This window comes from Nocardia sp. NPDC059154 (genome assembly GCF_042755705.1).
Classification (GTDB): domain Bacteria; phylum Actinomycetota; class Actinomycetes; order Mycobacteriales; family Mycobacteriaceae; genus Nocardia.
In genome coordinates this window covers 81,986-135,867 of sequence record NZ_JBHZCS010000002.1, presented here as the reverse complement: position 1 = coordinate 135,867, position 53,882 = coordinate 81,986, and the positions used below count along the sequence as shown (strand labels likewise).

Annotated in this window: 62 protein-coding genes, 2 tRNA genes and 1 pseudogene (1 of these 65 cut by a window edge); 15 read left to right on the top strand and 50 right to left on the bottom strand. The window is 67.2% G+C overall.

The features are described 5' to 3' along the window. The 9 genes in view from ACFXN1_RS02395 to ACFXN1_RS02355 are tightly spaced (at most 43 nt apart) and all read right to left on the bottom strand, a layout consistent with a single transcriptional unit that may run on beyond the window. A protein-coding gene (locus ACFXN1_RS02395; RefSeq protein ID WP_379436218.1) for an HIT domain-containing protein crosses the window boundary here: on the bottom strand, positions 1-575 show its 5' portion. It extends 49 nt beyond the left edge of the window; the window shows 575 of its 624 coding nt (coding positions 1-575); the start codon lies at positions 573-575; its stop codon lies beyond the left edge, outside the window. Beyond that, positions 572-1,024, bottom strand: a complete 453-nt coding sequence (locus tag ACFXN1_RS02390; protein ID WP_379436219.1) for a hypothetical protein — start codon at positions 1,022-1,024, stop codon at positions 572-574. Before ACFXN1_RS02390 ends, ACFXN1_RS02395 begins: the two co-directional genes overlap by 4 nt. Next, on the bottom strand, positions 1,021-1,722 hold the full coding sequence (locus ACFXN1_RS02385; protein ID WP_379436221.1) for a hypothetical protein: 702 nt from the start codon (positions 1,720-1,722) through the stop codon (positions 1,021-1,023). The genes ACFXN1_RS02390 and ACFXN1_RS02385 overlap by 4 nt, the downstream gene beginning before the upstream one ends. Continuing rightward, positions 1,719-2,024 carry a hypothetical protein gene (locus tag ACFXN1_RS02380; RefSeq protein WP_379436223.1) on the bottom strand — a complete coding sequence of 102 codons (306 nt, stop codon included), beginning with the start codon at positions 2,022-2,024 and terminating at the stop codon, positions 1,719-1,721. Before ACFXN1_RS02380 ends, ACFXN1_RS02385 begins: the two co-directional genes overlap by 4 nt. Next, a complete protein-coding gene (locus ACFXN1_RS02375; RefSeq protein ID WP_379436224.1) occupies positions 2,021-2,404 on the bottom strand; it encodes a DUF3310 domain-containing protein in 384 nt (127 codons plus the stop codon). The genes ACFXN1_RS02380 and ACFXN1_RS02375 overlap by 4 nt, the downstream gene beginning before the upstream one ends. Next, positions 2,401-2,727: a hypothetical protein gene (locus ACFXN1_RS02370; RefSeq protein WP_379436226.1), complete on the bottom strand. Its 327-nt coding sequence runs from the start codon at positions 2,725-2,727 to the stop codon at positions 2,401-2,403. The genes ACFXN1_RS02375 and ACFXN1_RS02370 overlap by 4 nt, the downstream gene beginning before the upstream one ends. Next, a complete protein-coding gene (locus ACFXN1_RS02365; RefSeq protein ID WP_379436227.1) occupies positions 2,724-2,996 on the bottom strand; it encodes a hypothetical protein in 273 nt (90 codons plus the stop codon). Before ACFXN1_RS02365 ends, ACFXN1_RS02370 begins: the two co-directional genes overlap by 4 nt. A gap of 43 nt (positions 2,997-3,039) precedes the next feature. Next, entirely contained in the window at positions 3,040-3,234 is a 195-nt protein-coding gene (locus tag ACFXN1_RS02360; protein WP_379436229.1) for a hypothetical protein, read from the bottom strand. A 38-nt stretch (positions 3,235-3,272) separates the two neighbouring features. Next, on the bottom strand, positions 3,273-4,091 hold the full coding sequence (locus ACFXN1_RS02355; protein ID WP_379436230.1) for a hypothetical protein: 819 nt from the start codon (positions 4,089-4,091) through the stop codon (positions 3,273-3,275). 132 nt (positions 4,092-4,223) lie between these two features. Between ACFXN1_RS02355 and ACFXN1_RS02350 the strand changes: the two genes are divergently transcribed. Further along, positions 4,224-4,526, top strand: coding sequence for a DUF6907 domain-containing protein (locus tag ACFXN1_RS02350; protein ID WP_379436232.1), 303 nt, complete (start codon positions 4,224-4,226; stop codon positions 4,524-4,526). Between the two features lie 473 nt (positions 4,527-4,999). On the opposite strand, the gene ACFXN1_RS02345 is transcribed toward ACFXN1_RS02350, so the two are convergent. From ACFXN1_RS02345 to ACFXN1_RS02315, 7 genes are read right to left on the bottom strand one after another with little or no spacing between them, the layout of a single operon-like run. Next, positions 5,000-5,275, bottom strand: coding sequence for a hypothetical protein (locus tag ACFXN1_RS02345; protein WP_379436233.1), 276 nt, complete (start codon positions 5,273-5,275; stop codon positions 5,000-5,002). Then, a complete protein-coding gene (locus tag ACFXN1_RS02340) occupies positions 5,272-5,505 on the bottom strand; it encodes a hypothetical protein (RefSeq protein ID WP_379436234.1) in 234 nt (77 codons plus the stop codon). The genes ACFXN1_RS02345 and ACFXN1_RS02340 overlap by 4 nt, the downstream gene beginning before the upstream one ends. Next, positions 5,502-5,957 carry a hypothetical protein gene (locus ACFXN1_RS02335; RefSeq protein ID WP_379436236.1) on the bottom strand — a complete coding sequence of 152 codons (456 nt, stop codon included), beginning with the start codon at positions 5,955-5,957 and terminating at the stop codon, positions 5,502-5,504. Before ACFXN1_RS02335 ends, ACFXN1_RS02340 begins: the two co-directional genes overlap by 4 nt. Next, positions 5,954-6,220 (bottom strand): hypothetical protein, encoded by a 267-nt coding sequence (locus tag ACFXN1_RS02330; RefSeq protein WP_379436237.1) that lies wholly within the window; start codon positions 6,218-6,220, stop codon positions 5,954-5,956. The genes ACFXN1_RS02335 and ACFXN1_RS02330 overlap by 4 nt, the downstream gene beginning before the upstream one ends. Then, complete coding sequence (locus tag ACFXN1_RS02325) at positions 6,217-6,465, bottom strand: hypothetical protein (protein WP_379436239.1); 249 nt, start codon at positions 6,463-6,465, stop codon at positions 6,217-6,219. The genes ACFXN1_RS02330 and ACFXN1_RS02325 overlap by 4 nt, the downstream gene beginning before the upstream one ends. Further along, complete coding sequence (locus tag ACFXN1_RS02320; protein WP_379436240.1) at positions 6,462-7,442, bottom strand: hypothetical protein; 981 nt, start codon at positions 7,440-7,442, stop codon at positions 6,462-6,464. Before ACFXN1_RS02320 ends, ACFXN1_RS02325 begins: the two co-directional genes overlap by 4 nt. A 44-nt stretch (positions 7,443-7,486) precedes the next feature. Then, on the bottom strand, positions 7,487-7,735 hold the full coding sequence (locus ACFXN1_RS02315) for a hypothetical protein (RefSeq protein ID WP_379400381.1): 249 nt from the start codon (positions 7,733-7,735) through the stop codon (positions 7,487-7,489). Between the two features lie 116 nt (positions 7,736-7,851). On the opposite strand from ACFXN1_RS02315, the gene ACFXN1_RS02310 reads away from it, so the two are divergent. Next, a complete protein-coding gene (locus tag ACFXN1_RS02310) occupies positions 7,852-8,166 on the top strand; it encodes a hypothetical protein (RefSeq protein WP_379436242.1) in 315 nt (104 codons plus the stop codon). On the opposite strand, the gene ACFXN1_RS02305 is transcribed toward ACFXN1_RS02310, so the two are convergent. The 13 genes from ACFXN1_RS02305 to ACFXN1_RS02245 form a co-directional block, all read right to left on the bottom strand. Continuing rightward, on the bottom strand, positions 8,163-8,834 hold the full coding sequence (locus ACFXN1_RS02305; RefSeq protein WP_379436243.1) for a DNA-methyltransferase: 672 nt from the start codon (positions 8,832-8,834) through the stop codon (positions 8,163-8,165). The genes ACFXN1_RS02310 and ACFXN1_RS02305 overlap by 4 nt on opposite strands. Positions 8,835-9,048: 214 nt before the next feature. Beyond that, on the bottom strand, positions 9,049-9,750 hold the full coding sequence (locus ACFXN1_RS02300; RefSeq protein WP_379436245.1) for a hypothetical protein: 702 nt from the start codon (positions 9,748-9,750) through the stop codon (positions 9,049-9,051). A gap of 108 nt (positions 9,751-9,858) precedes the next feature. Continuing rightward, positions 9,859-10,566 (bottom strand): DNA-binding protein, encoded by a 708-nt coding sequence (locus ACFXN1_RS02295; protein WP_379436246.1) that lies wholly within the window; start codon positions 10,564-10,566, stop codon positions 9,859-9,861. A 210-nt stretch (positions 10,567-10,776) separates the two neighbouring features. Beyond that, complete coding sequence (locus tag ACFXN1_RS02290) at positions 10,777-11,169, bottom strand: hypothetical protein (protein ID WP_379436248.1); 393 nt, start codon at positions 11,167-11,169, stop codon at positions 10,777-10,779. Next, on the bottom strand, positions 11,166-11,693 hold the full coding sequence (locus ACFXN1_RS02285; RefSeq protein WP_379436249.1) for a hypothetical protein: 528 nt from the start codon (positions 11,691-11,693) through the stop codon (positions 11,166-11,168). Before ACFXN1_RS02285 ends, ACFXN1_RS02290 begins: the two co-directional genes overlap by 4 nt. Then, positions 11,690-12,643, bottom strand: coding sequence for a hypothetical protein (locus tag ACFXN1_RS02280; RefSeq protein WP_379436250.1), 954 nt, complete (start codon positions 12,641-12,643; stop codon positions 11,690-11,692). Before ACFXN1_RS02280 ends, ACFXN1_RS02285 begins: the two co-directional genes overlap by 4 nt. A gap of 68 nt (positions 12,644-12,711) precedes the next feature. After that, positions 12,712-13,593: a hypothetical protein gene (locus ACFXN1_RS02275; RefSeq protein ID WP_379436252.1), complete on the bottom strand. Its 882-nt coding sequence runs from the start codon at positions 13,591-13,593 to the stop codon at positions 12,712-12,714. Further along, entirely contained in the window at positions 13,590-14,048 is a 459-nt protein-coding gene (locus tag ACFXN1_RS02270) for a hypothetical protein (RefSeq protein ID WP_379436253.1), read from the bottom strand. Before ACFXN1_RS02270 ends, ACFXN1_RS02275 begins: the two co-directional genes overlap by 4 nt. Beyond that, positions 14,045-14,740 carry an exonuclease domain-containing protein gene (locus tag ACFXN1_RS02265; protein WP_379436254.1) on the bottom strand — a complete coding sequence of 232 codons (696 nt, stop codon included), beginning with the start codon at positions 14,738-14,740 and terminating at the stop codon, positions 14,045-14,047. Before ACFXN1_RS02265 ends, ACFXN1_RS02270 begins: the two co-directional genes overlap by 4 nt. Further along, on the bottom strand, positions 14,733-14,957 hold the full coding sequence (locus ACFXN1_RS02260; RefSeq protein ID WP_379436256.1) for a hypothetical protein: 225 nt from the start codon (positions 14,955-14,957) through the stop codon (positions 14,733-14,735). Before ACFXN1_RS02260 ends, ACFXN1_RS02265 begins: the two co-directional genes overlap by 8 nt. Before the next feature lie 3 nt (positions 14,958-14,960). Further along, on the bottom strand, positions 14,961-15,851 hold the full coding sequence (gene recT, locus ACFXN1_RS02255) for a recombination protein RecT (RefSeq protein WP_379436257.1): 891 nt from the start codon (positions 15,849-15,851) through the stop codon (positions 14,961-14,963). Then, the gene (locus ACFXN1_RS02250; protein ID WP_379436259.1) at positions 15,851-16,861 is read right to left on the bottom strand and encodes a YqaJ viral recombinase family protein; all 1,011 of its coding nucleotides are present in this window, start codon (positions 16,859-16,861) and stop codon (positions 15,851-15,853) included. The genes recT and ACFXN1_RS02250 overlap by 1 nt, the downstream gene beginning before the upstream one ends. Further along, positions 16,858-17,019, bottom strand: coding sequence for a hypothetical protein (locus ACFXN1_RS02245; RefSeq protein WP_379436260.1), 162 nt, complete (start codon positions 17,017-17,019; stop codon positions 16,858-16,860). The genes ACFXN1_RS02250 and ACFXN1_RS02245 overlap by 4 nt, the downstream gene beginning before the upstream one ends. A 425-nt stretch (positions 17,020-17,444) precedes the next feature. Between ACFXN1_RS02245 and ACFXN1_RS02240 the strand changes: the two genes are divergently transcribed. After that, positions 17,445-17,843 (top strand): hypothetical protein, encoded by a 399-nt coding sequence (locus ACFXN1_RS02240; RefSeq protein WP_379436261.1) that lies wholly within the window; start codon positions 17,445-17,447, stop codon positions 17,841-17,843. Between the two features lie 84 nt (positions 17,844-17,927). Here the strand turns inward: ACFXN1_RS02240 and ACFXN1_RS02235 are convergent, their stop codons facing one another. After that, positions 17,928-18,392, bottom strand: a complete 465-nt coding sequence (locus tag ACFXN1_RS02235; RefSeq protein WP_379436262.1) for a hypothetical protein — start codon at positions 18,390-18,392, stop codon at positions 17,928-17,930. 915 nt (positions 18,393-19,307) lie between these two features. Between ACFXN1_RS02235 and ACFXN1_RS02230 the strand changes: the two genes are divergently transcribed. Both ACFXN1_RS02230 and ACFXN1_RS02225 read left to right on the top strand, forming a co-directional pair. Continuing rightward, a complete protein-coding gene (locus ACFXN1_RS02230) occupies positions 19,308-19,508 on the top strand; it encodes a helix-turn-helix transcriptional regulator (protein ID WP_379436264.1) in 201 nt (66 codons plus the stop codon). Positions 19,509-19,511: 3 nt separating this feature from the next. After that, positions 19,512-20,816 carry a hypothetical protein gene (locus ACFXN1_RS02225; RefSeq protein ID WP_379436265.1) on the top strand — a complete coding sequence of 435 codons (1,305 nt, stop codon included), beginning with the start codon at positions 19,512-19,514 and terminating at the stop codon, positions 20,814-20,816. Between the two features lie 201 nt (positions 20,817-21,017). On the opposite strand, the gene ACFXN1_RS02220 is transcribed toward ACFXN1_RS02225, so the two are convergent. The 4 genes from ACFXN1_RS02220 to ACFXN1_RS02205 all read right to left on the bottom strand — a co-directional run bounded on the left by ACFXN1_RS02220 (position 21,018) and on the right by ACFXN1_RS02205 (position 26,809). After that, positions 21,018-21,152 carry a hypothetical protein gene (locus tag ACFXN1_RS02220; RefSeq protein WP_379400404.1) on the bottom strand — a complete coding sequence of 45 codons (135 nt, stop codon included), beginning with the start codon at positions 21,150-21,152 and terminating at the stop codon, positions 21,018-21,020. Next, positions 21,140-21,240 (bottom strand) — tRNA-Leu (locus ACFXN1_RS02215). Before ACFXN1_RS02215 ends, ACFXN1_RS02220 begins: the two co-directional genes overlap by 13 nt. A 70-nt stretch (positions 21,241-21,310) precedes the next feature. Beyond that, complete coding sequence (locus ACFXN1_RS02210) at positions 21,311-25,897, bottom strand: HAD-IC family P-type ATPase (protein ID WP_379463471.1); 4,587 nt, start codon at positions 25,895-25,897, stop codon at positions 21,311-21,313. 645 nt (positions 25,898-26,542) lie between these two features. Continuing rightward, positions 26,543-26,809 carry a hypothetical protein gene (locus tag ACFXN1_RS02205; protein ID WP_379400406.1) on the bottom strand — a complete coding sequence of 89 codons (267 nt, stop codon included), beginning with the start codon at positions 26,807-26,809 and terminating at the stop codon, positions 26,543-26,545. Positions 26,810-26,872: 63 nt separating this feature from the next. Between ACFXN1_RS02205 and ACFXN1_RS02200 the strand changes: the two genes are divergently transcribed. Then, a complete protein-coding gene (locus tag ACFXN1_RS02200; RefSeq protein WP_379400407.1) occupies positions 26,873-27,001 on the top strand; it encodes an Rv1535 domain-containing protein in 129 nt (42 codons plus the stop codon). A gap of 272 nt (positions 27,002-27,273) precedes the next feature. On the opposite strand, the gene ACFXN1_RS02195 is transcribed toward ACFXN1_RS02200, so the two are convergent. Continuing rightward, positions 27,274-27,352, bottom strand: a tRNA-Glu gene (locus tag ACFXN1_RS02195). Between the two features lie 370 nt (positions 27,353-27,722). Here ACFXN1_RS02195 and ACFXN1_RS02190 point away from each other — a divergent pair. Beyond that, complete coding sequence (locus ACFXN1_RS02190) at positions 27,723-28,259, top strand: hypothetical protein (protein WP_379443788.1); 537 nt, start codon at positions 27,723-27,725, stop codon at positions 28,257-28,259. Positions 28,260-28,314: 55 nt separating this feature from the next. On the opposite strand, the gene ACFXN1_RS02185 is transcribed toward ACFXN1_RS02190, so the two are convergent. After that, positions 28,315-29,070, bottom strand: coding sequence for a MerR family transcriptional regulator (locus ACFXN1_RS02185; RefSeq protein WP_379443789.1), 756 nt, complete (start codon positions 29,068-29,070; stop codon positions 28,315-28,317). Positions 29,071-29,090: 20 nt separating this feature from the next. Further along, positions 29,091-29,561: a VOC family protein gene (locus ACFXN1_RS02180; protein WP_379443791.1), complete on the bottom strand. Its 471-nt coding sequence runs from the start codon at positions 29,559-29,561 to the stop codon at positions 29,091-29,093. 343 nt (positions 29,562-29,904) lie between these two features. Between ACFXN1_RS02180 and ACFXN1_RS02175 the strand changes: the two genes are divergently transcribed. The 5 genes from ACFXN1_RS02175 to ACFXN1_RS02155 all read left to right on the top strand — a co-directional run bounded on the left by ACFXN1_RS02175 (position 29,905) and on the right by ACFXN1_RS02155 (position 37,623). Beyond that, positions 29,905-32,073, top strand: a complete 2,169-nt coding sequence (locus ACFXN1_RS02175) for an acyltransferase family protein (protein ID WP_379443792.1) — start codon at positions 29,905-29,907, stop codon at positions 32,071-32,073. A gap of 87 nt (positions 32,074-32,160) precedes the next feature. Beyond that, positions 32,161-32,940, top strand: coding sequence for an META domain-containing protein (locus ACFXN1_RS02170; protein WP_379443793.1), 780 nt, complete (start codon positions 32,161-32,163; stop codon positions 32,938-32,940). Between the two features lie 71 nt (positions 32,941-33,011). After that, the gene (locus ACFXN1_RS02165) at positions 33,012-33,566 is read left to right on the top strand and encodes an exonuclease domain-containing protein (protein WP_379443795.1); all 555 of its coding nucleotides are present in this window, start codon (positions 33,012-33,014) and stop codon (positions 33,564-33,566) included. Between the two features lie 258 nt (positions 33,567-33,824). Then, positions 33,825-36,131, top strand: coding sequence for a thiamine pyrophosphate-dependent enzyme (locus ACFXN1_RS02160; RefSeq protein WP_379443796.1), 2,307 nt, complete (start codon positions 33,825-33,827; stop codon positions 36,129-36,131). Between the two features lie 550 nt (positions 36,132-36,681). Further along, complete coding sequence (locus tag ACFXN1_RS02155) at positions 36,682-37,623, top strand: M56 family metallopeptidase (protein ID WP_379443797.1); 942 nt, start codon at positions 36,682-36,684, stop codon at positions 37,621-37,623. A 38-nt stretch (positions 37,624-37,661) separates the two neighbouring features. Here ACFXN1_RS02155 and ACFXN1_RS02150 read toward each other — a convergent pair whose 3' ends face one another. The 5 genes and pseudogenes from ACFXN1_RS02150 to ACFXN1_RS02130 form a co-directional block, all read right to left on the bottom strand. Further along, positions 37,662-38,984 carry an MFS transporter gene (locus ACFXN1_RS02150; protein ID WP_379443798.1) on the bottom strand — a complete coding sequence of 441 codons (1,323 nt, stop codon included), beginning with the start codon at positions 38,982-38,984 and terminating at the stop codon, positions 37,662-37,664. 191 nt (positions 38,985-39,175) lie between these two features. After that, a pseudogene (locus ACFXN1_RS02145) lies at positions 39,176-40,000 on the bottom strand (pyridoxal-phosphate dependent enzyme); the annotation flags it as partial. 101 nt (positions 40,001-40,101) lie between these two features. Next, positions 40,102-40,491: a hypothetical protein gene (locus tag ACFXN1_RS02140; RefSeq protein ID WP_379443800.1), complete on the bottom strand. Its 390-nt coding sequence runs from the start codon at positions 40,489-40,491 to the stop codon at positions 40,102-40,104. A gap of 294 nt (positions 40,492-40,785) precedes the next feature. Continuing rightward, the gene (locus tag ACFXN1_RS02135) at positions 40,786-41,160 is read right to left on the bottom strand and encodes a BlaI/MecI/CopY family transcriptional regulator (RefSeq protein WP_364612631.1); all 375 of its coding nucleotides are present in this window, start codon (positions 41,158-41,160) and stop codon (positions 40,786-40,788) included. 285 nt (positions 41,161-41,445) lie between these two features. After that, the gene (locus ACFXN1_RS02130; protein ID WP_379443801.1) at positions 41,446-41,808 is read right to left on the bottom strand and encodes an ACT domain-containing protein; all 363 of its coding nucleotides are present in this window, start codon (positions 41,806-41,808) and stop codon (positions 41,446-41,448) included. Between the two features lie 119 nt (positions 41,809-41,927). Between ACFXN1_RS02130 and ACFXN1_RS02125 the strand changes: the two genes are divergently transcribed. Continuing rightward, positions 41,928-42,752, top strand: a complete 825-nt coding sequence (locus ACFXN1_RS02125) for a TIGR02452 family protein (RefSeq protein WP_379443802.1) — start codon at positions 41,928-41,930, stop codon at positions 42,750-42,752. 166 nt (positions 42,753-42,918) lie between these two features. On the opposite strand, the gene ACFXN1_RS02120 is transcribed toward ACFXN1_RS02125, so the two are convergent. The 5 genes from ACFXN1_RS02120 to ACFXN1_RS02100 form a co-directional block, all read right to left on the bottom strand. Next, a complete protein-coding gene (locus ACFXN1_RS02120; protein ID WP_379443804.1) occupies positions 42,919-43,575 on the bottom strand; it encodes a response regulator in 657 nt (218 codons plus the stop codon). Continuing rightward, positions 43,542-44,663, bottom strand: coding sequence for a sensor histidine kinase (locus tag ACFXN1_RS02115; RefSeq protein WP_379443805.1), 1,122 nt, complete (start codon positions 44,661-44,663; stop codon positions 43,542-43,544). The genes ACFXN1_RS02120 and ACFXN1_RS02115 overlap by 34 nt, the downstream gene beginning before the upstream one ends. A 5-nt stretch (positions 44,664-44,668) precedes the next feature. After that, positions 44,669-45,157, bottom strand: coding sequence for a hypothetical protein (locus tag ACFXN1_RS02110; RefSeq protein WP_379443807.1), 489 nt, complete (start codon positions 45,155-45,157; stop codon positions 44,669-44,671). Positions 45,158-45,241: 84 nt separating this feature from the next. Then, complete coding sequence (locus ACFXN1_RS02105) at positions 45,242-46,018, bottom strand: enoyl-CoA hydratase-related protein (protein WP_379443808.1); 777 nt, start codon at positions 46,016-46,018, stop codon at positions 45,242-45,244. A gap of 50 nt (positions 46,019-46,068) precedes the next feature. Further along, the gene (locus ACFXN1_RS02100) at positions 46,069-48,423 is read right to left on the bottom strand and encodes a galactose oxidase-like domain-containing protein (protein ID WP_379443810.1); all 2,355 of its coding nucleotides are present in this window, start codon (positions 48,421-48,423) and stop codon (positions 46,069-46,071) included. 161 nt (positions 48,424-48,584) lie between these two features. Here ACFXN1_RS02100 and ACFXN1_RS02095 point away from each other — a divergent pair, with 161 nt between their 5' ends. Next, positions 48,585-49,004, top strand: coding sequence for a hypothetical protein (locus tag ACFXN1_RS02095; protein WP_379443811.1), 420 nt, complete (start codon positions 48,585-48,587; stop codon positions 49,002-49,004). A 94-nt stretch (positions 49,005-49,098) separates the two neighbouring features. Here ACFXN1_RS02095 and ACFXN1_RS02090 read toward each other — a convergent pair whose 3' ends face one another. Both ACFXN1_RS02090 and ACFXN1_RS02085 read right to left on the bottom strand, forming a co-directional pair. Next, positions 49,099-50,220, bottom strand: coding sequence for a DUF5685 family protein (locus ACFXN1_RS02090; protein WP_379443812.1), 1,122 nt, complete (start codon positions 50,218-50,220; stop codon positions 49,099-49,101). A gap of 79 nt (positions 50,221-50,299) precedes the next feature. After that, positions 50,300-51,154, bottom strand: coding sequence for a LysR family transcriptional regulator (locus ACFXN1_RS02085; protein ID WP_379443813.1), 855 nt, complete (start codon positions 51,152-51,154; stop codon positions 50,300-50,302). A 108-nt stretch (positions 51,155-51,262) separates the two neighbouring features. Here ACFXN1_RS02085 and ACFXN1_RS02080 point away from each other — a divergent pair, with 108 nt between their 5' ends. Further along, positions 51,263-51,979, top strand: coding sequence for an SDR family oxidoreductase (locus ACFXN1_RS02080; protein ID WP_379443814.1), 717 nt, complete (start codon positions 51,263-51,265; stop codon positions 51,977-51,979). A gap of 74 nt (positions 51,980-52,053) precedes the next feature. Here the strand turns inward: ACFXN1_RS02080 and kstD are convergent, their stop codons facing one another. Next, positions 52,054-53,733 (bottom strand): 3-oxosteroid 1-dehydrogenase, encoded by a 1,680-nt coding sequence (gene kstD / locus ACFXN1_RS02075; protein WP_379443815.1) that lies wholly within the window; start codon positions 53,731-53,733, stop codon positions 52,054-52,056. Between the last annotated feature and the right edge of the window lie 149 nt (positions 53,734-53,882).

The following is a 53,882-nucleotide window of genomic DNA, read 5'->3' as shown; positions in this document are numbered from 1 at the left end:
TCGCGTCGGGGCACATAGTGGACGTGAATGTGCGGGACGGTTTGCGTGGCAGCGGATCCCGATGAGGTGATGAGGTTGAAGTCCCACGGTTGCCCGCTGGCGTATAGCTCGGCGTGGTTCATCGCGTTGCCGACCGCGCCCCAGTTCGGGTGCTCGACGTGCACGGAGGGCACGAACAGCATGTGGCCGGGAGTGACCGGGTTGAGTGGTTCGAATCGGGCCACGGCGCCGAACAGGTCGTCGTATTCGCCGCGCCGGATGCGATCGCAGAACGGGCATCTGACGACAGCAGCCATCGCGCGGTCTTCCTGATCTGATATACGTGTGAGGTCAGCACGATAGGCGGCCTCGTACCGCAGCCATGATCCGGCGGGAATACCGACGGCGCGTTCCAGGCGGATCGCGGTGTCTTCGGCGATCGGCGCACGGCCGTTGAGGAGTTCGTTGACGTGTGTGAGGCTGCACCCCAGGAGGTCAGCGACGTGCTGCAGGGAAAAGCCCTGCTCGTCGATCCATTCCTTCAGGTACTCGCCTGGAGCAACGGCATAGTTCGTTGTGGCCACAGCTTCACTCAATGCTCGACTCCCAGCCGGTCCATGAGCTTGTCGTGCCATTGGCGGTCGCTTCGGTAGCCCTCGGCTTCCACGGCTGCGAGGGCGCCGACGATCGCGTCGATTTGGGCACGTTCCCCCGCCTCAGCGCGTTGTCGGGCGGCTTCTTGTTCGGCAGCGCGCCGCTTCGCCGCTTCGGCTCTGCGGCGTGGTTCGTCCAGCCAGTCGAAGTAGTCGCTGGTCTCGAAATCGTCGAGAATGAACCGCTTCTCGTGGCCGCCGCATTCGATGACGACTTCGAGGTGGTTGTAGTCGCCGTACTCCTCGCTGAGGGTCGCGAGGGCGTGCTTGTTCGCGCCGAACCGCTCGCGGATCTGCTCTGCCAGTTGACCTATTGCGTCCGCTTTCGGACCAAATCGGCAATCCGCGTAGGCGACCCACTCATCGAAGGTCTCCACGATCTTCTCGGTCATGCAGCCTGCCCTTCGACGATGCCTTCACCTTGCGAGGCGAGGGCCGCCGCTTGCCGGAGCACTGCCATCACCTCGTCAGGGTCGCGGTCCCACCACGCCTCAAGGTCCGGGAAGCACCGATACGCGTAGTACCGGTCGTAGTCGTCTTCGAACTGCGTTTCGTCCACACCGATGAGGGGCAGCATCAGGTCGACGGCTTTCTCCCAGAGCGCGTACATGCCGGCGGGCGGGCGCGCAGCGGAGCATTCGATCCACATCCCCCGTTCCGGGCAGATGCCGAGCTCGATTGCTTCCCACAGGTTGCGGCCACCGATCTTGATGGCATCGTTCAGGGCTTCGGCGAGCGTCTTGGTGATCGGTTCCGGTACAGGCAGGCGCTTGATCAGTTCCGGGTCGGGCTCCCGGTTTTCGAGCCACGCACGTGCCGGTTCGATGTCGTCGATGGTGTTCATCGCGACCGCAACGTCTTTGACATCGGTGCCTGGCTGACCACAGGCGAGGCTGAGAACGAATTCGAGCCTGGTGAGGTCGAAGCAGCAAATGATCCGTACAGGGTCGTCACTGGTCTCGCCGAGGCGCTCACGCACCTGGGCGGCAAGGTCGCCAGTTGCCCAAACCCGTTGCCCCATGCGTTCGAGAGGGGTGAGTTCGAGCCACTCGTCGATGCTTGGGACCGTGCGTACATCGTTGTCGCTCATGCTTGTTCCTCAAGGTAGGTGCGTTCGCCGTACCAGCCGCGCTCGCTGGGCACGAGTTCGCCCAAGGCCCAGTTGAAGATGTCGCAGATGGTCTGCATGGCGGCCGCATTGCTCTTGTTGTAGAAAACGCCGAGCTCGCCGACGCCACCGTTGTCCCAGTTGACTGCCATGATCGGTCGGCTGTCGTCATTGGGATCGCCTGGTTTCGAGCCTGCCGGCCACCACACGCAAAGGCCGCCACCATCATTGGCCTTCATCCAGGCCAGGGCTCGGGCGGCCAGTTCAGCTCGGTAGTCGCTCACGCTGCCTGCACCTTGTACGCGTTGATCGCAGACTCGACGCGGCGTAGCGCTTCACCGAAGTTCGACTTCGCGATGTCAATCAACGGCTCATACGGCCCGACCGCAAAAGGCAGCACGTGCACGCCGATCAGGTCCTGCACGAAGCCGTCGAGACCGGGCAGAGCGGCGCTGCGGCTCAGTTCCTCCTGGTCTTCGATCGACCATCGCAGGTAGACGGCGGCCTTGCGGAGGTCCTCGAGCCCGTTCTTCTCCTGGTGACGCCACACATATTTGAAGGCGTTGCCCGCGTTGAACGTCATGTGCCGAGTGATCGCGATGCACTCACACGTGAACCGGCCCGTGCCGTAATGAACGGGGTGGTTGACAACATCGACGGTCATGCCGCGATCTCCTGTGACTTGAGTCGGATCCCGTAGTTGGCGCCGCGTTTGCAGCCGATCCAGGTGCCGGCGATGACGCCGCGGTCGATGGTGGCTAGCTGGATGATCGCGAGCATCTCGGTCATGAACATCGGGTACTGGCAGCCGGTTTCGATGTCCTCAGCGATGTAGCGCGCTGCGGACTGGCCGCGCACAGTGCCGACGATGCGCAGGCTTGCCTCGAACGGTTCGTTCGGGCGCCACTCGCTGAGTCGACCAGGGAAGGCGTCCATGTGCCCGGTGACAGTGTTGAACGGGATCTCGGCGAAAGTCTTGCGGCTCATGCGGCCTGCCCGGTCGTGCCGAGCGCGGTGATTGCCTGTGCGATCAGCTCGTGGCCTGCATGGTTGTCGCAGGTGTCGAAGTAACCGTCCTCATCGAACGTCGCCTCGATCAGACCCGCGCGGGCGAGAGGCTCATACAGTTCGTATTCCCAGCCAGAGTTGCCGAAAGGCCGCTTCCCTCCGAACGCCTCGCCGTGCTCCCACAGCTGCCGCAGCAGCGCGAGGAGGTATCCGCGGATGGTTTCGGCGTCGGCGTCGTTGTCCTGCATCGGCAAGTCGAGGATCTCCCGTGGAGTCATCAGGTGCTCGCTCCTATCGGCCGCGGCGATTGGTTGCGCGGGCCTTGCGCGCGGCACGGTTCTTGATGCGCCGACGCGAGATCTCGTCGTCGGGGACGGTGCCGGCGTAGACGTGTTTGCCTTGCAGGCCGAGCAGGATGGCGCGCGCCCATGGGGTGTCGTAAGGGTCGGGACGAGTGTCGCGCGGCAGAGGGGTGATTTGGAGCATGAGAAGTTCTCTCCTGTAGATGATTTCGGCGCTGCCGGTTATGCCGCAGCGGATTCGTCTCGCAGATACCAGCTGCCGACCGCGGGTCGCTCACGGCAGTGCACTTCAAGCCATTGCTCGCCAGTCGCCCCGATGCCGTACCTCGCGCGGTATCCGGCTTGATCGGAAATCAATTCGACGGTTTGCCGACCTGCACGCAGCACGTCACGCTGCAACGCCGCAACCCTGAATGGCGGGTTGCCGATCCCGAGTGGGTCGTCCTGTTCGCGCTCAAGACTGATGTCGTACCCGCGGGTGTCGTCGCACCGCCACCAGCGCGGGCTCGACGCGGCACGCGCGTATTCAGAGCCTGAGACCTCGTTCGCGTCTCTCCCGAAAAGGGTCTGCAGCAGTTCGGGATTGACCTCGTCGAGCCGCAGGTTGAACGAGTGCGTCAATCCCCGGATCGCGGTGACGGCATCACCCCAACCGCCCTCAGCGGCACGGGCGCGCAATGGGTTCGCGTCGACCGTGCCGATGGCTTCCCACCCGGCATCGCTCTGTCGATGGATGGTGCCGACGGGCCGAAGTGGTGTCGGGGCTGGCACGAAGTCGCCTGTGAAGGTGCTTCCAGGGCAGAGGATTTGGCTGTCGTCGTCAGCGTGACGGTAGTTCGGGTCGATCCAGCCCGCGCGACGCATCTGCCGCATCTGGGTAGTGATCTTCAGGCCGTGCCAGTCCTCGTCGCACCACGGGTGTGGGCATTTGTCCTGGTTGACGTTGAAGTCGTAGCCTGACCGGTTGTCGTATCCTGCGAGCTGTTCGTCGACGAGTTCGTCGATGGCGTCGAGGATGTCGCGGCCGGCGGGGTCAGTCACGTGGCTATTCTCGAGACGAGGTCAAGCCAAGCTCATAGATTCATTCGATGGGTCGAGTCTTCCCCTGTTCGCAGCCGGCTATTCACTGGCTGTGGCGGGCAGAGTCCTTCGGGGTTGGGCAGGATAGAGCCCATGAGTCAAAACCCGTGCCCCCGATGGTGTTCCGAACACGTCTACCTGAATGCCGCCGACCCTGACGCGGAGCCCCTGCACCGCAGCACCCCCGCGGATTTGGCCATCTCGGGCTCGAACCTGGCGCAGGTGTCGGCGATGGTCCGGGTCCAGCTCGAAGGGGCATACACCTCTGAGGGGTTGTTTGACGAGTGGGCCGACCTCAACATTGCGGGCAACGGCACCGAACTGACCGCCGTGGAACTGCGCTCGTTGGCGCGCCTGCTCGACGAGGCCGCCGATCGGCTCGAGGGCGCACGGTAGCTCCAGCCACCCTGAGATGACGAGAGCCGGTCGCGGAGGGGGGGTTCCGGGACCGGCTTCGCCAGACGCACATCGGCATTTTATTCCTGATGTGACGGCCGTTACAGTACGCCGGTTCGGCGGCAATCTCGAGCCGACATGCTCAAGCGAGCGGCGTTTCCGTCCGGAAGTCCTTGAAGGTCTTGTCAGACGGAGCGAGTAAGCTATTTGTCGCAATACACCCCTCTGGGGTGACAACTCCACATAGAGAGGAGCAGCCAGAATGAGGCGCTGCCCTGAATGCAACACGCAGGTTCGGATGACGTCCGCCGAGGATGGGCATCTGGTCTTCGAACCGCACGACGTCCCGGACTTTGAACGGGACCTCATGATCACCTGCCCGCAAAGCAATCACGGTCTCGGCCGGGACCGCGGCAGTTACTGATCCACCGGGCGCGACCCTGTGCGTCGGCGGCGATCAGTTCCGCCGACGCTCATGGGTTTGATTCTCCGGCGTCAGGCAGGAACGGATTGGCCGGCACCAGAATTGCGCGCAGGTCCGTGTAGTGCCAGGTGCCGTTGAGTCGCAGCGGATGTCGTTGCCTCTCATCGCCGCGCTCGACGACGAAGTAGAGGCCATCTCCGCCCATCTGGGCGCTGACCACATCGCCCGGCTGGAGATCGATCCCGGTGGCCGTGTGGGTGTAGCCGTAGGAGTCGGTGAACGTGACGGTGCCGTCGGCGATCGTCAGGGAGGGCGCGTTGCTCATGGGTTTGATCCTCCGTCGTTGTCGCGCAACCAATCCCGGATCACGGGGAACGCCACGCGGATGCACTGCATCACGTCGCCATGCTTGATCTGCATGTTGATTGTGTGCGGCTCGATGAGCGCCTTGATGCGGGTTTTCAGCTCGGGCGGCATCGGCTCGTCAAGGGCGCGTTGCAGAGTTGCCTCGATGTGTCGGCTCTGATCGTCGGTCAGGTCGTCGTCCGAGCTCATGCTGCTGCCCTCTCCATGTCCAGCACCCAGCCGTCCGGCATCGGCCCTTCGCAGTGCACGCGCACCCAGTTTCCCAGTGTCGAGTACTCGTACATGGCGTGGGTATCGGCGTCCGCAGCGAGCCTGATCCACTCGTTACCGAACCTGAGGAAGCACCGGCGCGGCACCAGGAGGACCCGACACGGCTCACCGAATAGGTCGTCGCGCTCGGCGATATCGAGCAGCTCGATACCCTCGCGCTCACGCGCGTCCGGGACGTCGAATCGCCACCAGCTGCATGCACCCGGCATCGGGTGCCGGAGCTCCATGAGGATCCGTTTCAGGCTGACCCGGGCAGGGTAGTAGTCCGGGCATTCGCGAACGCTGTCATAGGCAGTCACCCGATCCGACGCCATCGGCGCCGGCCTGTACGGCGAGTCGACGATGTACACGAACCTGGCGTCGATACTCATGCTGCCGTTCCTCCCTCATCCGGCAGCCAGAGAACGGTCGCCGGGTAGTGCAGTTCCGCTTCGGTGTACGGCATCTCGGTGCCGGCGACTTCCCACTGGTCGGGCACTGGGATGGTCCACGGGTTGTGGCGCACAGCCACCTCGAACTTGAAGTGGGAGTCCTCGCTGGCGGCGTACTCGCTGCGGATAACGGTTCCCATCGGCAGGGTGAGCGCTTCCTCCCGGCCGCGGACCTGGTCGCCGACCTTCCACTGCCTCGTCATGCTGCTGATGCCCCCGCGTTGTCTCCTGTCAGGTTGTTCGGTTCGAGCGAGAAGAACAGGATGCTCGTGCGGGCTGGCGGGGCACCGTGCTGGGCGGTCACTCGGTTGAAGATTGTGAGGTACATCTGTTCACGCGTGCGCCCGCCTGGCGTGATTCCGGTCTCGGTGTAGACATTGGTCGACCCATTGGGCGCCGTCCACTGCAGGGTGATGAGGTAATGGAATTGCATCACAGCGTCGTTCATCGTTTTGTTCCTCGTTTCGGTTGTCGGCCGCGTCGATCGAAGGTGCGTTCCTGCACCCAGGGGCGCGGCTGCTCAATGCGGGTGGGGCGCTGGCATCGGTAGGTCGGGACGAGCGTGGCTTGTCGCCGCGGCGGAGGTGTCGGTTCCGCGGGGTCGCCGATCGTGATCTCCCACCGCACAGGAATGCCGGAACCCCAGCCGCGGATGATGTGCCGCGGATACTGAATTCGCCGCGGAGGCTGAATTCTCTGCCCCCACGCTTCCAACGGCCAGCATTCCGAGTCGAGGTGCGCAGCCACCGACAGCCCGAACGTGGGAGTGCGATCGTCGTGCGACACAACCTGTTCGAACCCTGCACCGTGGTCGACCCACACGAGACCGTCTCTGCACTCGGTGTCCGGGTCGAGCAGCGATGGCGCCGGCGGATGCTCTTGCATGGCCCGGTCCAACACGGGGTCGGGTGCGGTGGGCGTGTCGTCGGCGTGTGGCCATTCGGCCGGCAGCAGCGGGTTCGGTGGCAGGACTAGCCGGTGCAGTGTGGACGAATCAGGTATGTCCCAGGAGCCGAGGATCGAGGGCAATTCGTGGAACGACGCCGCCACCGTCCGCAGGCTGGCGGCGAAGTCCCCGAACAGGGACACGGCCGAATACAGGAGCGAGCCGATGTCTGGGTAGTGCGCGGGCCGCGGCCATTCGTACGGCTTCGCAGGCGCGGGTGGTCCGGTGAAGTCTCCACCCGGGCAGATCACTTCGGAGTCGTCGTCACGGTACCTGTAGTCCGCGAGCATTGTTGCGTGCCAGCGCATTTCGCGCATGCGGGTGGTGATGGCGAGCCCATGCCAGCTTTGCCAGCATCCTGGCCACTGGCATTTCGGGTAGGTGGGGTCGTCGTAGTCGTAGCCGCCGATCGGTTCGCCGGCGTCGAGCTGCTCGGAGATCAGAGCGTCGATGTCGGTGAGTACGTCACGAACTGGCATGCGCTCATTCTCGAGAGCGAGTCAAGCCACCCGGACGGCTCGATCTACCCCATTGGTTCTTCGCGGGGCGCTTTTCGGCCGGGCGTCGATGGCGCGATTCCGTGGTCGCGGGCTACGCGCCGGAGATAGGCGGCCGTGTACGGTGACTCGTCCGCGACATCGGTGGGGCGTTCGCCGGCGCGCAGCGCTGTGATTGCTGCGTCGAAGACTTCCTTGCGGGCTTCCTCGGTCCGAGCAGACAGGCGGAGGAACTTCTTCGTCGCCTTCCTGAGGCCGTCCATCTCCGCGGTCACTTCCCGATCGTATCGGGTTTGGAAAGCCGGTCTGCTGATCAGCTGGACCAATGCGATACCGTGTATCGCAATAGAGGTTCGCTTTCTAGCGTTCACCCTTTGCGGAGGATTCTCGTATGAATGACATCGAATCTGGTTGCAGCATCACGTTTTCGCCTGGCCGAGCCGATGACGGGACCGAGGTGTTCGTGGGGACCTGCACTGCCTGCGGGCTACTGATTCGAGCAGCGACACGCGAGGATGCCCAGGCCCGGTTCGACTATCACGTGAGCATTCCCGCTCCTCCACCGGAAGTCCTGCGCCGGCCGATCACGCCCGCGGACGTGGACAACTACCCGGAGTACTTCCTCAACGGCAGCGGCTATGGGATCGCCGCGCGGCTCACCTGCGAACACGGGCGGGCGCTGACCGATCCGTGTGATGAATGCTAGGCCGCGGCACCGAATTCGAAGGAAGCTTCCGCGAGCCTGTTCGCGATGAGTTCGCAGTAGCGTTCTTCGAGCTCGATACCGATCGCGGGTCGGCCGAGGTTGCGGGCTGCGACCAGCGTGGAGCCGGACCCGGCAAAGGGGTCGGCGATGACGCCGTCGACGCTGCGTGCGATGAGGGTTTCCATGAGGCCGAGTGGTTTCGGGGTGGGATGGCCGATTTTCCTGGTCAACGCCGACGGGCTGACAGATGTGCGCAGGACCGATCCCATGCGCCGGTGTGTGCCTTTGGGCCATTTGCCCCATAGGTAGACCTCTTCGTGGCTGGACCCGAAAGCGCAACTGAGGTCGCCCATTCCTGGGCCGGAGCCGTCTGTTTTGTCCCAGACGAGTACGAGTTTGATTCCGGGAGGTCGTGGGACGCGCCAGGTTCCGAACATGAGAGCGGGGCTGCCGGGGTTGTGTTCGAACCATCGCGTGAGTGCTTGGTCTCGGATTTCGGTGGTGTCGTCGCCGGCGATGAGGGTTGTTCGGCCGCCGCGGCCGGTGTACGCCATGCCGTAGGGCGGGTCGGTGATGAGTACGTCCGCGGCAAGCCAGGTGTCGATGTCCAGGCAGCTGCCGTGGTACAGCGTTACTAGGTTGTCGCTGTAGTACGGGGCAACGGTCATGGTGCCTCCCGAGCCCAGATGTGGGCTCCCATTTCAGAATGCGACCGTCTATTGGTCGCGAATGTGAGACGAGCGTGCCCATCATCGCTCGGGAGTCAAACCGGCTAATTCAGTCGCCTTTGCTCATGGCGTGTGCGTGAGTAGCGTTTCGGATTGCGGTCCGGCTGACGACCCCGCCGCAGGTCGTCACCGAGCACAGCGCCGATGAGGCGCCCTACTCGCTGGCTTTGCTCCTCCCGCTTGTGGTTTGACCGAAGAAAAAGCCGAGGATCAGCAGCAACATGTTGACGACCACCTCAGGCACCGCCGTGTGTGTCCACATCGCGACCACGAGAACGATGCTGAAGCCGACCAACAGCAGAGCTCCAACAAGAACGGCGACTGGCTCCCGTTGGAGGAGAGACCAACGAACCTTCCATTTGCGTTCGTGAGCCTCGGCCTTCCTTAGTTCACGGGCCGCAGACTCTTCCTGCGCTCTCAACTCGATATCCAACTCAGCTTGGCGCTTGGAGCTCGCCGACACAGCTTCCGAGATCTGCTGTTGCACTTGCGGATCGTCAACGTTCGCCTTGACTACCTCGATAATCTCGGCTGCCTGTTCCTCGTTGGAGAGGCGGCGCAACGAAGCGCGCAGTTCGGTTTGCCGTTCCTCAAGCATAAGGAGGATGTCCTCAACCTGAAGCTTTGGAAGGGAGCTGTAGATGAAAATCTCGTTCTTTAGGCTCTTCGGCAGATCACGGGGTTCACCCCGTCCGACAAGACCGTTGATGATCTGCCCCAGGAGACTGTTCCACCGGGCAGCCTCGGTCAGGTCGGCCGGCTCCGCATGGTCGGAGATCCCCACTTGAGCCATCAGGCTGCAGGCAACGTCGTAGCCCGTGACCTCGTTGCGAGTGCTCGACTTCCGTTTGAACAACGGTTCCCCTTCTGGTTTCGCAGTCGGCCCATCCGTCCCGAGTGTCGCATAGTTCGCTGCGCCGTCGCGGCCTGCCCTTCGCCGAAGTCGAGCCCGGAGTTATCCGCTCTATGCGGAGACCCTCTTCCGATATGGCTCTCGTCGTGTCCCAAACACCGGACCCGCTTCGGGGTCGTCGAGCGCGCCTTCGTCCCACTGAAACGGCAACGGCCACCGGCGTTTACGCCCCATTGCACGCGCCCGCTTAGATGGACCGGGCTGCATCTGCAACCGATCGAACAACGCAGCCACCTGGCGGTGCCGGCGAGCCGTCACCTGATCCTGCCCGAGCAGGACAGCGAGGTTCTTGAGCTGCATACCCAATTCCCCCGCCACGACCGTCATGGTCCATCCCGCGGCCACCAACGCCTGCAATCGGCGCCGCGTCCCGAGTGCGGGCACCAACGCCTGCGGTGCGGCGGCCTCGAATACCGACTCCGGCAGAGGGACCGACAGAAATGCATCCGCAGTTGACTGCTGAACCCACAACGCCGGACCCCGACCAGTCTTCCCACGCAACAGCACCGCAAGAGACTGCCGAGACATCCCCGCCGCAGCGCAAATCTGCCGCAGACTCATCCCCGCCCTGTTCAACGCCTCGACATGCGCACGCACCGGCGTCGCGTCCACGCGGTCTGCATTCCATCGACCGTATGCGTTCTGCCGGTACCGATTCCGCTCATAGCAGCGGTTGCACAGTCCGCGGCGCAACGGCTTGAACTCCCGCCGGCACTCGCCGCACAGCGACACGGCCAGGGTCGGCGATTGCTCACCCATTGCCGACCACTCCCAGCGCTTGCCGCACAGACGTTCGAGACGCGCGATCCGATACCGATCCACCCAAACCGCCCGAAACTCGCTCCACGGCAATGCTGGACGGCAATGCGGGCGCGTCAAGATCAGATGCGCGGTCGCTGAAAACAGGGGCGGTCGGATGGGACTGCGTCGCTACCAATTGAAAATCCTTTCCATTAAGGCTGGAGTTTGTTACGCGACCTGCGTTTTTGCGCCGGTTGTACGGAGTACGCAGGGCGCGTGGGCTTCTTGGCCGTGTGGGTGGCAGGTGGTTCCTGGCTCGGCGCCGCAGTTCGGGCACTGGTAGTTGATTGCGCCGTTTACCTGGTATGCCGCCTTCACTGCGCGCCGCATGGGTCGTTGCGTGGTTGCGCGGGTAGCCATTTGGTTGGCGAGGTCGATGACGGCGGCGGTTGTGATGGCCCACGGCGAGGTTTTGAGGTGGATGGCGACGGCTTCGAGCGCTACGGCGACGTCGAGGTGCCCGATCGCGTCGTCCCAGTACTTGATGACGTCGGCGTTGATTTCGCGGTGGTCGTATTCGGCGATGGCGCCCAGGACGCGGCCGATGTCGGCGCGGTTCATGACGGGATCGCTTTCTGGTCAGCGATGCGGGTGAGGATCCGGTGGAACGGGTTCGCGCGCGGGTCGGTTGGTGTCTGCGCGAGTTCGTCGCGAGCGGCCAGGCGTCGCTGGAGTTCGGCGCGCTGGTCCGCGGTGAAGTGGGTGTCGGTTCGTTGCCCGAGGGCGATCTGCCGGGAGAGCCGGTGTGCCTGCGGTGGCGTGAACCCCATCTCCTGGAGGGCGTGGCAGGCTTCCTCCATGCGGTGACGTCGCTCGTCGGGTTGCGCGCGGAGCGCGTCGAGGCGTGCGGTGCGCGCGTGTTGGAGGATCGACGCGGGCAGTGGCCGGTAGCCGGGTGGTTCGTGGTTGTAGGCGTGGTCGACGCCGGCGATGAGTTCGTCGCGGGTGAGCCGGGATTCGGCGAAGGCGTTGGCCCAGGCGGCGATGGCGGTTTGGCTGGGGTGGGGGAACCAGAGGTCGTAGCCGCTGCAGCGTTTGAGGATGTCGGTGGCGATTTCGATGTACTGCTCGGGGTTGGTGGTCATGCGGTCTGCTCCGTGTAGTCGCCGTCGATGACACCCAGCAGGGGCCGGTTGTCGTTGGAGGGCAGGGCGTTCTGTTGGCCGGGGACAATGCCGAGGCTGCGTTTGAGTTCCGTGGCGGCGGCGTCCCAGCCGAGGGTTTTGCGGTCGTGGTTCGACAGGTGCAGGGCGCCGGGGTCGGGGCTGGCCACGGTTGCGGGCCGGGTGCGGGCGCGGATGACGTCGGTGACGAAGTGCGGGAACTGGCTCGGCCCGAGGTCTTTCGCGAGCCAGCGTTCGAGGCCCGCCGCGATGTCCTCGGCGGCGATGCCTTGCTTGAGCATGGCGCCGGCGTGTGTGGCGAGGGCTGTGCGGGTGGCTTGGGGGAAGCCGTTGCAGGATCCCTTGATCAGCTTCCAGCCGTCGATGTCGACCTTGCGGCCAGGCTCGTCGAGCGCTGCTGCCGCGGCGGTGTTTTCGAGCTCGCGCGCGTTACTTACTAGAGCCGCACTAGGTACGTACGTAAGTACTTCTTCTTCTATATCTATATCTGGTACAGATCCGCTAGGAAAATCTCTAGCATCTGCTAGCCCGCTGCTAGGGTTTCGGCGGTGGTTTCGCTTGGCGTTGGCCGCCTTCGCTTGTCCGCCCTTTTGCCCGGCTGATCTGGCCTTTTCCCGCTTCGATTCGACGTCGGCGCGGCTCTGCTGGTGCTCCAGATAGTCGTGGAAGACGACGCAATTTTGTTCTGCGTCTTCAGAACACGCACCGGCAGCAAGAATCGCTTTTCTGTTCCGATCTGTTCCCATCTTGCGCCAGGCGGCCATGCTGATGACGCCGTCGGTGAGGAACTCCGCGCAGTGCAGCCAGGCACGGATGATGAGGAACTTCTGGGCGTCGTTGAGGGCCGCGTACTTCGGGTTGCGGTCCATGTCGACGGCCACGGTGATGAACGGTCGGGTGTCTCTGGGCATGGTGTGTTGGGTGCTCCTGCAGGGGCGCGCAGGTGCGTGCGCGCCCTCTCCGATGGGAGTTCGAGGGGTTATGCCGCGTTCTTGCGGAGCTTCGCTTTGCGACGGCCAAGAGCCTGCTCGCCGGCGTCGTGTTTGAGGTTGAGGGCTTCAGCGACGCGAGTTCCGGTCCAGCCGTTTGCGATCGCGTAGTCCAGCAGCGCGGTGCGTTCCGGCTCGTTCACCTTGCCGCTGTGCTTTCCGTGGATGATCCGATCGAGCAACACCTCGTCGAGTTCGTCGTCTGGTGTCGCGGGCATCCAGATCGGCGACTGTTGCGGGTGGTCGATATCGTGGCCTTCCCACGCCAGGGGCGGGAGATAGCCGCTGTTGCGGGCTCGGGTCTCGCCGTAGCGGCTGGAACCCGGTGTGCCGGAGAGCTCTTCATAGAGTTCTCGGACCTTCGCCCAGGTCTCGTACTGGACCCAGGTGCGCGTGTTGTATTGGCTGAACTGCCGACCGGACACGCCAGCGAGCTGCCCGAGATCGTCGAGCTTCCAACCGATAGCCAGCAGCGCTTGAATGCGGCGCTTAGTGCCGATGTTGGGGACTTTCATCCCGGACTGTGCGGGTACGGGCACATGCGTCACGGCCATGATCCGGGCGGCGCATTCGATGCTGACCTTGTCGTGGACACGGTGGCGGATCTTCCACACCGATTTCTGGTCCATTCCCGCAGCCGCTGCGATGGCATGGTCGCTGAACCCCCAGTTGTAGAGGGTGTCCAGGTGGCTGGCGGGTTCTGCGAGGGGAACGAAGGCCGGGATCCCTCGTGCGGCACGCATTTTCGTCACCTTGGCGGCTTTGTATCGGCCGAGCTTGGGGACGGTTGTTTTGCGCGGTCCGACCGCTGTTGGTTGACGCCATTCCGCTCTCGGGTACGCGGGAGCGGCAGGCTGGCGTGAATGGCTCATGACCGCCCGCCCGCCAGCGCCTTGTTGACCTTCGTTCCGGACATGCCGAGCTGGATACCGATTCGCCGCTGGGCCCAGCCATGCTCACGAAGTGCGCGCGCGTATACCGGTTTGTCTTTGGCTTCGATACGGACGGGTCGGCCATCCAGGATGCGCTGCAGGACGACCGCGTTGGGTGTTGTGATCGGCGGTTCAGGTCGCGGGAACAGTGCGGGCAGCTCGGTCGGATCGACTGCGAGGAGCCGCTTTTCGAGGTCGGGGTGGATCAGCCGTGACCGGCCGGCATGCAGTCGCAGCAGTGTCATGGAGGGCCAGGTGAGGTGCTGTGACAGGCGGTGGATGGTGACCCAGCGGGTGGCCATGATTGTGGCGAGGTGTTCGGTGGCTCGGGTGGCGTCGATGTAGCCGCGGTCGATGAGCAGTTGGGCGCCGACGGTGGGTTCGGTGGTGGTCATGCTGCTTCGGCTTTCGTGGAGTAGATGGGCCATTCGGTGCGCACTCCGCTGGGGTCGCGGTCACTGCGCCGAAGCCAATCGATGAATCGGTGGGCGTCTTCGCGGTACCAATGCGCTTGGCGTTCCATGAGTTCGTCAGCGGTGTAGGTAGCCAGTTGCGGGTAGACGCGTGGGAGCTTCCAGGCGAGGCGGGCTGCAGCGAGAGCGTCGGCTTCGGCGTCGTGGGCGTCGTCGAGCCGCATGCCGTAATGGATCATCACCGCGGACAGCTTTCGTTGCCCTGCGCCCTTTCTGAACCGGTCGTACTGCTTGTCGAGTACGAATGGGTCTGCCACGCACCCGGTTACGGCGAACGACGGGTTCTGCGAGGCCAGGAGTGACAGGTCGAACGATGCGTTGTAGACCGCGAGAGCGCGGCCCTCAGCCCATACGGCGCGCAGTTCGGAGATGACTTCGGCTACCACCTCGTTGTGCGGGTGACCGTGTCTCTGCACGTATTCGTCTGTGAATCCATGGATTTCGGTGGCCTCCGGCGGGATTGGGATGCCCGGATTGGCGATACGGTGCATGCGCTGCACGTTGGGGCCGTCGATCCGGAGGATGCACGCCGAGACAATTCGCGCGGTCAGCGGATCCGCTGAGGTCGTCTCGAGGTCGAACGCGGCCAGAGGAAGTTCGGTCCAGCTAGTCACGGTGCTTCTCCGCTTCGAGGATGGATTCGCCGACTGCCATGTAGACGGCTTTGTAGCCGGGGTTGTCGTTGGAGTAGTGGAGGGCTTGGAGTTCGGAGAGCTCGTTGTTTCCGAAGAAGCGGACGGCGTAGGCGTCTCCGCCCTCGCCGGGTCGCTCACCCGCAATCGGGTAAGCGACCCAGGCTCCGTCGTCCAGCGGCGTCTTGCGCTGGCTCACGGGCTACTCCCCCGTGTCCGGCGGGAACATGCCGCCATCACCGGGAGGCGGCACACCCTCGTAGTAGTCCGCGGGTGCATCCTGCACGTCGGCAGTTTCGGCGTCGATGACGTCCGGTTCGACGTGCTGGGGAGTGTCGATCGCCTCTTTGCCGAGATCGAATCGGACGGACCCGTCGTTCTCGACGGCCAGCGCCAGTTCGGTGGACATCGGCAGCATCTTGGACAGCTGACGCACCATGGTCTTCTTGGCCATGCCGTCAAACTCGTCGACCCACGGCCCGAACACTGCGCCGTCCTTGTTCTTCGCGGTCGCGTACTTGTTCCGGTACTTGACCATCTCGGCATACGAGATCGGATCCGTGATCGCGTACCCGCCTCCGCGTGTCCGCGCAACGGCGTAGTAGGCGCGCGAGTCTCCACGGTCGCCGTCGAGGAACGGCTTGTGGACCCACTTGTCGTCCGCTGCACCGTATTCGACCTCGAAGAAGTCGTTGGCATGGATGATGCGCGCCGCTACCGACAGGACACGATCTGACCGGTACGCGAGGTCGACAAGCCCGCGGTAGCCAGCCACGAACTGCGCCTTGTACATGCGGTCCTTACGGTCCCAGAAAGGCAGGACGTACGCCTGCCCGAGGACGCCGGGGCGCAGGCCGAGCTGGGCGCAGGTCATGAAAGCGCCGAGCACGCTGAGCTGCTCACACTGGGCGAGCTTCGGTGTGCGCTGGATTGCGGTGAAGGCGTCGCGGATGAGCTGTTTGGCTTCAGCGCCGCGCGGCATCGCCAGCTCGAATGCCTTCTCCATCTTCTGGATCGACGACTTCAGATCGTCGTCCTTCTTCGCGGGCGCGGTCTGGTTCGCTTCGATGCGGTCGACAAGGTTGCGGGCCATCAGGCCACCTCTTTCAGGTCAAGTGATTTCGCCTGGTACTGGGCGTAGATGTCGGGGTGGTCTTCGCGCAGTTCGCCCGTGTCGAGGCTGGCGAGGGTGAGGTACTCGGCGTAAAGGTCCGGCTCGGCGTCGCGGAAGTCCTTGGAACGGAAACGGCCATTCTTCAACGCGACCCACACGTCGTCGCCGACGAGCAGCCGGTCGTGGCCATCCATGAGTGCGCGGATCTGGTTGCCGGCCGCGGCTTTCCGTTTGGCGGCGTCGTTCTCGTCCGCCAGTGCCTGCCGATAGCCAGCATGGAGGGTGCTGATCTGCTGGCGGGTGACCTGCAAGTCTCCGCCAACGTACGGGTGGAGCATCTTGATCGATTCGCGGTCGGCAGTGGTGCCGGTGATCGCAGGCTCCACGTCGGCGATGACGTGGTCACGCCAGAAGCGGTCGCAGGTGTCGGCGACGATGTCGATGAGTCGCTCGTTGCGTTCGATGACGGCGGTCTCAAGGTGATTGCCGCCGATGAGGCCCGCAGCAACCGCGCGGGTGGCCCCGGTGACGTACATGCCATGGTGCAGTTGCAGCTCGGCATGGTCGGGGATCTGGCCATTCCACTTGCCCGCCATGAACCAGGCGGTGTTCTTGGTTTCGAGCAACGCCCCATCGAGGTCGCTGTTGCGAGACCGGAGGATGCCGTCCGGGGAGTAGAGCATGTGGGGACGTTCAAGGGACTGGAGCGTGCCCGGGAGTTCGAAGGTCACGCCGAGGCGCTGGCAGGCGACCTGCCGGATGATGGGTTCGAGCATCCGCCCCCAGAACATGGATTCGGTGTCGACACCGGAATCCGCTGGTGCGCGGCGGGTTTTGCGCAGCCAGATCGTGTAGGGCGAGTCCCAGTCGACGAGGCCGAGGAGCCCGGAGACTTCCGAGGATCCGACGCCGGCCAGGCGTGCTTCGAGCCATTCGGGGCTGCCGTGTTCGGTGCGCGGGAGTTCGCGGTAGAGAGCGGGGTTGGTCACCAGGTGCTCCACAGGGTGAGGCTCCAGTCGAGGAGCCAGGCGGTTGCGCCGAGGAATGCACCGAGCGCGATGAGCAGGAAGTACGCGATCACGGCGTGGACGAGCCCGTGTATGGCGTTGCCATCAGGGCTTTCAGGGATAGGCTGTCGATCGGACATGCCATGGCCTTCTTTCGCTTTGGGTTGCTGTGGCGGTTCGGCCTGTCCCCATGCCAGTGGGGGCGGGCACCTAACTTCAGAGAGAGAGTCACCAGAGAGAGTCTGTCGTGCAATGCAGTGAATCCGATTGCTTGCACTGCACACAGTACAGTGGGAGAGACCTCGGCGCAACACCGCCTGTCTGGTGAGCTAAGTGAACGCCGCCCCAACGCGCCTACCCCGCCCGAACAGCGGAAATGTTCCGGAATCCTGGGAAAGTAGGGGGAAGTGTGCAGCGAACCGTTCAAACTCCAACGAACACCCGATAGCATCGAGACGCCAGAGAGAGAGGCCCCCTACGGGGCTGGCCGCACACGAAAGGGTGTCCGGTGTCGACCCAGACAGCACAGAGCGAGACGGAGTGGTCCAGATACCTCACGTCTCTAATGACCGCGCAGCAGGTCAAGAACAGCGAGGTCGCCGATGCCATCGGCGTATCACGCAGCACGGTAGGCAATTGGCAGCAGAAGGGCGTCGTTCCAGATTGGAAACAAGTTAGGTCTGTCGCGCAGTTCTTCAACCGCCCACTCAGTGAGGCGCTCATCCGAGCCGGATTCGCGACCCAGGAGGAACTCAACTTCGTGGCGCCGCCACTCATACCAGAGTCGATGTCCAACGAGCAGCTGCTCCTGCTGCTCAAGGACCGGCTCGATGAGCTCACATCGTTGCGAAAGGTGATGGCCGGCAACGAAGCCGCGCCAGATCCCGGAGGAAAGAAGCGACCAGCAGCGGATCGCGCACCGACGAGGAGAAGGGGACGCCAAGAGGCATCTGGCCGCCCTTAGCGCGCTCAGAAACCTGACAGTGCCCCGCACCCAGGGGCAGGGCGGCGACCCTGGTTGTAGTCGCCACTCCCCTGCCTCACTGGTCTATACGGTTGCGTTGTAGATCCGTTGGAACTGCTGATCCTGCCAGCTGCGGAATGTGCGGGCCGCCTGGATCATTCGCACGACACGGTCATCCTCGAACGCTTCGATGCTGATGATGCATTCGTAGTAGCAGCCGTGGATACGGTGAGTTCCGCGTCTCCAGTACTTGGGCCGGTGCCCTGCGGGGCGCTTCATCCACGCGTTCCAGGCGGCGGTGCGCAAGTATCCGAGTTCGGCGTCCACGAGGAGCTGGTAGGGGCGGACGTCGATTCGGTTTTGCTCTGCCCACACGACGATTCGGCCGATTTCTTTCCAGTACCCTTCGCGGTCTTCCGAAACGCAGGTAGATCCTGTTGGATCGTGGATTTCGATCCCCAAGCGCTTCAAGTCTTCGGCCGAACGCTCAATATCGTCGGCCGATTCGCTGTCAATGTAGCTGTAGTGGACTTTCTGATACTCGAGCATCCTGTGAGTTCCTATGCGCGCATGGGTGTACCGCTCCACCGCTACGGAGCGGTCACCTCGGTCTCCCGGGCCGCCGAGGATCGCTGATATTCGATCCTGTCGACCCCATACATGGCCAGCTAACCCCAAATACCCAACTGGCCCGCCTCACGACAGAGGTACCGCAAACAGGTTCCAGGTGTCCCATCTGCGTCTCGTCGCTGTGGCATACATGGGACTCTAGTATGCGTCCTGCATTTTGTCCCACACGGCCCCGTCAACAGTTCTTGGACCGTCGGGCGACAAACCGGCGATTCAGAATCTGGCCGATTTTGCACACTTTCAGCAATCTCAAACGGACCATTTTCCAAAACAAGAATCCCCACCTTGGATGACTCTTCAACACAGTTACCAACCGGTAACCAGAGTGGGCGAAGGCTTGGCGTCCAGGAAACACCCGGGTACATCGAAGGCCGGTTACCAGTCAGAACCTGCTCAGATCTACGATTATCCGAGAATTTAGGTCACACTAAATTGCGCCATTTCGTGCCACATCCACCCCAGCTATGGACTTTTTCGTTCAAATGTGAACTACCAACGCGCCTGGATTGACGCAACCCTTTAGCAAACCGGTTGATGATCGACCCAAACGCTTCTCCCGCGTGTCATTGTGCCTAACCGGCAGGCGATTGTGCACAACCGGTTCTTGTTTAGGCACTCGCACACGACACGCACACGATTAATCGCCTCTCAAATCTCCTACCAATGGTCTCGATGGCCCCGAGGCGAGTTCGAGGCGAGGGGGTGGCTGCAGACATGGAGCAACGCCACTGGGCTCCCATCGAGTGCAGTCCATTGCACTTGGCCCTATGCACTGTATGCTTGCCTGGCCGGGACATCCCGGGACAAGTCAACGATCAGACGAACGAGGTCACCATGCCTAACAACGCGGTCTGGCTCACGCGGGCCGAGGTTTCAGCGCGAACCAACTACGCCGAGAAGACACTTCGCAACTGGGCCAGCAAGGGCCAAGGGCCGCGGTTCAGCAAGTTCGGTGGCCGGGTCCGCTACCGGCTCGCCGACGTTGTCGCCTGGGAGAACCAGCAGGACAGCGTCTTCGCGCGGCAGGCGGCCTGACCCATGGCCATGGCACCAGGCGAACTGCCGCCGAAAGAGAAGCTGATCCCGACCAAACGCCCCGATGGCACCTGGGAACTGGATCGCATCCGCTGTCGAGCACTTAACGGTGAAGGTTTCCGCCAATCCGCACAAGGCCCCACGAAGAAGGCGTGCACAGAGGAGTGGATGCGGCGGTGGGAAATCAACGTTCGCAAGAACTCCAAGCGCAAACGGATCAGTAAGCGCACGCAGTTCGTGCCTACTGACCCGATGAGCAAAGTCTTCGCCGAGATGGACAGGCAGTGGAAGCAGCGTGTCGAGGACGGGACCCTGTCCCGAGACACGCACAGCAACTACCACCGCACGATCTACCCCTGCGCACCCGGACCGAAGAACCACAATCCAGACGCGTTCAAGCTGGAAACCGAGATGGGTGACCTGTCGATCGCCGAGGCTGCGGACGCTGCTGACATCACTGACTATCTCGACGAGGTCGCCGAGACTGCCCCGTCCCGAGCGGAGATGCAGCACCTGGTGTTGGGCATGGCATTCAAAATGGCGGTACTCGGGCGAGGATTGCCGACTTCCGACAACCCGATGCCACACGTGATCTGCCCACCGCGCAAACCGACGATCCCTCGCCCGTTGGCGCGACCGCTGCAGATCTCCATGTACGCCTACATCGCCGAAGTCCGACCAGGCGAGGATGCATACTTGCGGCTCTACTACCTGTTCCTGTTGGGCACGGGAGTTCGCCCTGGGGAAGGCTTGGCGGTTCGCTGGATGGACATTGCGTCGGAAACGCTCGAGGACGGCTCCGTCCGGACGGTCGCGTACATCGGGGCCACCGTTCGCCGGCGCACCAAGGTCGGAACGTTTCGGCACCCGAACCGCAAGTCTGGCAACCCGTATTGGATCGTCCTGCCGCAGTGGCTGGCCGCGGAACTGGCTGCGGAGAAGGCTCGGGTCCGGCCGGCGTCGGATGAGGATCCGGTGTTTCGTGGTCCGCGGTCGCAGTCGTGGGTGAGTGTCCCGTCTGCCGAGGACTCGATTCTTCGGCTGCGGCCCCTGAGTCCGGTGCCGGACTTCCGGTTGTCGGATCTGCGGGACACTGTTGCCAGTCACGTTGCGTCAGTGACGAAAGATGATGATCGTTCCAGTGCGCAGTTGGGGCACACGGATGGCAAACTGTCGATCGCGCAGAAGTACTACATCAGTGCCGAGGCGAAGCGGGTAGCCGTCGTCGACAACGCCGACGAGCTCGAGTTGCTGAATCCGCTGGAAGTGGGAGCAAATTGGGAATCCGACGGCGATATGTCCGTTTGATTCAACCGGTTTCATACCTTGACCTGCGGAAATGCTTCTGCCCTAGTGGATATCCAGGAACATCCGCATGGCCGACAGTGTATGCGGTCGATACCGAACACCCCGAATCAGGCCAGGAACCGCTGTGGCCAGGGGCATACGGTGACGGCCGGAACCAAAAGATGATCTTGCCGAGCTCGAACACCCCGATGAGGCGCCTGGTCAACGCCGCACGAGCCAGAGCGCAGTCGCAAGTACGACCAGCACGGACCAGACAACCCAGTAGACCGGCGTTGCGTGCACCGCGACCAGCACCGCGGCGGCCACGGCAAGTACGACGACTGTGGTTGTTCGCATGAGGAATTGTCTCAGCCCTCTTCGAGACTCCGTCATCGAAAAGGCCCGCCTTCTCAGGGCGGTGCTCTGACCATTGAGCTTCGAAACATGGTGACATCGAATCGAACCCACATCGTCCCGAGTGACAGATGGCAACGGTGTTCTCGACGCGCGCCGACTCAACGATCCGAAAGCGACGAGCCTGCAACGTCGGGCGGCGGCCCGGACAGCGCGCGGCCGGTGAGCAGGGCCGCGCAGGTGCCGGTTGCGGCGCAGCCCAGCACGATCGACCACGCTACCGGCCCCAGTGGTACGCACCCGAAGAACCGGTTCACTCCGGGCATCATGATGATCGTGGCCAGGACAACGGAGCTGCCTGCCACGGTCACCCAGACCAGGCGGCTGTGCCGGCCGATCACCAGGGTCTGCCCGAGCTGTGTACCGATCAGGGCGGCCAGTGCCATGGTTTCCGCGCGGCGGCGCCGGCCGGTGGCGCGGCCGAGCAGCCATGCTGCGCCGGCGCCGATGGTGGTGCAGGCGCCGCGCACGGCGACGGCCTGCAGGAAGTCGCTGCCGATACCGGGCGGTGGCCCGAGTGTCCGGTCGGTCGTTTCGGTGTCGTCGGCGGGCCGGGTGTCCGAGAGTGTGAGCGCCATTGCCGGACCGAGGTCGGTGAGCAGGTTCACCACCAGGAATTGCCGGGTGCCGATCGGGGCTCGGCCGGACAGCAGCGTGCCCAGGACGGTGAACGCCACCTCACCAGCGTTGCCGCCGACCAGCACGCCGATCGCGTCGCGTACTCGCTGCCACATGCCACGGCCCTCGGCCAGTGCCTCCTGCAGCACGGTGAGGTCGAGGACCTTGCCGGTGTCGGTGAGGATCAGGTCCGCGGCCTCCCGTGCGGCGACCGACCCTCGAGCGGCCAGCCCGATACCGACATCGGCGGTGCGGATGGCGGCCGCATCGTTGCTGCCGTCGCCTGCCATCGCCACCGTGTGCCCGCGGCGTTGGAGCGCGGACACGATGCGCACCTTGTGTTCAGGCGAAACCCGCGCGAAAACCGTTGCCTGCTTGATGAGTTCGGCTTGGCCGTCCTCGTCGAGCAGGTCCAGATCGGCGCCGGTGGCCACCGTGTCGGCGGGGATGGCGAGCTGTTCGGCGACCGCGCGCGCGGTGATCGGGTGATCACCGGTGATCATCCGCACGCTGATGTCGTTGCGGGCCAATTCGGCAAGCAGTTCCAGTACCTGCGGGCGCGGGCTGTCGGCAATACCGAGGAAGCCGAGAAGGGTGAGCTGCTCGATCTCTTCGGTCAGATCGCGGGGAGCGGAGGCGAAATCGCGCCGCGCCACCACCAGCACCCGCAGCCCCTGCGCGGCCAGCCGGCGCACCGCCGCCTCCGCGGCGGCGCGGCACGCGGGTGTGAACGGCCGGGCCTCCCGGCGGCCTTCGTCATCGGTGCGCAGGACCTGATCACAATGTGGCAGCAGCACTTCCGGGGCGCCTTTGACGGCGAGCCGGATGTGCTGACCGGTGTTGCCCACCGCCGCGGAGTAGCCGCGGAAGCTCTCGAACGGCAGCTCCTCGATGGGAGACCAGGCATGCGGCTGTCTGTGGCCCAGATATGTGTGTGCCGCCTCGACGACAGCTCGGTCGGTGGCGTGCACCAGTGGGGCATCGTCAGGGTTGGGGCAGGCGTAGGCGGCGGCGCGGAGCAGCCCCCGCGACTGTGGCGTGCTCGCGAGATGGTCCCTGTCCCACGTCAGGTCGAGATCGGCAACCGCGACCAGCCGCAATTGCCCCTCGGTGAGGGTGCCGGTCTTGTCGAAGCACATGGTGTCGACGCGGCCCAGTGCCTCGATGGTGCGGCTGGAGCGGACCAGCACGCCGCGGCGGGACAGGCGGCGGGTAGCGGCCAGTTGGGCGACCGTAGCCACCAGCGGCAGTCCCTCGGGGACGGCGGCGACGGCCACGGCCAGCCCGTCGGCGAGGGCCGGGCGCAGCGGCAGCCCACGCAGGAAACTGGTGACAGTAACGGCGGTTCCGCCGCCGAGGGTGAACGGCAGCACGCGTTCGGTCAAGCTGCGCAGCTGTTCCTGCACACCGCCGCTGGGGGGCGGCCCGGCGGCGGCGAGGGCACGACCGGCCTCGGTTGCGGTTCCGACCGCCACCACGACCGCGGTCGCCTCGCCGCTGACCACGACGCTGCCCTCGAACACCATGCCGGTGCGTTCTGCCAGCAGGGCGCCGGGTGTGGCGGGGGTCTGCTTTTCCACGGTCACGGTCTCACCGGTCAGGCCGGACTCGTCCACTTCCAGCCCATCGGTCTCCAGCAGCCGCGCATCCGCGGGGACTACCTCGCCGGTGGCCAGAGCGATCACATCACCAGCCAGCAGACCGTCTGCGGGAGTCTCGATTTCGCCGTCCTCGGTGAGCCGCCGAGCAGTCAAGCGCTCGCCGAGCAGGAGTTTGTCCAGCGACAGCCGGGCGCGGCGGCGCTGCAGGGCCGACACCGTGGCATTGAGCCCCAGCACCGTGCCGACGAGCACGGCGTCGGTAGGCGAGCCGAGCAGCGCGGAGGCGACCGCGCCGACACCCAGCAGTGGAGTCATCGGATCGGCCAGCTCGCGGCGCACATCTGCGACCAGACCGGCGAGACTCGTCGCGGGCATGGCCAATCGCTGCGAGATACGCCTGGCGACGGTGGTGACGTGCGAGCGCGGCGGCGGCGCCGACCGGAGCGGGGCGGGTAGTCGGGCCAGCACCTCGTCCGGTTCCAGGGCATGCCACGGCACCAGCCGCACCTCGGCCGGCCCGGTCGCGCGGGCGGCCCGGCGCCCGCCGTTCAGACCCGTTGCCAACCCCATCAGGGTGGCCGCCGTGACCGGGCTGGTGGCTCGCGCCGCGCGTGACCCAGCCGGACCGGACGCGAGCAGCAGACCGCTGAGCGTGGCTGCCGACAGCGTCAGGACCCGGCCGCGCTCACTGACATTGCGTGCCTGGCCGGTAGCGGCGATGATCTGCCGTGCCGAACTCAGATCCGGGCACACCACATCCGCCTGCCAGGGGATCCGTGCCGGAGCGCCGGGAGTTCGGGAGGCGATACCGATGCCCAGATCGGCGGCACCCAGGGCGCGATGTGCCTCGCCACTGACCACCGCCACCACGTGCCCCTGCTGCTGCAGTCGCCGTACCAGCCCGGACACCGACCCGCCGGCGAGCACGAATTCATCGGCGCTGCGACGCAATTCGCCGGTGCTCTCGTCTCCGATGAGTACCACCCGCAGGCCCGCCTGCCGGGCGGTGGACAGCAATCCGGCAGCACCCGGATGTGGCTCGCTCCCGATCAGCACCCGCCCGACCACATGTCCGTGCTCGTGCAGCAGGTGCCAGCGCGGGCCCCCTGGATCGCTTTCCGGGCCGGGAGGATCGGTGTCGATGCCGGGTCGCAGGTCGGCGTCGATGCCCAGATGCAGATTCTCACGCCGATGCTCGGGTGGTGGTGGGATGGGCAGTTCCTCACCATCGCACCAGAGCAGCCGCTGGGCGGCGCTCCACACGTGTTCGACCGGCCAGCTGTCGTGGCGGGATTCGGCGTCGAGGACCACCGCCCGTTGACCGCGCACGGCATCCCGGTCGACGACCACTGCGGAAACCCGGTCCATGCGGCGCCACATGAACGGATCGAGGGTCAGCACGCCGCGCGCCGCCATGAGGGTCGACAGCGCACCGGCGAAGGTCTCGCGACCGGCCCGCGCCGCCTTCGGCACGCCCGCCGCCACGGCGTCGGCGGCGTCGGCGACCGCGCGGCCGCCGACCAGCGTTGCCGCCGAGGCCAGTGCCGCGGCGGCGCTGACCTGTTCGGTGCACCGCTCGATCGGTCCATGCGGCAGCGGTACCGGCCGCGGCTCGGGCGGATCGTAGACGTCGACACCCGGCAGGTCCGGGTCGGCGATCAGCTCTTCCCAGCGCCGCCACTGCGCGAAACGAGCGGCGGCCTCGACCAGCCGCACCGCCCGCTGCATCGCGTCGGCGCACAGGCCGGTCACTTCCGAATCCAATGCCTGACCCACGGCATTTCCGATCGTGATCACGGTATCGGCGCGGTGGCGGCCGAGCTGGGCTTCCAGTGCGCCGCGCAACCTCGGCTGTCCGTCCACGAGAGCCACCGCCCCCCGGACCACATGGGCCGGCGGCGGTGTCGGAAGCAACCGCCCGGTGACGACCGCACCGATCCCGATGAGATCGCCGGCCAGCTGCAGCGCGGATGTCAATACCGGCTCCCGATCGGAGGGGTGCTCGAGTCGACGGCTCCACGGCTCCGCACTGGTTCCGGCGAGATCTTCGACGCGTTCCAGGATCGCTTCCAGCTGTGCCGGAGACAGGCGTTGCGGGTCCGCGGCCACGACGACCCGCCCGGTGGCGGCATTGACCTGGAACCAACACACCTCCGGTTCCTGCTCGAGGTGCTTGCGCGCCAACTCGGCTACCCGAGCGCTCTGTGCCGACTGCAAGCCGCGAACCTCGGCGTGAATACGGTTGGCATGCACCGTGAACCGCCGCTGCGTACGCATGCGCCGCGGGTCCACGAGCGCACTGAGTTCCCGGCCGATGCCCTCGGTGAATTCGACGACTGTTCGAGCGACTGCTGGGTCCGCCAGCCGCGACGCCACCGCGACCGGCCGCCGGAGCAATCCCACCGTGGCTCCGGTGGCCGCGAGGGGCAGCCGGATCGGCGCCGTGGCCAGACCGCGCAGGGACGCCACTACTGTGCGGCGGTTCGCGACCGTCGCGAACCCGCGGTGGACTGCTTCGGCCGAGTGCTCTTGCGCTCCCGAGGCTGCGGTCGTTCGGACTTGTCTTGATTCCCGGATTGGGTTCTGGCGCGCCGCAACAGATAGACCGCACCCGCGACGCCGCCCGCAGCGGCGGCCACGGGCCACTCGACCAGGCCCGTCAAACCGGCCGCAACGACGCCGAGCACAGTGGCGGCAGATAAGTCCATCCCACTGCGAGCGCCGGATACGGCGCCTTCGACTGTGCCGCGCGCCGCACCTGTCACCGCGCCGACCACGGCTCCACCGGCCGCCTCAACCGCATGCACGGTCGCCGATGCCGTAGCCTCGAGCGTCCTCACAGTGTCCGATGCAACGCTGCTCATCACACCCCAGTCGTCGTAGGTAGCGCAAAGAACTTCCTGCGGAAACTAGTGCGTTGCCAGAATACTCCGCGATGCTCTAATCGGCCCTACGTTATCGAAACGAAAAGCGGCGCGATCAACTCGTCCACGTGAGACGAGGGCAGAAAATGCCATTTCCAAGCGGTGCCAACCCGATCCGACCGTTGTAGCGATGATATTTCCGCTACCTGAGCGGCCGAAATTGCAGACTAGTTGCTATTGCATATTGGATCTATACCTCTTCGAGAGCTTCGCCGATCTGATGAGCGATGCGATTGTGCTGATCGTGGAGCAGCCAATGACCCGTTGCGAGGACCAGCGCGACAGGCCATTCGATGATCTCCGCTGCGGCCAGCGCGCCCAGTACGCCGTAGTACGCCAACTGCTCGGGCCGGGGGATGCGAACCCGGCCGAGCACCGGCAGGTCCACTGCGAAACCCTGCGCAGCCAGCACACGGTCGACGGCGTTCTGGTGGCCGGTTGGTGGTTTTTCGGCCATTTGTTGCCTCCCGGTCATAGTGCGTTCGAGTGTTCGACGCCTGGGATCCGCAGTGTGTCGAGTGTGTTGAGTACTGGTGTGGGCGGCGGGTCGGATCCATTGACGGGGGCACTGACGCAGATGCTCGCTGTGCCGTTGCGTGAGCTGTATGCGGTCCTGCTGCGCCTGGATCTCATCGAGATCGTCGACTGATCATCCGGCCGGCAACCGCCGGTGGCGAACGGCCGAGGAGCGACGGGGGTCGCGGCAGCGACGGTGAACAGCGTCCGCCAGCAGCCGGATCAGGATCCTGGCCCAGTCCCATCGCAGCGATCAACGTGTTCTGCGCGTTTCGCGCCAACGAAGCTAACCAGAGTTTAGCCCCGGGCAAATCATCTCGCCGACTGAACCATCACGGTTTCGGGGCCGCTTTGAGCTGTCCGTAGTGAGAGTCAGGGTGCGGGGCCGGCGCGGTACGAGGTCGTTGGTGACGTAGGTCGGAGTCGAACCGACGTGGGTCCTGAGTGAAAGTCAGGCTGCCCGTGCCGACAGAGCAACTACGCCATCGTCCGGCTGGATGGAGCCGAACCCCCCGGGACACGTTGCCCGCCTTCGGTTTTCAAGACCGGCTGACCTCCACAGGCCGGAACCTTCCGAATCCGCCGCCCCATCGAGCGTGCGGTACAACAACATTCGCAGCCAGCTGGGGAAGGCCGCAACCGAATTTCCGGCTCTGCCAGGGCCATGACGTCGATGAATTCCTCGTCACGTCGACAGCTTATTCACAGCTATCGATCTGGGAGAACAGCAGCCCACCCGAGATTCCCACCGCCACCACGGGACGAGCGAGCCCACCTGTAGTATCCGTTAACCAGTGCTGAACCAATAGCACATGACCAGCTATCGAAGGTGGTTCACTACAGGAGAGGCATTCATGACGATGAAAACTCGATCTGTCCTGCTCGCCGCCGCGGCCGGGAGCGCCCTGTTCCTCAGCACCGGCATCGCTTCCGCCGACCCCACCGATCCGTCGGGTTTCCTCATCGGAGACACTGCTTTCTTCAATATCGGTGGCTTCAACTGTTCGATCGCCGCCAATGGCATTGTCGGCTGCGATATCAACCCGGCGGGCGTGCTGATGTACGTGTCACTGGCCGGGCCCAATGGCCAGGCCTATCCGGTGCCGTACGCCCCGGCCGCGATCATCGACAACGCCGCCTGGCCCGCCCATCCGGAGTGGAGCGGCGGCGGCCACACCCAGCCCGGCGGCAACCAGGCGCTGCCGTCCAGCGGCAACCAGGCACTGCCGTCCGGCGGCAATCAGGCGCTGCCATCCAGCGGTGACGTGTGGGCTCCGGCCAGCATCAGCTACGCGGGCGCGACGTGCACGCAGGGCTACCGCGGTGGGGTGCAGTGCAGCTCGATGGGCCACCAGTTCTCGTTCAACTCCAACCAGGTCTACGGCAGCTGAGCCGTGCGCGCGTGAAAAGCCCTGCCGGGCATGCGTTTCGCGGCGCGGCAGGGCTTCACAGTGTCCGGCGCACGTATTCGTCGAGCGAATCACGCACGAACGCAGCGTGTTCGGGTCCGCCGTAGGCCGCGGCGAATCGCTCGTCCTCGACGTACATCCGCCCGAGACCGCCGATCATGGCGATGGAGCGCTCCCGATCACCGTCCGCCAGTGGCGTTCCGGGGATGGCCCGCAACCACGCCACGTGCCGGGCGGCCAGCGCCTGCGCGCGCTCGGAGTCCGGGGCGCACCCGTCCTTGCGGGCGGCGATCCAGCAGGCGATCAGATCGTCGGTGTCACGCTTCCACTCCCGCTGCTCCCGCAAGGACTTGCCGTGCCACCACTGGTTGCTCACGGCGAAAGCGCGTTCACCCCAGCGGGATACGACCTCGTCACGGTAGGGGTCGTTGAATCCCTCCAGCATCATCTGCAGTGATCCGTCGACTCCGGCGCGCGCGTCGAGGGTGTGGCGCAGGGTCCGGATACGCTCGTCGAGGCGGGCGCGTTCGTCTTCCAGCAACCGCAGATGGGTGTGCAGGGCCTTGTCCGCGTCGTGTTCGCGGTCGAGGACCTCGGCGATCACCGGCAGGCCCAGGCCGAGCTCGCGGAGCAGCAGGATGCGCTGCAGCCGGGCCACCGAATCGGCGTCGTAGCAGCGGTAGCCGTTGTGGCCGACCCGGGCGGGCGGGAGCAGCCCGATCTCGTCATAGTGACGCAGCGTGCGGCTGGTGACGCCGGCGCTGTCGGCCAGTTGCTGAATCGTCCACTCCACGAAGCCCTCCCGTCTCGTCGCTAATTCTTGCCGACCCAGTCGCCCTCGAAGGTCGCCGCCCATTCCTTGGCCCGGTCCAGCTCGGCCTCGCGGGGTGCGGTGAAGATGACCCGGTTGCCGTCCGGGTCGTCGAGGGTGACATCGGTGGTGTACCACGCGGTGTCGGCGGGGCCGTCCACGCCGAGGCCCGGGAGATCGCACTCCCGCAGGGTTGTCGCCAGTGCGGTGAGGTCCGCGCCGCCGGCGGCGAAGGTGACCGTCGTGCTGCCCGGCACCGGTTCGCCCGGGACCAGCAGCAGGTCCTGGTACTTCATCCGCCGCAGGTGCACCAGGACGGGTGTGCCGTCGGCGCCGGGAATGGTTGCCAGCGTGATGAATCCGGCGGCCTGGTAGCAGGCGGTCGCGGCGGCGAGGTCGCTCACCCGGAAGGTGGCGAACATGGGCATGGGGTAGATGGTCCGGTCGATGGCCGGTTCGGTGGGCTCGCTCATGGCCTCGACGCTATGAGTTGACGTAGCGGCAAGGTCAACTCGGCGCCGCCGGGGTCGAGGCGTGGGCGGAGTAAACCGTGCGCACGATCAGGTCCAGGCGGGTGTCGAACTGCCGGAACGTGGCCCCCGCCGACAACCCGGTCGCCCGCGGATCTCCTGGACGGTGGTGCGTTGATAACCGACCTCTCCGATGGCCGCTGGCGTGCAGCAAACACCCGGCCCGACCGTGGCAGGACGCGATCGACAGGGGCCGCACGGCGATGGTGCGCGGGCGAAGCGGCAAATGGGGCCACCCGGAGAGTCGCGGTGACATGGCCCACCCGATCGATAACAATGCAGCCCCATGACGGACACGGCCGGGAGCGGATTGATAAATCGGCAGGCAGACCGGGTTCAGCATGCATCGACGCCCCGGGAGGGATTTCGTCCCGATATCGAAGGGTTGCGAGCAGTCGCGGTCCTGGCCGTCGTGTTCTTCCATGCGGGTGCGCCCGGGCTCGGTGGTGGATTCGTCGGCGTGGATGTCTTTTTCGTGATATCGGGCTTCCTGATCACCGGCATACTCTGCCGGGAGGCGACGGCCACCGGCACCATCGAGCTGGCCCGGTTCTACGGTGCACGGGCTCGTCGGCTGCTGCCCGCGGCGAGCATCGTCCTGGTCACCACCGCGATCGGCGCGGCGGTGCTGCTGCCGCCGCTGCAGGCCCGCCAGGTCCTCGGTGACGGGATCGCGAGCGCGTTGTACGCCGGGAACTACCGGCTCGCCCTGCACGGTACCGACTACCTCGCCGCCGATGCGCCGCCGTCGCCGTTCCAGCAGTTCTGGTCGCTCGGTGTGGAGGAGCAGTTCTATCTGCTGTGGCCGGTGGTCATCATGGCGACGGCCTGGCTCGTGCGGCGGCGACGAACCGGATCGGCCACGCTGCGGCCGTATCTGATCGTGCTCGCGGCTGTCGCGGCCGCCTCGTTCACGATCTCGCTGGTGTGGACCCGTGTGCTGCCGCCCTGGGCCTTCTTCTCGCTGCCCGCTCGGGCCTGGGAGCTGGCGGTCGGCGGCATGGTGGCGCTCTCGGCCGTCGCATGGTCCCGGCTGCCGAAATCGGTGGCCGTGCTCGTCGGATGGATCGGCCTGGTCCTGATCGTCATGGCCTGCACCCAGCTGAACGGCAGGACACCGTATCCCGGCGTCGCGGCGCTGGTACCTGTCCTGGGCGCGGCCCTGGTGATCGTGTCCGGCTGTGCCGCACCACGATTCGGGGCCGGCCGGGTACTGGCTCCGGCCCGGGTGCGGGCGATCGGCGGCCTGTCCTACACCTTGTATCTGTGGCACTGGCCGGTGTTGCTACTGGCGCCCCTGGCGCTCGGCCACCCGCTCGGGCGAGTCGGCGCGCTCGGGGCGGTCATGATGAGCGGCGGACTCGCCCTGCTGACGCACTGGTCGGTCGAGAATCCGGTCCGCTTCGCCGCACAGTTGCGCAGCTCTGCCAGGCTCAGCCTCGCCTGTGGCGGCGCGTGCACTGCGGTCGCCATCTGTGTGGCGGTGGTACTGCTCGTGCTCGTCCCCGCCCCGGTCGGCCGCGGCATGTCGGCGCCGTCGCTCACGCTCGTCGCACCCCCTGCCCCGTCCGCGCCGGCCGCCGACCCCCGCGAGGAGGCGGTTCGGCAGCTGGTGACACAAACCCAGTCGGCGGTCGCCGCCTCGGCCGAAATCCGGGCTGTCCCATCGAATCTCACCCCCTCGCTCGGCAACGCGTCCGGCGACAAGGCAGACGTGTTCACCAACGGGTGTGTGCGCTCCTGGCGCGAGGTGGGCCAGCCCGAGTGCGCCTCGGGTGATCCGGACTCGGCCACCACGGTGGCCCTGGTCGGTGATTCGCACGCCGCGATGTGGAGTCCGGCGTTGGAGCCGATCGCGGCGGCGCGGGGCTGGCGGCTGGAAACCATGGCGAAGGTCACCTGTCCACTGCTGGACCTGCCCATTACGAGTCCTTATCTGGACCGGGAGTACACCGAATGCGAGCAATGGCGAGGCCAGGTGCTGGCCCGGCTACAGAGCGAACGCCCACGGCTGATCGTGGTGAGCATGTCCCGACGCTATGGCGGGGACTTCGGCTTCGTCTCCTATGACGCTGCCTGGATCGATGGCCTGACCCGCCTGGTTGCCCAGCTGCGCGCGATCGGCTCGGCCGTCCTCGTTCTCGGGCCGATCCCCGATCCGCACACCACCGTGCCGGCATGCCTGTCCGAGCACATCGACGATGCCTTGGCATGCACCCCCGAGCGACCGGTCGCGGTGAACGACGCGGGTGTCGTGGCCGAGCAGACTGCGGCCGTCGCCGGAGGCGGCCGGTACGCCGACCTCACCTCGCTGTTCTGCACTGCCGTCCGCTGTCCCCTCATCGTCGGCAACACCCTGGTGTACCGCGACGACAACCATGTCACAGTCAGCTACGCCCGGACACTCGGACCGGCCATCGGCGCACTCACCGACCAGGCGCTCGCCCAAGGCTGAGCTGCGCGGGCTCGTGCGTGAACCCGATCGGGCGGACGCTCGCGTCCGCACTCCGGATGCCGGTGCGATCGCCGTACGATCGGGGATATGCCAGCAACTCGTCTGTGGGTCTTGCTCGCGCTGACCGCCGTGACCGCGGCCGGATGCTCCTCCAACGGCGGCGTCAACGACATCCCGCCTGCCTTGCTCATGGGCCGCTCCTTCGTCTCGACCGCGGTGGCGGGCACCCCGATCCCGGGTGGCGGGCCGTTGACCCTGGCCTTCGCCGACGGGCGCATCTCGGCCACCTCCGGCTGCAATACCGCCACCGGACCCGTTGACCTGCAAGGCAATACAATCCAGGTGGGCGAGATGGCGACCACGCTCATGGCATGCCCGGGCGATATCGCGGGCGCGGACGGCTGGCAGGACGGCCTGCTGCGCTCCCAGCCGACCTGGACGCTGGCCGGCGACACGCTCACCCTGAAGGGCAACGGCTCCACCGTCACCATGCTCGACCGCAAGGCCGCCCACCCGGACAAACCGCTGATCGACACGCCCTGGATCGTGACCGCCCTGCTGCGCCCCGACGCCGAGGTCCACTCGGCCACCCTCGACGAGGTCCGCCCCGCCCTCACCATCACCCCGGACGGCGAGGTTTCGGGCAGCGCGGGCTGCAACAGCATGACCGGCACGGCCCAGATCGACGACGGCACTGTCACCTTCCAGATCGCGACCACCCGCATGACGTGCGACCCGCAGGTCATGGAGGTCGAGCAGCAGGTGCTGCGAGCACTGGACGGGAAAACCAAGGCCACCATCGATTCCAACGAACTCACCATCCGCAACTCCGGCAACGACACGGGATTGAAACTGCGCGCGGAGTGAGTGGTGCTCCGGTGCCAAGCCACCGAAAATCGTTGTCGTGCGCGGATATCCACGCACTAGCGTGCGGTCGTATGGACGAAAGATATCTGAATGTGGTGGATGTGGAGGCCACCTGCTGGGAGGGGCCCAATCCGCCGGGACAGCCGAACGAGATCATCGAGATCGGATTGTGCGTGCTCGATACGGTCACCCGGGAGCGGGTGCGCAAGCACAGCATTCTGGTGCGACCCGAGCGTTCGACGGTCAGCGAGTTCTGTACCCAGCTGACCACACTCACGGCGGACCAGGTGGCGGCGGGAATCGGGTTCGCGGAGGCCTGCGAGTTGCTGCGCACCGAATTTCGTGCCGATTCGCGGCCGTGGGCGAGCTGGGGTGACTACGACCGCAAGCAGTTCACCACGCAGTGCGCGGGGACGGGGGTGCGGTACCCGTTCGGCAGCAGGCACACCAATGCCAAGCTGGCCTACTCGGTCGCGCGGGACACCAAGCGGCGCTACGGGATGGCGGAGGCATTACGGCTGGCGGGGATCCCCCTCGAGGGGACCCACCATCGCGGCGGGGACGACGCCTGGAACATCGCCGCGTTGATCACCGACATGCTGGCGCGCGACGCCTGGCCGCGCTGAGCAGTTGCGACCGCGGCTTCGGAAATAGACAGTCATGACGGCGAAATCACTGGAATACTTCCGAACAGATCATCAACATGGTGGAAATACACCCGCGACGGGCCTGTACCCGGCACTCTGGACAGACTGGCCGACAGATCCGATGTTGCCGCTGATCGCGCGGTGTCACACCTACGCTGAGGTCCCGGCGAACTCGAACCATGGGAGGGCGTCATCAACGATCGGGAAGCTGAGCTGGATCAGTGGTTTCGCGCGGAGGTGGCGGCGACGACGCCGGGAGCGGCTCGCGCGCACCGGGAACCGATCGACGCCGCCACCGGATTGACCGGGGCGCGGTGCCTGGACCTGTTCGACGCCCAGGCCGCGTCCCGGCAGCTGGATCTGGCCGCGCGGCGGCTCACCCGGGAAGGGCACGGGTACTACAGCATCGGTTCGTCGGGACATGAGGGCAATGTCGCGGTGGCGGCGGCGCTGCGGGTCACCGATCCGGCGCTGCTGCACTATCGGTCCGGCGCGTTCTTCGTGCACCGCGTCCGGCAGGTGCCCGGCCTGGATCCGCTCCGCGATGTGATGCTGGGTGTCGTGGCGGCGGCCGCGGACCCGATTTCCGGTGGGCGGCACAAGGTTTTCGGTAGCAAGCCGGCCCACATCATTCCGCAGACCTCCACCATCGCCTCGCACCTGCCGCGCGCGGTCGGCCTGGCCTTCGCCCTCGACCGGGCCGCACAACTGCGCCTGCACACCGAATGGCCCGAGGATGCGGTGGTGGTGTCCAGCTTCGGCGACGCCTCGGCCAACCATTCGACCGCGGCGGGGGCCATCAATGCCGCGATCCACACCGCCCACCAGGGCGTGCCGATGCCGATCCTGTTCGTGTGCGAGGACAACGGCCTGGGCATCAGCGTGCCCACTCCGCGCACCTGGATCGAGCAGGCCTACGGATCCCGGCCGGGACTCGCGTACTTCGATGCCGACGGCACGGACCTGCCCGCCGCGCTGGCGGCGGCGACCGCGGCCGCCGATCACGTACGCGCACACCGGAAACCGGCCTTCCTGCGGCTGCGCACCGTGAGGCTGCTCGGCCACGCGGGCTCCGATGTGGAATCGGCCTACCGCCGCCCCGCCGACATCACCGCCGACCTGCGCCGCGACCCGGTGACCGCCACCGCCCGCCTGCTCGTCACGACCGGCGTCACTACCCCCGCCGAGATCGTCAGACGCTACGACGAGATCAGCGACCAGGTCGCCAAGGCCGCCGAAGCAGCCTGGCACGAACCGAAATTGCACTCGGCCGCCGAGATCACCGCCCCGCTCGCCCCCGCCCGCCCGGCCCTGGTCCGCGCCGATGCCCTGCGCACCGCCGATGTCACACCCCCGGCCGCGGCTGTCGTGGACTCGGTCACCGCGACCGCCGGTCCGGCCCCCGAGGACGCCGCAGGTGCGATATCGGACCTGGCCTCCGCCACGCGAGCCTCCGGCGCAGCATCAGCGAACCATGCTGCAGCACAAGGGATCTCGCCCACAGCGCCTCCTTCACCGGTTTCCGGCGAGCCCCTCACCCTGGCACAGGCGGTGAATCACACGCTGGCGGAGTTGCTGGCTCGCGATCCGGATGTGCTGGTGTTCGGGGAGGATGTGGGGCGTAAGGGTGGAGTGTACGGGGTGACGAAGGGGTTGCAGCAGAATTTCGGAGTACGAAGGGTTTTCGACACACTGCTCGATGAGCAGAGTGTGCTGGGGACCGCGCTGGGGGCGGGGCTGGCGGGGTTCGTGCCGATTCCGGAGATTCAGTACCTGGCGTACGTGCACAATGCCGAGGATCAGTTGCGGGGGGAGGCGGCGACGCTGTCGTTCTTCTCGGGCGGGCGGTACCGCAATCCGGTGGTGGTGCGGATCGCGGGGCTGGCCTATCAGAAAGGGTTCGGCGGACATTTCCACAATGACAATTCCCTTGCGGCGCTACGGGATATCCCCGGCCTGGTGATCGCCGCGCCGGCCCGGGCCGATGACGCGGCGGCGATGCTGCGCACGTGTGTGTCGGCGGCGCGGGTGGACGGGCGGGTGTGCGTGTTCCTCGAGCCGATCGCGCTCTATCACACCCGGGACCTGTATCGCGCCGGGGACAGCGGCTGGCTGGCGCCGATTTCCGGTGTGCGCCATGCCGAGATCGGGCGCGCCCGCGTGTACGGCACCGGCGCGGATCTCACCATCGTGAGCTTCGGCAATGGCGTGCCGATGAGCCTGCGGGTGGCGGAGCGGCTGGCCGCGCAGGGGATTCACACGCGGGTGCTGGATCTGCGCTGGCTGGCGCCGCTGCCGGTGGCGGATCTGCTCGAGCATACGCGCACCACGGGCCGGGTGCTCGTCGCCGACGAGACCCGCCGCAGCGGAGGCGTTTCCGAGGCGGTGTACGCGGTGTTGGTGGATGCCGGGTTCGAGGGCCGCGTGGCCCGTGTCACCAGCGCCGACAGTTTCGTGCCGCTGGGTCCGGCCGCCGCGGCGGTGCTGCTGGACGAGGCGGCGATCGAGGCCGCCGCCCACGCGTTGCTGACCGCTCCGCGGTGACAACGGGTGGGGCCGGGGTTGCTCGCGGAAAACACCCGGCCCCACCCGTGGTCGACGCCGGTCCGGTCGGCGTCCCGGTGCCGTCGAGGGAACGACAAACCTTCGCCCGGCCTATCTACGTATCAACTACGTAGATACGTAGATACCGGAGAATCGCCGCCGAGCGCAAGCACGCCCGGTCGATTCATGCGGTTCTCCTACCCCGGCACGGTGAGTCGGCGGCGCGTCCGCGCAGGCCGGCCCGCACGCCCGCCATCACACAGAGAGCGACACAGCGGGCGAGGGTCACAGTGGCTGGATGTCGTGCCATGCGCCATGCCGCTTCGGTTCGGGTCGACATCGGTTCTCCTGTCGCCGGTTTGGAAGTTATACCCCCAGCAGGTATTTGGATACCGTACCCCGCGGGGGTATCTGACATGGTGCTCCTGCCGGGCGCCTGCGGCCGCCCGTCACTCCGCGGGAGTAAGCCTGCCCTCAGTTTTGCCCTCTACACTCGTGCCCATTCCACGGGAGGAGATCGGATGCGAGCAGCGCGATCGCGGGTGCCGGCATGAGCGTCGCCGTCTGTCTGCTGCTGTACGGATTCGCCGTGGCCGTGCTCGCGCCCCGGCTGCTGCGCCGGCTCAGCACCGAGGGGGCAGCGCCACGGATCGCGGTGGCGGCGTGGCTGGCGGCCATGGCCTCGACCGTGCTGGCCTGGACGGTGACGTTGGCGATCATCATCATCGACCTTGTCACGCACCGGATTTCGCTCTTCCCCGCCCGATTCATGGACAGCTGCCTGCTGCACCTGCACGACGCGGCGGTCGGCGACTACGGCGGGCACATGCAGACGGGGCTTTTCGCGTTGTCGGGATTCGCCACGCTCGCCGTGCTGGTGCTGGCGGTGCGGCTCGGCACCACCCTGTTGCGCTCGCGCCGCACCACTCTCGAGCACGCGCGCATGGCCCGGCTCGCCGGACGCCACCACCCCGGCCTGGACGCGGTCGTGCTGGAGGTCGATCATCCGGCCGCGTATTGCGTTGCGGGCAAACCCCATACGATCGTGGTCAGCCGCGGCGTGCTGGCCGCGCTCGAGGACCATCACCTCGATGCGGTGCTCTCCCACGAGCGCGCCCACCTGGACGGCCGCCACCACCTGCTGCTCACCCTCACCCGCGGCCTGGCCACCGTGCTGCCGCGGGTCGAGCTGTTCGCCCTGGGCGCCTCCGAGGTGGCGCGCCTGCTGGAGATGCTCGCCGACGATGTCGCCGCTCGAATCCACGGGCGCGACACCGTCTTACAGGCACTGCTGACCCTCTCCACCCTCCCCACCCCGCCCGCGACCACCGAGGCCGCACTGCTGCCCCGGGTCCGCCGCCTCTCCGCGCAGGAGAACCCGCCCCGCCTGCACACGCGCATCGCGGTCACCGCGATCACGCTCACCGCCGTGTTCATCCCGGTGGCGGCCATCGTCACCGCCGGCATCGGCATCCAGGTCTGTGCCGTCTAGCCGGGACCCGGCGCGGATCGCCGCACCGGGTCCCGGGCTCAGCGCCGCACCGGTAGCGGCCGGGTCGGATAGTCGACCCGCCGACCCGCATGCGATGACGGATCGTCGATCGGCATGCGATGCCTGCCGATGGAGGCCGGATCCCGATCGGACCGATTCAGGACATGCAAGGCGAAGGCAGCCAGCGCCCCGATGACCGTGAGACCGAGCCACACCGCCCAGTCCGCCCCGACGGCATGCGCCGCACCCAGTAGCGCACCCGTCGCGAGATTGCCGACCAGGATACCGATCCCCACCACCGTGTTGTAGAAGCCGTAATGCGTGGCTACCAGGCGATTCCCCGACAGGGAGACCACGGTGTCCATCTCGAACGGGAACACCGACGCCGTGCCGACCGCCAGCACGGCCGCCGCCAGCAGCAGTGCGCCGATGGCCACCGGCGCTCCGAAGGGCCGCGGTCCGGGCAGGATCGCCAGCGGCACGAACGCCACCGCCAGCAGGGCCACACCGACCACCAGACCCCGGCCGGTCCCCCAGCGTTTGCGGAACCAGGCGGTAATGCGCAGCTGCCCCGCGACCGCGACCAGGCCGGAGATCACGAACAGCGCCGAGGTGACCGTCTGCGCCCGCGCACCGGCCAGGTACTCGGCCTGCAGGGGCAGCGCCAGATACACCTGGAACGACAGCACATACGAGCCGATCATGGCCAGTGCGAACGCGACGAAACGGCGATTTGCGACGACGGTGCGCCAATCGTCCAGCACCGAGGTCCGCACGGCCGGTTCGGCACCGCGGCGCGCGGGCAGAGCGAACAGCTGCGCGGCGGTGAGCAGCGCGAACACCACCGCCGCCGCGGCCGCCGTGACCCGGAAATCCAAGGCCAGCAGCGCCAATCCGACCAGCGGGCCCGCCAGCATCCCGGCCTGGTAGAAGACGTTGAACACCGCGAACGCCTCCACCCGCCGTTCCCCCGCCTCCGCGGCCAGATAGGCCCGCACCGCCGGATTGAACAGCGCACCCGCGAATCCCGTTGCCGCCGAGGCGATGAGCAGACCCGGCAGATCCGACGCGAACACCAGCAGCGCGAAACCGGCTGTCCGCAACAGACATCCGGCCACGATCAGCGGCTTGTACCCCAGCCGATCCGCCAGCGTGCCGCCCACCAGGAACATCCCCTGCTGCGAGAAGTTCCGTACACCCAGCACCAGCCCCACCGCCCACGCCGCCAAACCCAGCGGCCCGGACAGGTAGCCGGCCAGATACGGCATGAGCATGTAGAACCCGAGGTTGATGCCGAACTGATTGACCGTCAGCAGCTGCGCGGCCCGATCGAACCCGCGGAACTTCGCCACGATATTCACGACAGCGGCTCCGCGACGTCGCGTGCGCTCGCCGAACCGAGTACCGGATTCCCCACCGGCTCACCATCTCCGGGGACCACCGCCGTCGAACGACCGGCCACACCACCGCCCGGACCGCAACCGGGAATCGGGCCGACCGTGTTCACGATCAGCGCCGGAGCGCCGTCACGGGCCCCCGTCTCCAACACCCGGGGATCGACAACCGTGGAGCAGCGGGTCCACTTCTCCACCTGCCGGTCCCGGGGATGAGCGATCGTGTCCGGCGCGGTGGGTTGCGCAGCGCCGAGCAGTCCGTGTGCGGCGCAATAGGAATCGTTGTAGATGGTGTCGAAGTAGCGATGCGGACCGTCGGGGAAGACGGCGGCGATCCGGGTACCCGGCGCGTGGGTGCGGGCCGCCCACCCGGCCACCAGCGTGACCGCACCGACGCTCCAGCCACCGCTGGCGAGGTAGGCGGCGGCCAGGGTGCGGCAGGCCCAGACGGCTTCGGCCGGTGCGACCCAGTGGATTTCGGTGAAGGCGGCATAGTCGACATTGCGCGGGTGGATGCTGGAGCCGAGGCCGCGCATGAGTCGCGGGCCCGCCTGCTGCCAGCCGCCGACCGGATGCGGCTCGGACACCAGCTCCACGTGGGCGCCGTAGGCCGCGAGCAGCTGCGCGACCATGGGTTCGAGCCCCGGATCGGTCACCACGGTCACCGGATGCCGGTACACCAGCCCCGCCAGGGCCAGCCCCAACCCCAGTGTGCCGCTGGAGGATTCGATGATCCGGCCGCCGGGCGCCAGCACTCCCCGTTCCTGGGCGCGCCGCACCATGTGCAGCGCGGGCCGGTCCTTCATCCCGCCCGGATTGCGCCCCTCGAGCTTGGCCCAGAAGCCGAGCCCCGGGGGCGCGAACGGCTCCCCCACCCACAGCACCGGCGTATTGCCCACCAGCGCGCGGGGCTCCCGGGCCAGGCCGGGCAATCCGGGATGGCCGGTGATCGTGTCGAAGTCGTCGAGCAGACCTTTGTCCATGACTGTCGCTTTCGGTATCGGACCGCCGCGGCGGCGGCATGACGTGCACGGCAACGGACTCCGGCCCGGGGCAGGACGCCCAGGGCCTGTCGCCGGCCCGATCAGCGTCGGTCGATACAAAGGCGGGTCAGCAGCATTCGGCCGCCGACCGCGTAATCGGGTGGCCCCCGGACGCCGTGGGACACGGCGGCGATTCCGGTATCCGCAGGTCCGGCCGCCGGGACAACGGGATCGGCTGCCGCCTCCGGCGGGTGTTCCGCGCCGGGCGAGGCCGTCCGGATCGCGTCCTCGACATGCGGGTCGCAGTGCACGGATTCGCCGCCGTGCGGTCCCGGATCCCCCGGTTCGCCCGGGGCGATCGACACCGCTTCCAGCGGGCGCGCATGGTCGGACCCATCGCCGAGCGCGCAACCGGCAATCGCGGCGAGCAGAACCAGCCCCGAGCCGAGCAGCACCCACAGCGACCGGCCGAACCCGCCGACACGACCCACCGCCGACACCTCCCGCCTCGAATCCGACTGCCCGGCCGATGTTTTGACCGACCGGTTTCCTCGCCGGCATGTCATTGACACACCCTCGAAACAATCTACTATCTACGTACGTAGTTAGTTGGGAGCCGGTGATCGGGCTCACGCCCGGCCGAGGCGAATCCGAGGCAAAACGACAGGACACGCATGAGGTTTGCGCAATCGGCCACCCGACACGCCGAACTCGCTGCCGACATACGGCAGCACACCACTACCGGTGGCGGCGGCGGGAATCGAGGTGGCGTGCAGACCCTCCGGTCAGCGCAGTTTGGAGCGCGCGAGTTTGCGCAGGGCCGCGCGCAGGCCCTCGGACTCCTCGGCGCTCATCTGCTCCACGAAGTGCGCGAGCACCAGATCCGAACGACCGCCGCTGCCCAGCGCCTCACGCATGAGGCGGGCGCTGTACTCCTCGCGGCTCAGGGTGGCCCAGTATCGGTAGGCCTTGCCGACGCGTTCGCGTTCCAGCCAGCCCTTGCGATGCAGATTGTCCATGGTGGACATGACGGTGGTGTACGCGATGTCGCGCTCGCCGGCCAGCTCGTCGAACACTTCCCGGACCGTCGTCTTGCCGGAGCGGTCCCAGATGCGTTCGATGACGACCGCTTCCAGATCTCCGAAGCCTCGCGCACTCACGTCTGACGTCTCCTCACCTCACGGCTCAGCCGATTCCGCGTCGCGTGTCGGCCCACTGTCCTGGTGCGCACCCGATCGTAGGGTGATCGCCGGTATGGACTCGAGCCGCCCCGGGCGCCGGGGGCGCGCCCGCTCATACGTTCTACGTACGTAGACAGTAATATGGTGCACCCGTGGGCCGTCCCACGCAACCGGACAGCGGGACAACGCCGGACCGGCATTTCTCACACCCGACAGCCCCCGCTCGCCGACCGCGGCGCGGTATCAGCCGGCGATGCGATGCCATCAGTCGGCGATGCGATGCCCCGCATCACGCAGCGCCGCCGACGCCTCCTCCAGCCGATGTGCCGGAACCAGCACCAGATCCGCGTGGAAGGTGGAGGCGACGAACACCGGGATCGACGACTCCGCCAGCGGCCCGATCAAGGCGGCCAGCATGCCGGGCGCGTTCAGACTGCCCGCATCGACACCGTAGAAGCCCTTCCAGGTCTCACCCTCGGCCCACGCGGGCGCCTCGCGAATCACGGTGAGCCCCTCCGGCGCCCGCACCAGGGCGATCCACTCGTCATCCTCCGGGAAGGTGGAATTCGGCAGATGATCCACCGCGAACTGCGACGGGACGATCCGCAAACGCTGGGAGCCGGTCATGGCGACATCGTAGGCCGAAGGTCGGACAAACCCGGTGCGTGCACGACGACAGCCCAGTATTGGTGTCTGCGACTAAAATTCGGATGCCATCCCCGGGCCCGGCCCGTATGGTCACTGAAATGAGTACCAGCCCACAACAAATCGCCGACGAGAACGAGCGGATCGCCGCCCTCGGCACCTATCGTGCGGCCGACGGCACCCTCGTCGACATCACCGACACGCTGTCCGAGGCGCGCGCCCGGACCCACTGCTTCGAACCCGACGAGGAGCTCTACAACCGAGACCTCGGACCGTTCACCGGACGCCCCGAGGTCACGGCCGAAGGCAGCATGCAGGCCGCGCGCCGGCTACACGAGGAAGGCGGAAAGGCCATCGCCGTCCTCAATTTCGCCTCCGCCCGCAACCCCGGCGGCGGCTACCTCCGCGGTGCCCGCGCCCAGGAGGAAGACCTGTGCCGCAGCGCCCTGCTGTACCGCTGCCTGCTCGAGACGCCCCGCTACTACGAGGCCCACCGCGCATCCGACGACCTCCGCTACAGCCATCGCGTCATCTTCTCCCGCGAGGTCCCGGTCATCCGCGACGACCGCGGCGCGCTCACCGCGCACACCTTCACCACCTCGTTCCTGACCTCACCCGCCCCGAATACCGGTGCACTGGCGGACCGTTCGGGCGAACGGGTCGACGTCCGCGAGATCCTGATCGCCCGCGCCGAGCGGGTGCTCGCCGTCGCCGCCCACGAGCGTGTCCGCGAATTGGTCCTCGGCGCGTGGGGATGCGGCGTGTTCCGCAATGACCCGAACGAGGTCGCCGAGGCCTTCGATCGGGCGCTCCAGATCCACGGCGCCGCCTTCGATCGCGTCGTGTTCGCCGTCTGGGACCGCTCCCCCGTCTCGGCCAACCGCGCCGCATTCGAAGCCCGCTTCGGGCAAGCGGTTTCCCCCTAGCGGCGGCGAAATCCGATGGCGGGCACCGCTCTTCTCAGCTGCTTGTGCTGAACAGGTTCATGGTCGGGGTGTCGCGGCAGCGGTGCCGTACCAGCATCCATGCTCAGATTGCAATATCTACAGACTCAGATAGTCGATTGAGGGCCGGTAGGCGAGGCCCCCTCGCTCAGCGGGCCAGACCCGTGCGATGGGCGTAGGCGATGGCCTGGCCGCGATCGCGGACCCCGAGCTTGGCGAACAGTGAATTGATGTGGGTCTTCACGGTACTCACGCCGATGAACAGTTCCTTGGCGATCTCGGAGTTGTTGTGCCCCTGCGCCATCAGCCGCAGGACATCCCGCTCGCGGTCGGTGAGGTCGGCGGGCGGTTCGGGTGGCGCGTCGAGGGCGGAGAGCAGGCGGCGGCCCACATCGGCGGCCAGGGTGGTGTGACCGCTCGCGACGGATCGGATGGCCGCGGCGATCTCGGCGCGACCGGCGTCCTTGGTGAGATATCCACGCGCACCCGCCCGCAGCGCGCCCGTGATGGAGGCGTCGTCGGCGTAGGTGGTGAGCACCAGAACCGCCGTCTCGGGATACCGGGCCGTGATGGCGGCGGTCGCGGCCACGCCGTCGATGCCGGGCATGCGCAGATCCATCAGCGCCACCTGGGGTTTCACCCGCCGTACCAGCTCGACCGCTTCCGCGCCGTCGCGGGCCTCCCCCACCACCCGCATATCGGGCAGCAGCGACAGCACCGTGGTGAGCCCGTCGCGCACGGTGGTCTGGTCGTCGGCCACCACCACCGTGATCACTTCCGCGGCAGCAGGATTCGCACCGTCCACCGACCCTCCTCCTTTCCGGCGGACAGCAGCCCGCCCGCCGCCTCGATCCGCTCCCGCATACCCAGCAGCCCCGCCCCCGATCCGGTGCTGCCGAGTGGAATCCGTTGCGCGGCAATGGGATTCGACACTACCGCCTCCAGCGATGCGCCGCTGCCGCGCAGCGTGAGCGTAACCGGTTGCCCGGGTGCGTGTTTGCGCGCATTGGTGAGCGCCTCCTGCACCGCACGGGTCAGGGCCACCGCCGCCTGCTCGTCCGCCGGATCCACCGCGACATCGAATCGTTCGGCCAGCTGCCCGCCGCCGGCGCGGTGCTCCGCCATCACCCGGCGTAGCTCGGCCGACGCGTCGAAGCCGCCCGACCGCAGCGTGCCCACCACCCGGCGGGCGTCGGCCAGCCCGGACACCGCCAGCCGATGAGATGCCTTGACCCGCTCCGCGGCCCGGTCCGTCTCCCCCGCCTCCAACAGTGCGTCCGCGGCGTCGAGTTGGAGCACCAGACCGCCCAGAGTGTGGGCGAGCACATCGTGGATGTCGCGGGCGATTCGCCCGCGCTCGGCCAGGGCGGCGGCCCGATCACGCTCCTCGCGGATGATCCGATTCTGTTCCACCAGCATCCGATTGCGCTCCGCACCGACCCGCGCCTGGCGGCGGGTCCAGCCCGCCAGGCCGACCACGACCACACCGACCAGCAATCCCACCAACGCCCCTGGCCGCGCACCGTCCACCAGGATGGAGACACACATCAGCACCGAGGTGGACACCGCGATCGCCAGACCGAACCACAGCGGCGCGCTCAGCAGGCCGAGGGCGATGAATACCGTGGCCAGGGCCGTGATTCCGGAGCCGACCGACTGGGCGACGGTCGATCCACCGCTGATGGCCATGACGCACAAGCAGATTCGTTCCTGCCGCCACTTCCGTGCGGGCATCACCACCCACGCCGCCCAACCCAGCCATGACAGCACCACCAGCGCCGCCACCCACGGCCGGTGGAACAGGGCCACACTCGCCGAGGAGGAGACCACGGCGACGAGCCCGACCAGGCGCAGCAGCCTGGACAGGCTCGAGGGTGGGTCGATGACGGACATCGGTCTCAGTGTGCCGCAACCGGGTGCGCCTGCTCGGCACGCCGGGTCAGCACCAGCGCCCGGCCCGCCCGATTGAGCGCCACCACCAGCAGGATCGCCCCGACCGAGGTGACGGCCACCGCGCCGGCCAGGTGCGCGACCACGTCCACCCCGATGCGCGCCGCCAGCAGCACCAGCCACAGCAGCGATCCGGCCCACCCGGTCCGCGCCTCCAATCCCGCGGCGGTGCGGCGCACCTGGGACAGCACCCCCATCAGCACGCCGATCCCGACACCGAGCGCCGCCGACAAGGCCAGCAGCGCCCCCGACATCACCCCGAGCCCGCCACCGGTGACCACGGACTTCATCTGCAGAAACCCCACCAGCCCGAGAATGATCGGTCCCCGCCACAGCCGATTGGCGTCGAGGGCCTGCCACTGGGTCTGCCGGTACATGATCCACCCGATCACCAGCACCGCCACCGCGCCGTCGACCACCGCATTCTGCAAGTTCATGCCTCTACGGTCGCCCCGCGAACCGCCTTCACCCACCACCCCAGGGTGGAAACCGGGTGGGATTCCCGCCCACCCACTCGCCGGTCAGTCGGGCCAGACGGGCGGGCGCTTCTCCAGGAAGGCTGCCATTCCCTCGCGGGCGCCGGGCAATTGGGAGGCGGCGGCCATGACCTCTCGGGCGAGGGTGTAGGCGTCGGCCTCGGGGCGATCGAGCTGGGCGTAGAGGGTGCGTTTGCCGAGCGCCTTGCTCGCGCGGCTGCCGCGGGTGGCGCGAGCGAGCAGGTCGGCGACGGCGTCGTCGAGGTCGGCGTCGGGTACGGCGTAGTTGATCAGACCCCAGTCGACGGCCGTGCGGGCGTCGATGACCTCACCGGTGAGGGCCAGCTCCATGAGGCGTTTGCGGCCGATGGAACGGGCGACCGGGACGGCCGGGGTGTGGCAGAACCAGCCGCCCTTGCCGCCGGGGAGGGCGAAGCCCGCCGAATCGGCGGCGACGGCCAGGTCGCAGGATGCGACGAGCTGACAGCCGGCCGCGGTGGCCAGCCCGTGCACGCGGGCGATCACCACCTGCGGCACCGTCTCCAGGGTGGTCATGACCTGCTGGCAGAGGGTGAGCAGGTCGCGCACGCCGAGCAGGTCACGGGCGGCCACATCGGCGAAATCGTGGCCCGCACTGAACACCGGCCCGGCGGCGGCGAGCACGATGCCGGTGGCGTCGGTGTCGCCCGCGGCGCCGAACGCGGCCAGCAGTTCGGTCAGGTGGTCGGCGGACAGCGCGTTGCGTCGGTCGGGTCGGTTCATGGTGACGGTGATGGTGTCGCCGTCGCGCTTCACGAGCAGGTGCCGGTACTCCACGGTCATGCCTTCCACGGTAGTGCGGTGTACCGGCCCGGGATGTTGCATTTCTCAGGTCACACGGGTGCGGGCACGTCCGGATTCAGGTGCAGCCACTGCCCGCTCGAGGGAACGCCGTCGGTGTCCACCACGACCACGAGATACCAGCCGGGCGGGGCCAGCGCCGGGTTCGAGGGCAGCGTGACGGTGAGGGCACCGGGCGCGGCCGGGGTGATCGGCAGGTCGATCAGCCGCTGGTTGTTGTCGCAGGAGTGGGTGCACGAGGTGGGGTGCAGCAGGCTGGCCTCGCGCACGGCGGCCGTGGTGGTGATCGTCAGGGTCGCGCCGTATTCCGCTGTGCCGCCGGATATCTGGAATTCGGGCCGGGCGCCCTTGAACAGGTAGGGCGGCCAGAACATCTCGATGCGCAGTTCCTCTGTCTTGCGCAGCGGATTCGATCCGGCGGTCACCACCTTGCCGTCCGGTGTCAGCAGCGCCACCGAGTGGTACAGCCGCGCCACCCGCTCCGGCGCGGTGGGCGACCAGGTTCCGGCGACCGGATCGTAGATCTCGCCGTGCGGCGGCACCGAATCCGCCATCTCCTCCATGCTCGATCCGCCCGCGGCCAGCACCGTGCGGTCCGGCAGGATCACCGCGCACACGTGCATGCGGGCATACGCCATAGCGGGACCGGTCTGATAGGCCGGCGCGGCCGCGCTCAGATCCACGATCCGGGTGTCCGCGGAGGCCATGCCGGGACCGTGCGGGTCGACGCTGCCGCCGCCGATCAGCATCACCCGCTGTGCCTGCGCGGGCGGCAGCAGCACGCTGGTGGACTGGCTGCGCGACTCCGGATCGACGAGCCCCGGCACCTCGGTGACCACACCGGTGGCGGTGTCCCAGATCGAGGGGTGCATACCGTTGTTGGTGCCGAACTGCCCGCCGGTGTAGAACACCCGGCCGTCGGCCAGCAGCACGAGGTGTGCGTAGGTCGGAATGGGTCCGGGCACAGGCAGTTTCGACCAGGTCAGCGTGGCGGGGTCGAACAACTCGGGCGTCTCCGACAGGAAACCGTCCTCCCCCAGTCCCGAGACCGCGACCACCGCACCGTTTTTCAGCGCGGCCAGGGTCGGATACCAGCGCCCGGAGACCATATCGGGCTGCCGGTTCCAGGTCAGCGACTGCGGGTCGAACAGCAACGCGTCACGTAGCCCGAGGAACGGGTCGTACTGCTCGGTCCCGCCCGCGGCCAGCAGCCGCCCGTCCGGTAGGAACGCCTGCCCGGAACAGAACATGTCGAAGGGCGTCGCGGGCGCGTCCAGTCCCGGATTCGGGTAGTGCCAGACCCGCGTGCGAAAGTCGTGGGCGTTCAACCGATCCGGGTCGTTACCGGATCCGGCGAAGAACAGCACATCGCCGGTGTGCAGCAGGGCGGCGTGCACCGGATTGATCTCGGTGCCGAAATCCAGGATGCGCCAGGTGCCCTGGGTGGCCGCGGTGGCCAGATCGGTGTCGAGGTCGAGCACGCGCAGGTATCCGGCATTGCCGCCCGGCGGATGGTCGATGGCGCACACCACCAGCTGCGGCAGTCCGCCGGCGCCGGGCAACAGGGCGACCGCCGCGCCCTCGTTCTCCCGGAAACCCCAGTCCGGCACCTGCGACCAGCGGCTCCAGCCGTCGACGCAGTGCCCGGTGCCGTCCAGGCCCCAGCCGATGGTGTAGAGCCCGGCATTGCCGTTCTGCGGGTGGTCGATGGTGAAGACGATAAGTTCGGGCCGCCCGTCCCCGTCCAGGTCGGCGACGGTCATGCCCGCGCCCTGGTTCTCCCACCCCCACCAGTCCGGAATCGCCAGCCACGGTGTCCATTCCGCGACGGAGCCGTCCGCGCCGAGACCTTTGGCGAGCCGGAACTGGCCGCTGTTCTGGCCGACCGGATCGTCGACGGTCATGACGACCAGGACCGGCTGCCCGTCGAGGTGGGTCAGGCAGATGTCGGCGCCCTGGTTCTCCCAGCCGTACCAGTCCGGAATCTGTTGCCACGCAGTCCATCCGCCGGTCACGGTGCCGTCGGGGGCGAGGTCGCGGCCGATGCGGAAGTAGCCCTGGTTCTGGCCGGCGGGGTTGTCGACAAGGAACACCACCATGTCCGGGCGGCCGTTGCCGTTCAGGTCGGCGATGGCGATGCCCGCGCCCTGGTTCTCCCAGCCCCACCAGTCGGGCACCTGCAGCCACGGGCCCCACTCGCGAACGGTGCCGTCGGCCCCCAGGGCGTGGCCGACTCGATAGTTTCCGGTGTTCTGACCTGGCGGATTATCGACCATGAGGACCACCGCGTCGAGGGTGCCGTCGCCGCTCAGATCGGCGACGGCGAGACCGCAATCCTGGTTGTCCGCTGAGAACCAATCCGGGATGGGAACGAATTGTCCTGCCACGCAACCAATCATGGCGGCCCGCGGCAATTCCGGCATCCGATGTTCGATGTCCGGATAGTCCGGATGCCCATTTACGCCAGGTTACGGAAAACGCACCCCGGCGACCCGGGCGCCCATTACTCTCCGAAACGCTCTCGTTTCACACCCCAGGAGGACATACCATGAGAAAGACAGTCTGGGCCAACGGCCTCGCACTCACCGCGGCCGCCATCCTGGCCTCCACCGGCACCGCGAATGCCGTCGGCAACAGCATGAGCACAGATGCCACCTTCAAGGTCGGCGTCGACATCCAGCCCGGTGTCTATAAGACCACGACGGCCGCCACCGTGTGCGCCTGGGCGCGACTTTCGGCCATCACCAATGACGCCAGCGCCACCATCCAGGCCGGCGGCGCGGTCAACGGCACCGTCACCGTCGAGATCAAGCCCACCGACGTCGCCTTCTTCACCAGCGGCTGCGGCACCTGGACCCTGCAGACCACCACCACGAACACCGGCTCGTCGGGCCTGTCGAATCTGATCAGCGGCAGCGCGAGCGGCAGCAGCCTGCTCTCGACCGGCTCCGCCTCCGCCTCCAGCTAGCCGATCCGGCATCGGTGAGCCGTCTACCCGGAGGTGGCGGGTTCATCGGGCCGGGAGGGCCGGGCAATCCGCAGTGCTCGCCCCTCGCGGTGACTCAGCAGTCGCAGCAGGTTTCCTCACAGCAGCAACAGGATTCCTCACAACAGCAGCATCCTTCGCCGCAGCAGACGCAGCCCTCACAGCACGGCAGGCAGAACCCACTGCGGCGCCGCGGGGCGGGACCGTAGTAGCCGGGACCCGGGCCGTAGCCCGGAGGCGGACCGTAGCCGGGCGGCGGCGGACCCCATGGGCCCGGCCCCGGACCCCGGCGACGCCAGCGGCTCAGCGGCGCGGTGGCTGCACCGTGATTCGCGCAGGTGTGCGCGGGACCGCCGAAGGTCCTTGTCACCGACCGGTTCAGCTCATGCCTCAGCAGTTTGTGAATCAGCCGCCCATCGGTGAATTCCACGTCGGCCAACGCCAATTCGATACCCAGTAGGGCCTCGGTGCACAGGCGGTGCGCCTCGGCCACCTCGGTTCCCGTGGCGGCCAGGGGATTCCACTTCCCGTGTGCGAGATCCTCGTCCAGGTCCTCGACGGCGTCCACGAGATGCGCTATGCGGCCGAACAATCGGCCGACCTCCGACAGTGCTGTCTGGTTTCCCGGGCGTCCAGCCAGGACGGCGGTGTGGCCGAAGGCCGCGGCGGTCGCGGTCTCGGTGGGTTCGGTCACCTCCAGCAGCGGGGTGCCCACCGCGGCCGCGGCCTCCACCTCACCCTGCCGATCCACCGCGGTCACCAGCACACCGGTGTCGAAACCCAGTCCGGCGCCGGTGGATTCGCCCTGCCGGGCCCAGCGCTGGGCGATGCGCCGGGCGGCGGGCCGGAATCCGGCCGCGCCCGCCACGCCGTCGTGGTCGGCCACGTGATCGCGCACCTTGGCGGCGGCCAGCACCAGCGAGACCGTGGCGGCCAGCCGGACGCAGTCGCCGGTGGCGACGTCGGCGCGTTTCATGCCGCGCAGCGGGCAGGGCCCGGCCGCGCGGCGGGTGGGCGGCGCCGTGGACTGCGCCTCCACCAGGGCCGAGACGATCAGCCCGTCGTAATTGGTTGCCATGCGGGCGCTCTGGCCGTGGTCGTCACGCAGTGCCAGACAGAGTCCGCACAGTTGCGCCAGCCAGGCCCGCCCGAGTTCCTCGCCCAGCCGATGACGGCAGGGCCGGATGATGCCGAACACACCATCGACGGTAGCCGCTCGCGCGGCATTCGTCGCCCGGAATCGAGATCACTCCCGCGTGGACGCCGTAGATCGAATCTCACTGAGCGGCAAGGGCGGCGAACTCCTCGGCCAGCGGAACCGGGCGCGCCGACGACCACGCCAGGCTCACCTGCAGCGGTGCGAGGTCGGGAACCGGGACGTAGGCGATGTCCGGGCGAGTGTAGAAGGTCATCACCGACAGCGGCAGGAACATGATGCCCCGGCCCGCGGCGACGTGCTCGAGCTTCTCCTCCACACTGTGGAAGACCGGGACGGCGCGGCGGTCGGTGCGCAATTCGGTTGCCACCGCACTCCATTCGGGCACCGTGTCCGGGTCCTGGAGCAGGTGCTCGTCGGCGAGATCGCCGACGGCGACCGCGTCCTTGCCCGCGAGGCGGTGGTCGGCGGGCAGCACCACGACCCGGGGCTCGGTGTAGAGCGGGCGCACGACCAGACCGTGCGGGTCCACCGGCAGCCGCACCACGCTGACGTCGACCCGGCCGTCGTGGACCACCTCGACCTGATCGAACCAGCCGGTGCGCACCAGATCGACGGTGAGGCCGGGGTGACGCTCGGTGAGCGTCCGCACCGCGGCGGTCACGATGAGGCCGGGCATGAAGCCGACGGTGAAGCGCTGCGTCCCCTCGACGGCCCGAATCACCCTGCGCTGCAAGGCTTCCGCAGCGGCGAGCAGCGGTCTGGCGTCGGCCAGCAGCTGCTCCCCCGCCGCCGTCAGCGCGGTCCCGCGCCGATCGCGGGCGAACAGCTGCGCGCCCAGTTCCTCCTCGAGCGCGCGAATCTGACGTGACAGGACCGGTTGCGCGATGAACAGCTGCTCCGCGGCGCGGCCGAAATGCAGGTGTTCGGCCACCGCCACGAAGTAGCGCAGCTTGCGCAGATCGACGTCACTCATGATGCCTTCAGGGTATTACAGGCGGCGGTATAGGTCTTGGACGGGAGCAGGTCGCGAAACCCAAGGTGGAGAAGCACACACGCACAGCATTCCCCGAAAGGAAATCCGATGTCTCTCGACGGACAGCACGTCGTCATCCTGGGCGGCACCTCCGGAATCGGCTACGCCGTGGCCGCCGCGACCGCCGCACAGGGCGCGAAGGTCACCGTCGTCTCCAGCCGCCAGGAGAACGTGGACCGCGCGGTGGCCGAACTCCCGGCCGGCGTCACCGGCGTGGTCGCGAACCTCAACGACACCAACCGGATTCGCGCGATCTTCGATGAACTCGGCGCGCTCGACCACCTCGTCTACACCGCCGGCGACCCGCTGCTGCTCTCCCCGCTGGCCGAACTGGATCTCGACGCCGCGCGGAAGTTCTTCGAGCTGCGCTACTTCAGCGTGCTGGCCGCGGTACAGGCGGCCGCGCCGCGGCTGCGGGCCGACGGGTCGATCACCCTGACCAGCGGTACCGCCGGGCCGCGCCCCGTCCCGGGTTCGACGATCACGTCCAGCGTCTGCGGCGCGATCGAGACCCTGACCCGGGCGCTGGCGGTGGAACTGGCGCCGATCCGGGTGAACGCGGTCATGCCCGGCGTGGTCCGGTCGCCGCTGTGGAACTTCCCCGAGGAGTTGCGCGAGCAGTTCTACACCGACACCGCGGCCGCGACGCCGTTGCGCCGCATCGCCGAAGTGGACGATATCGCGCAGGCCTTCGTCTTCTTCCTCACCCAGCCCCACGCCACCGGCACCGTGCTGCCCCTCGACGGCGGCGCGGTCCTGGCCTGACCCGGACATCGGGTGGCGCACCGCCGCGGGGACACCGGACGGATCCCCCAGCGGTACGCCGGTCGGCGCCGGGGCTACCGGCCGGCCGCGTGGCGGGCCGCCAGGTAGCCGAAGACGACAGCGGGACCGATGGTCGCGCCGGGACCGGCGTAGGTGTGGCCCATGACCGGAGCGCTCGCATTGCCGGCCGCGTACAGGCCCTCGACCACCGAGCCGTCCGCCCGCAGCACCCGGCCGTCGACATCGGCGCTCAGGCCGCCCTTGGTGCCGAGGTCGCCCGGCACCAGTTTCGCCGCGTAGAACGGACCCGTCTCCAGCGCACCGAGATTCGGGTTGGGGCGGTTGCGCGGGTCGCCGTAGTAGTTGTCGTAGGCGCTGTCACCGCGACCGAAGTCGGGATCGGCACCGGCGGCGGCGAATTCATTGAAACGGGTCACCGTGGCCCGGAGTTTCTCGACCGGGACACCGATCTTCTCGGCGAGTTCGGGGAGCGACTCGGCGCGGGTGAGCGCGCCCGACTTGAACCAGCGGCCGGGCAGGGCCTGACGGGGCGGGACACCCGCGAACTGGTAGCGGTTGCGGTAGCGCTGGTCGAAAATCAGCCAGGCGGGGAGGTTTTCGCCCGGGCCCGCGCCCTGCCCGTGCTCGCCGCCGTACATGCGGTGGGTGGCCTCGACATAGGGCAGGCATTCGTTCATGAACCGCTCGCCGCGGTCGTTGACCACGATACTGCCGGGTAGATTGCGCTCGGCCAGGCAGAACCAGGCCAGCCGGGGCAGCGGAATGGACGGGCCCCACCAGGCGTCGGCCATGAATTCCACCGCGCCACCGGCATTCTCGCCCGCCCGGATGCCGTCACCGGTATTGGCCTGCGCGCCGACGGTCCAGTCGGTGCCGATCGGCTCGCGCTGGTACTGCTTACGCATCGCCTCGTTGTGCTCGAAGCCGCCGGCCGCGATGACCACGCCCCGGCGGGCGGTGAGCACCTGCTCGCGCCCGTCCCGCAGCACCACCGCGCCGGTGACCCGGCCGTCCTCGGTGCGCAGGTCCACCAGCGGAGTGTCCAGCCACAGCGGCACATTCGCCTCCAGCAGGCCCGCGCGCAGCATGGCACTCAGCGCCTGGCCGCGGGCCAGGACGCGCCGGCGCAGCACGGCCGCCGCCAGCCACCGCCCGGCGACGCGCACGGCCGCCAGCGGACTGCGCGGATTGCGCAGGCCCAGATGCAGCTGCCGGAACTCGGCCTGGGTGATCACGACATTCTTCGGGGCCTTCACGTAATCGGGCTCAAGCGTGGCCAATTCGGCGCCGAGGCCGGTGGCGTTGTAGGGCACGGGCTCGATCGAGCGGCCGTGGCCGCGGCCGCCGGGCGCCTCCGGGTAGTAGTCGGAATAGCCCGGCACCCACCGCATGCGCAGCGGCGCGTGCGCGGCCAGGAAGTCGAAGGCCTCCGGCCCCCGGTCGAGGAAGGTGTCGATCCGCTCGGGCGGCACCCCGGGGCCGACGATGTGCTTCAGATAGGCTCGCGCGGCCTCGAGGTCATCGGCGGGGGCGTCACGGCGCAGCACCGCGTTGCCCGGAATCCACACGCCGCCACCGGATCTCGCGGTGGATCCGCCCCATGCCCGCGCCTTCTCGACGATCACCGTGGACAGTCCGTGGTGGGCGGCCGTCAGCGCCGCGGTCATGCCCGCCGCCCCCGACCCCACGACAATCAGATCGAATGTCTCGTCAGTTGCCCTGTCGTGCTGCATGTTTCCTCTATCTTCGTGTTCTGTTGTAGCTATCCGCGTGCATGCCAACGGCTTCAGCCGTGATGTCGCCAGCGTTCCCCGGCCACGGCGTCGAGGGCGCCCTCGGCACACACCGCCCGCGACACCTCCGGCTTCGCCGAATCACGCAA

Excerpts from the sequence above, each read along its gene's own strand:
- ACFXN1_RS02245 (WP_379436260.1), bottom strand. The coding sequence starts at position 17,019 with ATGTCCGATCGACAGCCTATCCCTGAAAGCCCTGATGGCAACGCCATA.
- ACFXN1_RS02190 (WP_379443788.1), top strand. The coding sequence starts at position 27,723 with ATGACGATGAAAACTCGATCTGTCCTGCTCGCCGCCGCGGCCGGGAGC.
- ACFXN1_RS02390 (WP_379436219.1), bottom strand. The coding sequence starts at position 1,024 with ATGACCGAGAAGATCGTGGAGACCTTCGATGAGTGGGTCGCCTACGCG.
- ACFXN1_RS02155 (WP_379443797.1), top strand. The coding sequence starts at position 36,682 with ATGAGCGTCGCCGTCTGTCTGCTGCTGTACGGATTCGCCGTGGCCGTG.
- ACFXN1_RS02295 (WP_379436246.1), bottom strand. The coding sequence starts at position 10,566 with ATGGGTGAGCAATCGCCGACCCTGGCCGTGTCGCTGTGCGGCGAGTGC.
- ACFXN1_RS02365 (WP_379436227.1), bottom strand. The coding sequence starts at position 2,996 with ATGCAGGACAACGACGCCGACGCCGAAACCATCCGCGGATACCTCCTC.
- ACFXN1_RS02270 (WP_379436253.1), bottom strand. The coding sequence starts at position 14,048 with ATGACCACCACCGAACCCACCGTCGGCGCCCAACTGCTCATCGACCGC.
- ACFXN1_RS02325 (WP_379436239.1), bottom strand. The coding sequence starts at position 6,465 with ATGAACGACGCTGTGATGCAATTCCATTACCTCATCACCCTGCAGTGG.
- ACFXN1_RS02165 (WP_379443795.1), top strand. The coding sequence starts at position 33,012 with ATGGACGAAAGATATCTGAATGTGGTGGATGTGGAGGCCACCTGCTGG.
- ACFXN1_RS02205 (WP_379400406.1), bottom strand. The coding sequence starts at position 26,809 with ATGGCCGAAAAACCACCAACCGGCCACCAGAACGCCGTCGACCGTGTG.
- ACFXN1_RS02275 (WP_379436252.1), bottom strand. The coding sequence starts at position 13,593 with ATGAGCCATTCACGCCAGCCTGCCGCTCCCGCGTACCCGAGAGCGGAA.
- ACFXN1_RS02285 (WP_379436249.1), bottom strand. The coding sequence starts at position 11,693 with ATGACCACCAACCCCGAGCAGTACATCGAAATCGCCACCGACATCCTC.
- ACFXN1_RS02085 (WP_379443813.1), bottom strand. The coding sequence starts at position 51,154 with ATGAGTGACGTCGATCTGCGCAAGCTGCGCTACTTCGTGGCGGTGGCC.
- ACFXN1_RS02310 (WP_379436242.1), top strand. The coding sequence starts at position 7,852 with ATGAATGACATCGAATCTGGTTGCAGCATCACGTTTTCGCCTGGCCGA.
- ACFXN1_RS02095 (WP_379443811.1), top strand. The coding sequence starts at position 48,585 with ATGAGAAAGACAGTCTGGGCCAACGGCCTCGCACTCACCGCGGCCGCC.
- ACFXN1_RS02180 (WP_379443791.1), bottom strand. The coding sequence starts at position 29,561 with ATGAGCGAGCCCACCGAACCGGCCATCGACCGGACCATCTACCCCATG.
- ACFXN1_RS02080 (WP_379443814.1), top strand. The coding sequence starts at position 51,263 with ATGTCTCTCGACGGACAGCACGTCGTCATCCTGGGCGGCACCTCCGGA.
- ACFXN1_RS02320 (WP_379436240.1), bottom strand. The coding sequence starts at position 7,442 with ATGCCAGTTCGTGACGTACTCACCGACATCGACGCTCTGATCTCCGAG.
- ACFXN1_RS02220 (WP_379400404.1), bottom strand. The coding sequence starts at position 21,152 with ATGCGAACAACCACAGTCGTCGTACTTGCCGTGGCCGCCGCGGTGCTG.
- ACFXN1_RS02240 (WP_379436261.1), top strand. The coding sequence starts at position 17,445 with ATGACCGCGCAGCAGGTCAAGAACAGCGAGGTCGCCGATGCCATCGGC.
- ACFXN1_RS02335 (WP_379436236.1), bottom strand. The coding sequence starts at position 5,957 with ATGAGTATCGACGCCAGGTTCGTGTACATCGTCGACTCGCCGTACAGG.
- ACFXN1_RS02305 (WP_379436243.1), bottom strand. The coding sequence starts at position 8,834 with ATGACCGTTGCCCCGTACTACAGCGACAACCTAGTAACGCTGTACCAC.
- ACFXN1_RS02290 (WP_379436248.1), bottom strand. The coding sequence starts at position 11,169 with ATGAACCGCGCCGACATCGGCCGCGTCCTGGGCGCCATCGCCGAATAC.
- ACFXN1_RS02340 (WP_379436234.1), bottom strand. The coding sequence starts at position 5,505 with ATGAGCTCGGACGACGACCTGACCGACGATCAGAGCCGACACATCGAG.
- ACFXN1_RS02115 (WP_379443805.1), bottom strand. The coding sequence starts at position 44,663 with ATGTCCGTCATCGACCCACCCTCGAGCCTGTCCAGGCTGCTGCGCCTG.
- ACFXN1_RS02385 (WP_379436221.1), bottom strand. The coding sequence starts at position 1,722 with ATGAGCGACAACGATGTACGCACGGTCCCAAGCATCGACGAGTGGCTC.
- ACFXN1_RS02175 (WP_379443792.1), top strand. The coding sequence starts at position 29,905 with ATGACGGACACGGCCGGGAGCGGATTGATAAATCGGCAGGCAGACCGG.
- ACFXN1_RS02370 (WP_379436226.1), bottom strand. The coding sequence starts at position 2,727 with ATGAGCCGCAAGACTTTCGCCGAGATCCCGTTCAACACTGTCACCGGG.
- ACFXN1_RS02110 (WP_379443807.1), bottom strand. The coding sequence starts at position 45,157 with ATGAACTTGCAGAATGCGGTGGTCGACGGCGCGGTGGCGGTGCTGGTG.
- recT (WP_379436257.1), bottom strand. The coding sequence starts at position 15,851 with ATGGCCCGCAACCTTGTCGACCGCATCGAAGCGAACCAGACCGCGCCC.
- ACFXN1_RS02225 (WP_379436265.1), top strand. The coding sequence starts at position 19,512 with ATGGCCATGGCACCAGGCGAACTGCCGCCGAAAGAGAAGCTGATCCCG.
- ACFXN1_RS02125 (WP_379443802.1), top strand. The coding sequence starts at position 41,928 with ATGAGTACCAGCCCACAACAAATCGCCGACGAGAACGAGCGGATCGCC.
- ACFXN1_RS02375 (WP_379436224.1), bottom strand. The coding sequence starts at position 2,404 with ATGACCGTCGATGTTGTCAACCACCCCGTTCATTACGGCACGGGCCGG.
- ACFXN1_RS02130 (WP_379443801.1), bottom strand. The coding sequence starts at position 41,808 with ATGACCGGCTCCCAGCGTTTGCGGATCGTCCCGTCGCAGTTCGCGGTG.
- ACFXN1_RS02360 (WP_379436229.1), bottom strand. The coding sequence starts at position 3,234 with ATGCTCCAAATCACCCCTCTGCCGCGCGACACTCGTCCCGACCCTTAC.
- kstD (WP_379443815.1), bottom strand. The coding sequence starts at position 53,733 with ATGCAGCACGACAGGGCAACTGACGAGACATTCGATCTGATTGTCGTG.
- ACFXN1_RS02235 (WP_379436262.1), bottom strand. The coding sequence starts at position 18,392 with ATGCTCGAGTATCAGAAAGTCCACTACAGCTACATTGACAGCGAATCG.
- ACFXN1_RS02280 (WP_379436250.1), bottom strand. The coding sequence starts at position 12,643 with ATGCCCAGAGACACCCGACCGTTCATCACCGTGGCCGTCGACATGGAC.
- ACFXN1_RS02350 (WP_379436232.1), top strand. The coding sequence starts at position 4,224 with ATGAGTCAAAACCCGTGCCCCCGATGGTGTTCCGAACACGTCTACCTG.
- ACFXN1_RS02105 (WP_379443808.1), bottom strand. The coding sequence starts at position 46,018 with ATGACCGTGGAGTACCGGCACCTGCTCGTGAAGCGCGACGGCGACACC.
- ACFXN1_RS02230 (WP_379436264.1), top strand. The coding sequence starts at position 19,308 with ATGCCTAACAACGCGGTCTGGCTCACGCGGGCCGAGGTTTCAGCGCGA.
- ACFXN1_RS02330 (WP_379436237.1), bottom strand. The coding sequence starts at position 6,220 with ATGACGAGGCAGTGGAAGGTCGGCGACCAGGTCCGCGGCCGGGAGGAA.
- ACFXN1_RS02170 (WP_379443793.1), top strand. The coding sequence starts at position 32,161 with ATGCCAGCAACTCGTCTGTGGGTCTTGCTCGCGCTGACCGCCGTGACC.
- ACFXN1_RS02345 (WP_379436233.1), bottom strand. The coding sequence starts at position 5,275 with ATGAGCAACGCGCCCTCCCTGACGATCGCCGACGGCACCGTCACGTTC.